Origin of the sequence: Flavobacterium sp. J27, assembly GCF_004303025.1 — a bacterium.
In the GTDB taxonomy this organism is placed as follows: Bacteria; Bacteroidota; Bacteroidia; order Flavobacteriales; family Flavobacteriaceae; genus Flavobacterium.
In genome coordinates this window covers 103,911-161,581 of sequence record NZ_PJQW01000006.1, presented here as the reverse complement: position 1 = coordinate 161,581, position 57,671 = coordinate 103,911, and the positions used below count along the sequence as shown (strand labels likewise).

Genomic DNA, 57,671 nt, shown 5'->3' with positions numbered 1-57,671 from the left:
GATTGAAGAATTTAATAAATCGGGAGATGTTTTCAGTTTAGATAAATTTATTCCTTTACAAACTTCAGTAAATTATTCTTTAAATTCAGAGTCAAATGGTTCGGGAACTAGTTATGCCATTAATGGAGCTCTTGGTGATTCTAGCACTCCAGATGCAGATAAAGTAATCGGAAATAATACTATTACAGAAAGTACCAATGCCATAACTATTGCTAATGATCGTGCTTTACGATTAACAATTGACTTTAGTCAGTCTAAAGTAAATTGGGAATACTACAATTTCAAGTTGTTTCATTGGCAAGTATGGGAAAATCGAGATGAATTTACTATGACGTATCAACATCCAAACACCTACACTATTACAACAGCTTTAAGTACTAACTATGATATGAAGTTCATCAGTCCATGGGATTTTGATATGGGTTCAACTACTCCAACTGCCCTAACAGGTTCTATTACAAATGGTGGTGGATCAAACATTAACAATATAACATCAGCTGGTAATTATGTAGTTACTATAACTTTAGATGATGATTACCAATCTGGAACTTACACTTTTGTACAACAATAATTCAAAAATATACTTATGCTTAATCGAATTGCCTTAAAAACATTCAAATTGATAATGATCCCTTTAATTGTTCTTTCAGAGAACAGTTGCGATGACAAAAATTTACCTTACTATCCACCACCATCTGTAGAAAGTGTAAATGCAAAATTTTACTTAACCACACCTAGTAAATCTAGTCTTATAGCCTTACAAAGTAGTGGTATCCAACCGTTAACACAAAATAATAATTTTACCATTACGGTTTCTGAAAACACTATTTATCAAACCATGGATGGTTTTGGTTATTCCTTAACTGGTGGAAGTGCCCAATTAATTAATAATATGTCTCCTTCTGCTAAAAATAACTTATTAGAAGAACTTTTTGGCACAGGAGAAAACAGTATAGGTGTTAGTTATTTGAGAATTAGTATAGGGGCTTCCGATTTGGATGCCTCTGTATTCTCTTACAACGATTTACCGAGCGGACAAACAGATGTAAATTTAGATCAGTTCTCTATTGCTCCAGATTTAAATAACCTAATTCCTGTTTTAACTCAAATTAAAGCAATTAATCCCAATATTAAAATCTTAGGCTCGCCATGGTCTGCTCCTGCTTGGATGAAAACCAATCAAGCTACTATAGGTGGTGAATTGCAAACCAATTATTATGCAACTTATGCCAATTATTTTGTTAAATATATTCAGGCAATGCAAGCTAATGGTATAACAATTGATGCCATAACAATTCAAAATGAACCAGAAAATCCATACAACAATCCTAGTATGGTAATGACAGCACCACAACAAGCTGATTTTATCAAAAATCACCTTGGTCCTGCTTTTGCTTCAAACAATATTACAACAAAAATTATCCTTTTTGATCATAATCTAGACCATCCAAATTATCCTATTTCAATTTTAGATGATGCTGTAGCTAAAAATTTTGTAGATGGTTCTGCTTTTCATTTATATGCTGGACAAATCGATAATATGAGTCTGGTTCATAATGCACATCCAGATAAAAATGTATATTTTACAGAACAATGGATTCAAGCACCTGGTAGCTTTGCTGGTGATATTAAATGGCATTTTAGAGAATTAATGATTGGTGCGCCACGCAATTGGAGCAAAACGGTACTACAATGGAATTTAGCCGCAGATCCAACTAATAATCCTCATACACCAGGTGGATGTACTGAATGTCTTGGAGCCATTACTATTGATGGAAATAACTACGAAAGAAATCCTGCTTATTACATTATTGCACACAGTTCAAAATTTGTACCAGCAGGTTCTGTAAGAATTCAATCCAATTACTCTATTGAATTACCAAATGTAGCTTACAAAACTCCTGATAATAAAATTGTAGTTGTCGTTTTAAATAATACAGACACACAAAAATCTTTTAATATAAATGCCTCAACTGAACCTGTAACCACTGTTCTTCCTGCTGGAGCAGTTGCTACTTATGTTTGGTAAAATGAAAATAGAAATGAAAAAAACACCTTTATTTATATTTGCCCTATTTAATTTAATTACAAATTCTTGCCAGCAATCTAATTCATCTAGTACTGAAAAAGCACCTGTAATTGAAAAACAAGAAGTAACGAAAACAACTATAGAAAAAGCTCAAGTATACACCACAGCTGAAAATACAACGTTGCGATTAAGTTTATCCGATACGAAAAGCTTTGTTACAACGCAACAACCTAAAGAAATTGAAACTTTTATTACTGTAAACGATGCGGTAGAATTCCAAACTTTTTTAGGAATTGGAGGTGCTATTACGGATGCTTCTGCTGAAGTATTTGCTAAACTTAGTGAAGACAAACAACAAGAATTTTTAAATGCGTATTACAGTAAAAATGGAAACAATTACAATATTATTCGTACCAATATGAATAGTTGTGATTTTAGTTCCACAAGTTATACTTATATACAAGACGACGACGAACAATTAAACACGTTTTCGATTGCTGTTGACAAGCAGTTTAAAATTCCTCTAATCAAAAAAGCACAAAAATTGATTGGAAAAAATCTTGTTTTCTATTTCAGTCCTTGGAGTCCTCCAGCATTTATGAAAAGTAACCAAAACATGCTTCAAGGCGGACAATTATTACCAAAATATTATGCTTCTTGGGCAACTTATTATACTAAATTTATCAAAGCATATGAGCAAGAAGATATTCCTGTTTGGGGGTTTACCATACAAAATGAGCCAATGGCTACACAAACATGGGAATCATGTATTTATACTGCTGAAGAAGAAAGAGATTTTTTGAAGAATCATTTAGGTCCTACTATGGAGAAAGAAGGTTATCAAGAGAAGAAAATCATTGTTTGGGATCATAATCGAGATTTAATGGTTCATCGTGCAAACACCATTTTTGAAGATAAAGAAGCGGCTAAATATGTTTGGGGATTGGGTTTTCATTGGTACGAAACTTGGACTGGAGCCGAGCCAAAATTTGACAATGTTAAAGCTGTGAATGAATCCTATCCAACAAAAAATCTATTATTTACAGAAGGTTGCAAAGAAGTCTTTAACGCAAAGGAATATCAAAAATGGAGTCATGGAGAAAAATACGGTAATGCTATGATTAACGATTTTAATAATGGAACTGTAGGTTGGACCGATTGGAATATACTATTAGATGAACACGGTGGTCCAAATCATGTAGGAAATTTTTGCTTTGCGCCTATTCATGCGGATTTAAGTAAAAACGAATTAATTTATACTCCATCCTACTATTATATTGGTCATTTTTCAAAATTTATCCAACCCAATGCCAAAAGAATAAGTACAGCAACTAGCAGAAGTTCCTTAGAAAGTACTTCTTTTAAAAATCCTAATGGACAAATTGTAACCATAGTAATGAATAAAACGGATAATTTGATTACGTATAAATTAATCCTACAAAATAAAGAAATCAGTATTGAAATACCTGCTCATGCGATTCAATCAATAATAAGCGAATAAGCTTAAAAAAAGTAAATAAAAATATCGTTTAATTAAATTAGAACAATGCATTACATCCAGAAATCTATTATTTAATACTATAAGACATATACTAGTCAATTGTCTCTTTTTTTAATAGATCAAAACAAAAATTAATTCAAAACAAACACATGAAAACATTAAAAAATAAAAAGACAATTTGGCTTAGTATCCTCTTATTGTGTACAGCCATAAATTATGCACAACGTTTAACAGTTTCTGCAACAGGAAGTAAAATTTTAAAAGAGGGAAACCCTATTACACTCAGAGGAGTTAATTTTGGGAATTGGCTTTTGTGGGAAGGTTACATGATGAATTTAGATCAAAACGGTATAAAATCACATTCTCAAATACGAGCTGGTTTGAAAGATTTGTTGGGCAATAATGAAACAAAAATTCAAAATTTTGAAACTAATTGGAGAAATAATTACATCACAAATGCCGATTTTGCCAGAGTAAAAGAATTAGGTTATAACGTAATACGAATTCCGTATCATTATAATATGTTTTGGAATAGCAGTTCTAATACGGTTAAAAATGATGGTTTTGTTTGGCTAGACAAGGCAGTTAATTGGGCAAGTGCTAATAATATTTATGTAATATTATGTATGCATGCAGCACCAGGTTATCAAAATCCTGACCATCATTCCGACAATCCTGGAACGAGTGTTACTTTCTGGGGAAATAATTGGGCCAATGTAGAAATAGCTAAAAAAGTTTGGAAACACATTGCGAATCACTACAAAAACTATGCAGGAAACGAATGGATTGCAGGCTATGATTTACTAAACGAACCTAAATTAGACATTCAATCTGAAAAATACAAACTGAAGCAAGCTTACAAAGAAATGACTGCTCAAATACGTTCTGAAGACAGCAATCATTTAATTTTTGCGGAAGGAAATTATTATTCTAGCGACTTTTATGATATGCAAGAACGTTGGGACAATAACTTAGTTTTTTCAAACCATTATTATGGTTCTCAAGGGGAAAGTAATCCCAACCCAAGTTTAACGACTATAAAAAATTTGGCAAACAATTTAAATATCCCATTATGGACGGGTGAATTTGGAGAAAATACAGCTACTTGGGTAAAATCGGCTCGAATAGACTATGACACACAAAATGTAGGTTGGGCTTTTTGGGCTTGGAAAAGACAAAACACAGACCGTTCTATTTATTCTTTTAATAGCACCTCTGGATGGGACACCATAACCAATTATCTTAAATATGGAGGTACTAAACCTTCCACTAGCAACACAGAATCTTGGTTAAATGGTTTGATAAATAATATAAAATTAGCTAATGCTTCTTATAAAAATGCATTACACGATTTACTAATTCCTTCAAAACCATTCAATCAAACTATTTGGTTACGTAATAGCAATCAATATGTATGTTCCAATAATGGTGTAGGTCCAATTACAGCAAATCGTACTAGTGTTAGTTTATGGGAGAAATTTACAGTTATAAATGCTGGAGATGGCAAAATAGCTCTTAGAGGCAATAATGGAAAATATGTTAATTCTCAAAATGGTACTGCCGCTATGACTTGTTCTAGTAATGCCATTGCAGGTTGGGAAGCTTTTGAATGGGTTGAAATGAATGGACAAATAGCATTAAAAGGGTTTAATGGTAAATTTGTAAGTTCAGAAGGTGGTTCTGGCTCAGGAATGAATTGCAATAGAGAAACTGTTTCAGGTTGGGAAGCTTTTGATTGGTCAACTACTTCAGCTTCAAGAATGGAATTAACTGATATAAACGTAAAAGAAGAAACATACAACTCTTCTGAAGTTGTACTTTTTCCAAATCCTGCTAATGAAAGCATTTCTTTTCAATACAGTAAAAAAATGAGTAACCCAGCTATAACTATTTTCAATGGATTTGGACAAGAAATTCTTTACTTACAACAGCCTACTCCAAAAACTATAAATATAAGTCATTTTCCTTCTGGAACATATCTTTTTAGAATAACCGATACAGTTACAATGTATGAACAAACTATTCCTTTTATAAAAAAATAGATGTTAATTTGAATGAAAAGAGCACTTTGATGCTCTTTTTTTTTACGGAAAAAACTTAAAAACGTGTAACATTCAAAATGTTACAAATCAATAATTAAAAATTAATTATTGATAGTATAATTGTATAACTTTACTCTATATAATTATATCCTATGAAAAATTGGATTTCCATAGTACTCTACTTAATTGTAATAAATGGCTATTCACAAAATAAAACCATTGCACTTTTAGAGCATAAAATTCAAAACGAATCATCTGAAGAAGTAAAAGGAAATTTGTACTATGAATTAGCCGAAATTTACAGAAAAAACAGTAAAGTAGATAGTGCATATCTTTTTGCCAAGCAAGGATATCTATTAGTGAAAGATAAAAAAAATGATTCCTTAAAAATAATTGCAGCACTACAATTATTCAGAATTTCTTCAAAAATTATTGAAAAAGATACTGTAAATTATTTAGAAATTGCATCTACTATTGCTCAAAAATATCCTAAAAAAACATTACAGATTGAACTATACTATGCACAAGGTTTAGCCGCTTTTTTTGATAATGAATTGGCTACTTCTTTACCGCTATTCTTAAAAATAGATTCTCTTTCTAAAAAGTATAACATCAATAATAAAACGACGATAGATGCTATCATTAGAAGATCTGAAATATCTAGATTAAAATTTACGGAGAAAAATACTGCTATTTCAGAAAAACTCCTGCTTGAAGCGTTACAAATTGCTCAAAAAATTAAATCAGAAGAAATGATTCATTTGATTTATAGTTATTTGGCTGATGTGTATCAATTGATGGGAAAACTTGAGGAAGCAAAAAAATATATCGATCTCGCTTTTCGTTATTACCAAACAAAAGAGGATAACATAAGGAATATTTCACAATTGTATTTATTATCAACCGCTTATTATTTAGAATTAAATGATCTAGAAAAAGCTAAAAACGAACAATTAAAAAGATTAAACTATTTAAGAAGTCAAGACGACCAATTAGAATTAGCTCGTGCTTTAATGTATTATGGTAGCTTTCAAAGACGAAAAACAAAAGAATATAAAGAAGCTATTAATAACTTATTAGAAGCAAAACAAATTTATGAATCTCTTAATTTAACTGGAATAGATCCTTATGAACGTCTTATTTACAGCTTAGCCATTTGTTATTCCAAAATGGAGAATTATAAAAAATCTAGCGGGTATTATGAATTAGCTTATGACTTAAGAGAAGATGGAATGCGAAAAGAAAATCGATTGCAAACTTCTGCTTTAGAAACAAAATATCAAACCGAAAAAAAAGAGCAAAAGATAGCCTTATTATCTGCTCAAAATCAAATAGAAAAAAAACAAAAGTATATTTACTTTGCCATTGCCTTACTCATTACAACCCTAGCAATTTTCCTCTTATTATATTATAAAAACAAAATTAAAACAGCTCAAAAAATTAAAGAACTAAACGAATTAAAATCTCGTTTTTTTGCCAATATTTCTCACGAATTCAGAACACCTCTTACTTTAATAAAAAGTCCAGTTCAAAGCTTACAAAAGGAAATTAATCAGGAAAAACAATTGGAAAAATTACACTTGATTGAAAAAAATTCAGATCGAATGCTCGAATTGGTAAACCAATTATTAGAACTCTCAAAAATTGATAGTGGTAACTTAAAGCTTATTTTAAAAGAAGAGCATATTACAGCAACACTTCAAGCTATAATTGAATCTTTTGATTTTCAAGCAAAGGAAAAGGATAAAAAATTTCTTTACACCTTTCCTAACGAAACAGAAACCTATTTTTTAGACAAAGATGTTCTTGAAAAAATCGTAACTAACTTATTATCAAACGCATTTAAATATACTAATAACCCTGAAGAAATCATTCAATTTGAAAGTAAAATTGAAACGAATTTCTTAAAAATGACAGTTACCAATGCTGTTTCAGGGATAAAAACGGAAGATATTCCAAAACTATTCGATCGTTTCTATCAAACAGCTACATCAAAACACGGAACTGGTATTGGTTTAGCATTAGTAAAAGAACTTGTTGCTCTTTATGATGGCAAAATTGAAACCAAACTAGAAAATAACAACTTGAGTTTTTTGGTTTGGATTCCTTTAGACAAAACAAATACTCATTCTCTAAAAATAACACCTTCGGATTTAAAAGAAACGAACTCCTCAGAAGAAATAGAAGCCAAAACAAACTCTGAGAAACCAATAGTACTTATTGTTGACGATAATAAAGGGATACGCAACGTGCTCAAATCTTTATTAGAAGAAAAGTATCGTATCATAGAAGCTGAAAACGGAATAGATGCTGTTCAATTAGCTCAAAAAGAAATACCAGATTGCATTATTTCTGATGTTATGATGCCAAAAATAGATGGTTTTGAGTTTACCAAAAACATAAAATCAAATGAATTAACCTCTCATATTCCTGTTATTTTGTTAACTGCAAAAGTAACAGAAATTAGTCATATAGAAGCTTTAAAAAATAATGCGGATGCTTTTTTAACGAAACCTTTTCACAATGAGGTTATAATTGAAACCGTCTTGCAATTAATCAACGAAAGGAAAAAATTACAAGAACGATACAGTCAAGAATTAGTCTTAAAACCTACAAAAATTGTAGTCGATTCTTTCGATGAAAAATTCATAACTCGATTGGAAACCATTTTAGATAAAAATGTATCAAATCCTGATTTTACTGCTGAAGATTTTGCAAATGAAGCCAACTTAAGTCGCATGCAATTACATCGCAAATTAAAATCTTTATTTGGCGTTTCTGCAACAGAATTTATTAGAAATGAACGTCTCAAAATGGCGCATGATTTATTAAAAAATTCAAGTGCCACGGTTTCTGAAATTGCTTATGCTGTAGGTTTCAATGAAGTGACTTATTTCTCAAAATGCTTTAAAGACTTATATACTATTTCTCCTTCCGAATGTCAAAAATCAAAGTAAGCTATTTATATTGATAGCTTTTTTTATTTCTATTTATCTTTAAAAAAACGCTTCGAATACCTATAATATAGAGAAGTAACATCATCATGTTACATCATTTCATGCTTTTGTTACATCTGTTAATTAATTACAAATGAGTTCAATATACCTTTGAATGAAACAAATGCCAAGAATGTCAAAAAAAGTAAAATATCATTTTGAAGGACATTTGGAAAAACCACCTTCCCAAAAAATCTATCTAAATATTAATCATCTTGAAAAAGGAAATTATGAGCTCAATATAATCTATAAAAACAAAATCTTAAAAAAAACAACTTTTAAAAAATGAAACTATGAAAAAAATGAAATTTCTACTAGCCAGTATTTGTTGCTTTTTAGTAGCCTGTAACTCAGATGATGATGCAACAGTTCCTTCATCTATCGATTTAAAAGCTGACGCTATTACTTACGAAATGGTCTCTCAATCTTCTGCCACAACAGGAGAAGTTAGAATAAGAGGACATGTTAAAAATGTAGGTAATACTACTTTTAGTTCAACCGAAGGACAACAAATTGCCTATTTAATTGAACGACCTCAAGGTACCACTACAGAAACGGTTTTGGCAACTGCCAACTTACCAACTGTTTTAAACTCTGGAAGTGAAATTACTTTTAGTTATACAAGAAATTGGGATGTCGCTACAGAATTCCAAAACGATATTATCTTAAGAATTAGTTATGACCCAGATATTTTTTTGGATGGCAACCCTAATAACGATGATAAAAATACTAACAATAATTCTTTAGTTTTAGCAGGAAATGCAATTAACTCTTTATTCTAATATTATGAAAAATATAATACGTTATTTTGTAGTACTACTTTTACTACTAGCTAGTTGCAGTAGTGACGATGAAAATCCGCAACCAGTAACCTTATCGCAAAGAGAAGTCTTAATGTCATTATATAATGCAAATCCTGGCAATACTTTGGGCTGGGATACAACAACAGACATTAGTACTTGGAGTAATGTAGGGGTAAATGCCAATGGTAAAGTAACTAGTTTGCACCTGGTTGATAAAGGTCTTACAACCATTCCAAACGCAATTGGGTTTTTAACTGAAATTACTTATTTAGAATTACGAAATAATGCATTAACCACTCTTCCAAGTCAAATTCAAAATCTAAATAAGTTAACCTATTTGGGGTTAAACAACAATCTCATTAATAACTTACCTAGTGCAATAGGTAATTTAGAGCAATTAGACCGTTTATATGTATATAACAATAATCTAACCTCTATTCCTTCACAAATTGGTCAACTTACCACAGTAACTGAATTAGATTTTGGAGCTAATTCAATTACTACTATTCCTATCGGTATTGGACAAATTACGAATTTGGAATACCTAAGTTTTTATTCTAATTCAATTACTACAGTTCCTAATCAACTAAGTACTTTAATTCACTTAACAACACTTGATATTTCAGATAATTTTATAGCTAGTATTCCACAAAGTGTTTGCGATTTAGAAATAACAGGTACAACCATTATAAAAGATGCCACAACCACTTGTAATTAATTTTAAAAAAAATGAAAACGATAATCTTAACTCTTATTTGCTCTCTTTTTATTACAAATACACAAGCACAATTCTTTAAAAAACTAAGTGAGAAGGCTGAGAAAGCAGCTGAACGCACTGTAGAACGTAAAGTTGAAAAAGAATCGTCTAAAAAAACGAACCAAGCTATTGATAGCGTTTTTGGTACTGCAAAAACGAAAAAAGAGAAAAAAACGAAAAACTCAGATAAAAATTCTGGAAATAGAACCAATAAAAAGACCAATCAAGAAATCGTTACTGGAAGTAGTTTTTTTCCAAATGGTACTATTATCTTTGAAGAAACTTTTAAAGAAGATGCAAAAGGAGATTTTCCAGCGAATTGGGAAACTACTGGTGGAGGTGAAATTATAACCGTTAAAGACGAAAAAGCATTTCGCTTTTATCCTAATAGTCTTTGTATTGCAAAAACCAATAAACTTCCAGAAAATTATGCTCTAGAATTTGATTTAATAACAGAAAACCTTGCCTATAAAGAACTTTCAGGTTCCGAATTTAGAGTGCAGTTTACCAACGAAAACAAATTAAATAAAGACCTAAAGCAAAGAGCCGAATTTCATTTTTCATTGTGGCAAGGTAGTGCAACCGCCGATAAAATTCATGTAGAAAACTTTGGTACAGAAAATAAAATAAACAACAATATTAACTATAAAATGAATGCAATTTTTAATAAAACGGCACATTTTACTGTCGTTGTGAATGGAAAAAGATTACGACTTTATATTGATAATGAAAAAGTTATCGATTTACCTTCTTTTTTACAAAACAATGTAGGCAGATATATTCAGTTCTATTTAAGAGGTACAAAACAAGAAGAAAGTCATATCTTAGCAATAGCAAATATGAAAATTACCGAAGAAGGGGAAGACATTCGTTCTTTAATTTTAAAAGGCGGTTTCCATACTACAAAAATAGTATTTGATTCTGGTTCCGATAAAATCAAAACAGAATCGTTTGCTTATTTGGATAAAATTGGAAAAGTACTAGCTGAAGATAAAAATATTCGGTTAAAAATTATTGGTCACACCGATAGTGATGGAGATAGTAAAACGAATTTAGTTTTATCGCAAAAAAGAGCGCAAGCAGTTCAAAACTATTTTATACAACATTTTTCAATTAATGAAAAGGCTTTACAAACCGATGGAAAAGGAGAAAATGAACCCGTTGCAGATAATAAAACAGCGGAAGGCAAAGCAGAAAACAGACGTGTTGAATTTAAAAAAATATAAGGTATGAAAAGATTTTTCTTATGTTGTTTTGGTTTCTGTATGAGTTTTATTCAAGGTCAGCGCAATCTTTTTTTTAATCCTGAAGAGGAAGAAGTAAAAGATACAGTACATACGCCTTCTGGAACTATTCCTGTTGCTTTTTCCGATTTTAATCCGAATGAACGTATTTCATTCGATAAAAAAATTACATTTTCTTTTAATTCTAATTTGGGTAACTCTTATACTACTTCATTTTTAGTGAATACAAATAAAGGCTACATGGGAATGAACAAAGAAATGATGGAAGAAATAATCGGGATAGAATTTCCTCACAATGAGAATGTAAAAATTTATTACAGACTAACTAATACCAATGGAAAAACCTATTATTACATTGAATTTAATGGTGTAAAACAAGTAGTAAATAGATTACCTATGAATGAAATTGCTGTAGACGAAACCAATATGTCTATAGCAAAATTCAATCGGAACTTCTCTCCTACTGGAAACAACTTAAATGTAAGTAGTCAGAATTATAATTCGCAAGAATATCACAATGTTTCAGCAACAACTGGTCACGATAATTTGGTGTATTTGGCAAACCAAAATGAAACACAATTGAACCCTAATTCTAATCCTAAGACAGCAGGTTTTCTAGGTCTAGGGTATATTTATTATGATAACAAAACCCAATTAGTAACACGCATTGATAATGAAAAGGGCTCGGCAGAAATAGAAAATATTGAAAATGTTTCCATTCGCTTTGACGGAAGTAATTATCGCAAAAGAGAAAATATCGTAGCAGAGGACCACGAACGAGTTACCAATGTAAAAGAAGACTATTTAGCAAAAAAACAAGAAAACATCAATCGAGCTACCAATTCAGAACGAACAATTGCTAACAAAGAGCAAGAAATCTTGAATCAAGAAACGGAAATGGAAGAAAAACGGAAAAGAGCCATGAACAAATACATTGAAGACAGTGCTCCCGCGGAACAAAATAGCAAATATGCATTGGAAGGTTTTGATCCAAAAGATGACATTGAAGTCAAAAAATTAGAATGCGAAAAAAGGATACTTATTATTGAAAAAAAATTGGACCGAATGACGAATAGAAATCCCGATTATACAAAACTTCAAGATGAAAAAGCCTGTTTGGAAACCAAAATAATAGACTATAAAAACGCTCAAGAAGAAATGGAAAACATTCAAGAACGGAATACGAATGATTCACACAAAGCCAATCTTGAAAAAATGAATTATTATATTTCTAATGTTATTCCCAATATTGTAGCTAGACGTTGCTAAGTAAATTAAACAGTCTATTTACATTTTTAAAAACTGATTGTCAATACATTGAAAATATGTAACTTTAACTTGTTACATTAATCTATACATCAATTTTATTTTTTTGTATACTTGTCATTCACAAACAATCAGCATGAAATACATTTCTCTTATCCTATTCGGTATATTCATTTCTTTCCCTTCGTTTTCCCAACATAAAAACGTTTCTGATTCCATATCTATTTATATAAAAAAAGCCGATTCAACATTCAATACTCTAAATTATAATGCTTCGTTAACCTATGCTCAAAAAGCATTGGAATTGGCTGAAAATAAAACAGATGTTTATTCAATTAATGAAGCAAAAATAAAAGTTGCAAACGCTTATCTAAAATTAAGACTCTTTGATTATGCTCTACAATCTATTGAATACATAACGTTGAAAAACAAACCTACTCAAAAAGAAGTAGTTCAGTATGCAACGGTTTTAAACGTGAGAGGGAATATTCATTATTCTAAATATGAAGACGATTTAGCCATTACAAATTACCTAAAAGCCGATTCTGTTAGTGAAGCACATCATTACAGCAATGATTCACAAATTAAAGCTTTGCAAAACATCGGTTTAATGTTTCTTAGAGGATATGAAAGTCCTACTAAAACCACTTACGGAAGAGCAAAAGACTATTTCAAAAAAGCCTATGATAAAGCTAAAGAAAGTAATTCCTTAACCGAAATGCATTTTTCAGGTTTGTATTATGGTTCCACTTTTGTGGAAACTGAAAATCCTGAACCTGAAATAGCGCTTACCTATTACAACAATGCTAAAAAATATTTTGAAACAAACCATCTAATTAAAGAATTAAATGATACCTATTGGGCTTTTGCTTCTTTATACCGAAGAATTGGTCAAAATGATAAAGCTGAAACGTATTATTTAGAAAATATTGAAAAAAATAAAATCCATGCCAATACTATAAATTTAGGAAAAGCGTATTGGGCTTACGCCAGTTTTTTAAATGCAATTGAAAGTCGGGATAAGGCAATAACCGCTTACCAAGACGCGATTACAACCTTAAAAAAAGAAAAAAATACCGATTTAGGAGTGCTCTCTGATTGTTTATACCAACTCTCAAATTTATACCATCAGAAAGGGCAGAATGAAGCTGCCTATGAAAAAATCAATGAATATATTGTCTATAAAGATAGTGTAGATATCAAAAAAAATAGTATTAATTTTAATCAACTAGAAGCTAAATATCAAACTGAAAAAAAAGAACAAGAAATTGCTTTGCTTACTTCTAAACATCAACTAGCAGAAAAGCAAAAATACATTTATATCATTATTTCTTTACTGCTATTAGCAACCGGTTTTTTTCTGTTTTTTGGTTATAAAAATAAAATTAGAACAGCTCAAAAACTAGAAGAATTAAACACCTTAAAATCACGTTTTTTTGCTAATATTTCTCACGAATTCAGAACACCACTTACATTAATTAAAAGTCCTGTACAACAACTTCAAAATGATGCTACACCTGATCAAGAAAAACAATTAACGCTTATCGATAGAAATACAAACCGAATGTTAGAATTAGTAGATCAGTTATTAGCTCTTTCAAAAATAGATAGTGGTCAATTACAATTAATTTTAAAAGAAGATAACTTAAATCATTTCTTACACAGTATTACGGAACCTTTTGGATATTTGGCTAATGAATCCAATAAAAAGTTAGAATTAACCATTACTACACCCAATGAAAACTATCCTTTTGATAAAGATGTTTTGGAAAAAATTATAACAAATTTAATGCATAATGCTATTAAATATAGTGATGAAGCTACTTCAATCAACGGTACTTTTCTAGTTGAAAATAACGTTCTGAAAGGTACAATTACGAATACTAATGCAACACTTAGTTCTAGCGATGTACAGAAGCTTTTTGAACGTTTTTATCAAAAAAACAACAATCATTCAGGTGTTGGTATTGGTTTAGCTTTAGTGAAAGAATTGATTACTTTATATGAAGCAAAAATAAATACTACTTTAGAAAAACAAGAAATTAGTATCTCTTTTGAAATCCCATTACACACCCAACTTAAAAACGCAGTTGTAAGCGTGCCTAAAAAAGAAAAAGAAGAAATCACTACGCCTACTCATAACAACTTTACTACAGAAGACGGTTTACCAATACTTCTCATTGCCGATGACAATGCTTCTATAAGAACTATTTTAAAAGATATTTTTAAAGAGGATTTTAAAATTTATGAAGCAGAAAATGGAGAACAAGCTCTGAAAATTGCTCAAAAAGAAATTCCTGATTGTATTCTTTCAGATATTATGATGCCCAAAGTGGACGGATTAGCATTTACAAAACAAATAAAATCGAACGAACTTACCTCTTTTATTCCTATCATTTTACTAACCGCCAAAACAGCTTCCGAAGTTCAATTAGAAGCCATAAAAAATGAAGCAGATGCTTTTCTTACCAAACCTTTTCAACATGAAATCGTAAAACAAACGGTTTTACAACAAATTAACGAAAGAAAAAAACTACAAAAAAGATACAGTCAGGAACTTATTCTAAAACCAACAGAAGTGGTGATTAATTCTGTAGATGAAAAATTTATTTCAAAATTAGAAGAAATCATTCATAACGAAATTACCAATCCAGATTTCAATACGGAAGCTTTCGCTGAAAAAATGCATGTTAGTAGAATGCAATTACATCGAAAATTAAAATCTCTTTTTGGTGTTTCTACAACAGAATTCATTAGAAATGAAAGATTAAAAATTGCAGTAGAATTATTAAAAAATGAAAAGCTTTCTATTTCAGAAATTGCATATTCGGTTGGTTTCAACGATGTGTATTATTTCTCCAAATGTTTTAAAGATTTGTATCAAAAAGCACCTTCTGAATACTATAAAAAATAACATAAAAAAGAATACAAAAACTAGTTAAAAGCCTCATTTTAGAGGCTTTTTTCATTTGTTACAATGTTACAAAAGCCTGTTACATACTCACAAAACAATTGGCGCTTTCTTAGCTAATTTTGGAATACAAACGGAATAAAAAATGGCTAATAAAAAGAAATACAATTATGAGGGAAACTTACCAAAAGTACCTTCACAAAAAATTCTAATCAACATTAACCATCTCGAAAAAGGAGAATATGAATTAAATATTATTCACAAAAATAAAATCGTAACAAAAACAAATTTTAAAAAAAAATGACCATGAAAACAATTCAAAAACTTTTACTCATTTGCAGCAGTGTGCTTCTTGTATCTTGTAGTAATGATGACGAACCTACACCACAAGAATACTTTCCAACTCAAATAAATTTAACCGATTTTACCAATGCAGTAAACAATAAAACTGTTAGCATAACGTATAACAACAACAATACTATTTCAACCATTGAAATTGAAGATAACAATGGTATAAAAACAAAACAATATTCTTATACCAATGGTAGAATAAGTAGTGTTGCAAATACTGGTTTTCTTTCTGGTCCTGAAACACGTAACTTTATATACAATGGTTCTGGTAAACTATCATCAATAGTAGACATTACTAGCGGAAGTACCGAAACATTCCCAATAACTTACAATGCTTCTTCTAATACCTATACATTACTAGATGGCACAGACAGTAACACTATTACTGTAGATGCAAGTAACAACCCAACTCAATATGCGAGTACTTTTATTGCTTCCGATTTAATCCTCACTCTAGACAGTTCTAAAAAGGGCGTTTTTAAAAACGTGACCCCACAAATAGCTCTTCAATTTGATTTGGCATTATTTAGTGGCCATCTATTCTATTTTTTCAACCAGAAACAAATCAATCATTTCCAATTTGGTGTGCAAAACTTCGATTTAATCAATACCAGAGATACAAATGGAAATATTACTTCGGTAGTACTCAATTTTACTGGTGGCGGAAATCAGTTAGATATTACTTATCAAAAAAGAAACCTTTATTAAAAAAAGATGAAAAACAATTTATTAAAATCAATCATTCTAGTCTTAACAATACTTACTTGGAGTTGTAGTAAAGACGACGATTACCAAACCATTCTTTTACCTACTCAGGTAGAAATAATTTATCCTAGTGCAGCAGCATCTTATCAAACATTAGATATCACTTACAATGATCAATTTTCAATCAAAACCGTAACTAGAAATAGATCAGGTAACCATAAAATCATTTATACTTGTAGCTATAATTCAGAAAGATTATTAACCAAATTAAAAATTGTTGAGCAACCTTCAAATATAGAACGGGAATACCAAATGCAATATACAAATAGTCTTCTGTCTAAAATAACCGAACTCCATTCGGGTACAACTACCGAATATAATATTGATTATAATAGTACAACAAATACCTATAAGTATAATTTTCCATACACATGGAAGTTTAATGATGCACATGATTTAGAATATTATTACTTCTCTAGTACAACTGCTTTTGACATTACATACTCAAATGGCAATGCTTTTAATCAGTTCATGAAACCGCAACCTGCTTTAGCCATTTTAGACTCTTATTTTGCTGAAAACTTTTTTCAAGACTTATTCTTTCTTAATAAAAAGCCTATCAGCATGACTCGTTATGAAGATTTGGTTTCTTCAGATGTTATCGAGCATCATTACACCAACACTTTTAATGCAAACAATAAATTGATTAAAAGTGAAATTAGAGTCAATACTGATGTAAATCCAACCATTATAAAATACATAACCTATCAAGAGAAAAGATATTAATTAAATCACTTTACAAATAACAACATCAAAATGAACAACTTATGCCTTTCAAAAAGAAAAAATAGTATCTTTAATACAAACAAAAGCCTAACAAACATATAAAATCTAAAATCATGAGTATTAAAAATTGTAATATCGCATTATTCTTAATTTTATGTTCTAATATTTGTAATGCACAATTAATAGACAAATTAAAAAAGAAAGCTGAAAGAGCCGCTGAAAGAACCGTTGAAAGACGCGTAGAAAAGGAAACAGAAAAAAAAACAGATCAAGCAATGGACAGTGTTTTTGGAACTGGAAAAAAGAATAGTAAAAAAGAAAAAAAATCCAATAAATCGTCTTCATCATCTTCTACAAAAAATGGTCAGGATATTGTTACAGGAAGCAGTTTCTTTCCAAATGGTGATATTCTTTTTTTAGATGATTTTAATCAAGATAACTTTGGTGATTTTCCAGCTAATTGGGATACAAATTCTGGTGGAGAAGTTATCAAAGTTGTTCAAAATAAGGCATTTAAGCTTAACCCAAACGGAAACTATACTGCAAAAACAAATAAACTGCCTGAAAATTATGCTTTAGAATTTGATTTGGTTACTGAAAACCTAGATTATAAAGGACTATCTGGTTCTCAATTTGGAATTAATTTTTCAAGCGAACAAACCATCAGCAAACCAAAAAATGGTGGAAAATTTAGCTTCTCATTATGGAAAGGTTCTAATGTTTGTAACCAAATAAATGTGCAAAACTGGGGAAAAACAAATACTAAAATAGACAATAATATTCCGTTTAAAATGCAGGAAAAATTCAATACAACAACCCATTTTACTGTTGTAGTGAACAACAATCGCTTGCGTGTGTATTTAGATAACGAAAAAGCAATTGATTTACCATCTTTCCTAAGCAATAATTTTGGGAACTATATTCAATTTTATTTAAAAGGTACCGATCCAAAAGAAAATCATATTGTAGCTATCGCAAATGTTAAAATTACAGAAGAAGGAGAAGATCTTCGCTCTTTAATTTTAAAAGGCGGCTTTTCAACCACTAAAATCTTATTTGATTCTGGTTCAGATAAAATAAAAAAAGAATCGTATGACTTTTTAGACAAAATGGCAAAAGTATTACAAGATGACAAGGCGATTCGCTTGAATATTATTGGTCACACAGACAGTGATGGTGATTCCGTAAAAAACATGACATTATCAAAATCTAGAGCGGCAGCTGTGATGAATTATTTTATTGATAACAAAGGTTTAGATAAATCGCGTTTTATGTTTCAAGGACGTGGAGAAAACGAACCTGTTGCCGAAAATAATTCTGCAGACGGAAAAGCAAAAAATAGACGTGTAGAATTTCAAAAAATATAATACTTGAAATGAAATTAGCTGTCAAAATTATACTCGGTTTAGGTGCAACAGCCGCATTAGGAATGGTTACAGGTGTTATTCCAAATCCTTTTGAAATTCCTACAGATGTTCCTCTTCATTTACAACACGAAATGAAAGTAGTATGGAATTATGATGGTAAACAACAATCGATACCAACTATCGAGCAGGGTGTTCCTTTTGATGATTCTAAATATTTTGATTTAAAAGCTAAAATTGCCATTAATCCTCTCGAACCAAAAGGGATTTTTAAATTTGATTATGAAATAGAACAATATATTTCCATCAACAATAAATCAGGAAATTTCACGTATAAAGTAAATAGTAATGATAACTCTATGTACATCCACGGAACAGATATTGAAAACAACGACTTGTTCCAACCTTTAAAAAACAATCCGTATGTACAACAATATAAAATTGACTTTCTTATTCGCAATGCACAAAACGATTGGTATGCTTTTGTAGAACATCAGGAACAAGGAAAAATTTGTATTAAAGTACCTTCTGGTTTTACTTTTTCAAATGTTTTTACCGATAATTATAGCAAAAGTCTAGAAGTCTTAAATAGTGCCAAAGCGAATGCAAATACGGTAACCAATAATAGTCCGCTAGAACCTTACAGAGGTACTTTTACTGATAATAATGGTTCGCAAAAACGAATCACATTTTGGTTTGCCAAAGAAGAAGCTCAAATTCCTACTGGTATTCCCTTAATGGGATTTGGTGTAGGAATTTTTAAAGATGTATTAGAAAAAAGACAAAAATTCTTAGCCATAACCGAATTTGAAGAGGGTCTTTCTAAATTAACCCATTTAGAACAAATTGAAGAGTGGGGAATTAATACAGACGGCTACAAAGTAATTTCTTTTGATTTTTATTTGCCTTCAGGTCAAGCCAAAACCGAAAACATTGTCAATTGGTTGAAAGGAAAACAAGATGAAATAACCCAATTAAGAACGGCTAGAAAAAATTGTCCACCGCATCAAACAGGAAGCGATTGTAGAAAAAATTATGAAAAAAGAATTAAAGAAGTTCAAGATGAAATTGCTTCTAGAGCACAAGAACTAGCTACGCAAATGATGCCTCCCGTGAAGTAAACTTACTGTTACAAATTATTTTAAAAGTACAAAAACAAACCATAAATAAGCGGTTTTGTTTTTTGTACTTTTTACTTTTATAAACCCTTTCAAAAGTTATGTAACACACTATGTTACAATACTCTTATAAAAAAAAGTTTTTTCTTATTATAATTGTCTAAATTTACATCATAAGCAATCAAACCATGAAAAAAAAACAACTAAAAAACGCTGTTTCAAGCAGTTATTTCTTTTTATCCAGCTTATTATTAGTTGTACCAACTACACTTTATGCGCAAACATTTTCAAAAAAAGATTCTATAACCATATTTAGCTATATACAAAAAGCAGAAAGTTTCCATAACCTTGCTGAATACGATTCTGCTGTTTTTTATGCTAATAAAGCCGAAAAATTAGCACAAGAAAAAAAATATGAAAAAGGATATGCACATGCTTTACTTAAAAAAGAAGAAATTTTTATCGATTATGATGAGTTAGATCAAGCCGAAGTTATTAATAAAAAAGTAACTGCAATTGGTAAAAAACTAAATAATCCTTTGCTTATCGCTCATGCAACCTTACATGCTGCACAAATAAAAATGTACCAAAATAAATTAGAGGAAGCGATAGACTTATTTCAAGTTTGTACCCAAAATTATTTTAACCAACATCCATCGTATTATGCAGCTCTAGCCTATAATGATTTTGGTTATACCTATGGCTTAAAAGACGATTTAATTAATCAAACTAATTGTTTAATACAATCGATTAAAATATATGAAAGCCTTCCAGAATTAAATTATGGAGAATTAGCAGTCGTTTACAACAATTTATCTCTAGTTTATTATCGTTTAAAAGACAATGATAAAACAATTGAATATGCTAAAAAATCTATTTATTACAGAGAAAAACATGGCGACATCAATGATTTGGCACTAGGATATTGCAATATAAGTCAGTTATACCGTTTAATCAATCCAAAAGAAGCTAAAAAGTACCAAGAATTATGCGTTACGTATGCTGAAGAATCAAAAAATGAAGATCGTATTGTACAAGCCTATATTACGTCTGCATTGATAGCCAGTGATGCAGAAAATAGAGAATTAGCTCTTGAATTTGAAAAAAAAGCGGTAAAAATTTTGGAAGAAAAAAATAATAATCCCGCATCTTTAGCACTTCGATATATCGCTATTGGCATGCATTTGGTTGCGTTGAAAAAAAATTCAGAGGAAGCCATTAGTTATTATAACAAAGCTTTAAAAATTAGTGAAGCCATTCATAGCAAAACCAATATTTCCGAGGTTTACAAAAACCTAACTAAAGTGTATACTTTACAAAACAATTATAAGGCCGCGTTTGAATCTCAAAAAAAATATCACCTTTATAGAGATAGTATTGTAGACGAAAAAACAAATATTAGTATCGCAGAATTAGAAACTAAATTTCAAACTGAAAAAAAAGAACAAGAAATTAAACTGCTCTCTACAGAAAACAAACTTGCTCAAAAACAAAAATACATCTACATTGCTTTAGCCAGTTTACTTTTTTTAACTGGTTTTTCTTTATTTTTTGTTTATAGAAACCAACTAAAAACGGCTCGAAAGATCAAAGAATTAAATGTACTAAAATCTAAGTTTTTTGCCAATATTTCTCATGAGTTCAGAACACCACTTACTTTAATTAAAAGTCCAGTACAAAATCTTCAAAAAGTAATTTCAAATGAAGACGAAAAAAAGCAACTACAACTTATTGATAGAAACGCTAACCGAATGCTTGAATTAGTCGACCAATTATTAGCCCTTTCAAAAATTGATAGCGGAAAATTAAAATTGATACTCAAAGAAGGAAATAGTAGCTCGTTCTTACATTCTATAACAGAACCATTTGACTTTCAAGCCAAGGAAAACAACATCAATTTTGAAATTAATATTGAAAAAAATACGACTAATCATTATTTTGATAAAGATGTAGTCGAAAAAATTGTAACTAATATTCTGTCTAACGCCTTTAAATACACACCAACTGGGCAAAAAATTGAATTTTATTCGTCTATTGAAAATAAAAAACTAAAATTAACAATATCAAACGCTGGTGTTTCCATTAAAAAAGAGGAAATCAACCAACTTTTTGAACGTTTTTATCAAAAGAATGAAAGTGAAAAAGGAGCAGGCATCGGATTGGCATTGGTAAAAGAATTAGTCGAATTATATGAAGGTGAAATTCTTACTCAAGTTAGTAATCAAAAGCTCCAATTTACCATTTTACTACCTCTTGAAAAATTTCCAGCAAATGCAATTGTAGTAACGAAAGAAAACACGCCTAGTATAGAAAATCAAACTACAGAGAATGATTTACCTATAGTATTAATTGCAGATGACAACTCAGAAATACGTTCTGTACTGAAAGATATCCTAAAAGAGAATTTTCAAATATTGGAAGCAGGAGATGGTGAAAAAGCCTTAAAAATGGCCAAAAAAGAAATCCCAGATTGTATCATTTCTGATATTATGATGCCCAAAATGAACGGTTATGAGTTTACCAAGGCGATAAAATCAAACGAACTCACTTCTTTTATTCCCGTAGTATTACTAACTGCAAAAACAGCAGAAGAAGCCCATTTGGAAGGATTACAAAGCACAGCAGATGCTTTCCTTACGAAACCTTTCCGTCATGAAATTATAAAACTTACGGTTACCCAACTTATTACTGAAAGAAAAAAATTACAAGAACGATACAGTCAGGAACTCGTTTTAAAACCTGTTGATATTGTTATTAATTCGATAGATGAAAAATTCTTAGAAAAATTACAAGAAATTTTACATAAAGAAGTGCCCAACTCAGATTTTACTTCTGATAATTTTGCCTCAGCTGTAGGTATGAGTCGCATGCAATTACATCGAAAATTAAAAACCTTATTAGGTGTAAGTGCTACCGAATTTTTAAGAACGGAAAGGCTAAAAACAGCTGTAGAATTACTTAAAAAAGGCAATGGCAATATTTCTGAAATTGCGTATTCTGTTGGTTTTAATGATATGTCGTATTTCTCAAAATGTTTTAAAGAAATGTACCATTGTACTCCTTCAGAATATATTGAAAAAAACTCATAATTCACCTTATAACCTCTTATTTTATTGACTTTAAATAACTTGTTACATATGTCATAACCCTTGTTACAATACTCCTATTGTCTTAGTTTGATTATGTTCAAATTTGTCTTATTCAATTAAAACAAAAAACATATGAAAACAAGTATTAAAACATGTATTATGCTACTTTTTATAGTAACTCTATTCTCTTGTAGTAGTGACGATGATGCAAGCACAACCATTCCAGAAGGATATTTTTTTAAAACAAAAATAGATGGTAACTCTTTTTCTGCAACCATACCCGAATTTGGTGCTTCTAAAACAGGAAATACAATTACAATAGCCTGTGTACAAGGCATTCATAAATTTCAATTAAAAATAAATAATAGCATTGGTGTTGGAACCTATACAATTCCTACCACAACCGCTAATACTATCGTACTAAGCTATGAAAATGATGTAGTTGTGTATCAATCTGGAATTTGTGGTACTTCGGGTACTTTAACCATTACTGCTATTTCTTCTAATGAAATTGCTGGAACATTTACTTTTTCTGCTGGTAATACAGACGATTGTGGCTTACCTCAAAAAAATATAACTCAAGGTTCATTTAAAGCTCTTCTAGCAGGTTCTTAAAACCATTAAAAACATCTTTTATGAAAACAATACTAACTTTAGGTTTACTGTTATTGGTAACCCAATCGAACGCACAATTCTTTAAAAAATTGAGTGAAAAAGCGGAAAAAGCGGCAGAACGCACCGTAGAAAGACGTGTGGAAAAGAAATCGGAAGAAACTACAGATCAATCTATTGATAAAGTTTTTGAAAAAAAGAAAAAGAAAGATAAAAAAACAAAAGGAAACGATTCTCAAAATGAAGAAACCAATTCAAAAACTGAAAGTAAAAAAACAACCATTACGAGTGCCAAAGATTTTGTGGCTGGTACAAAAATAATCGCAACAGAAAATTTTAATCAAGATGCTATTGGCGACTTTCCAGTAAATTGGTACACTAATAGTAGTGGTGAAATAGTAACTTTTTCCGACTCTAATGAAAAATGGCTCAAATTAAACGACAAAGGCAACTACACTCCTATTCATTTTTCAAAACTTCCTGAAAATTGCACTTTTGAAGTGGATATTTACACTACAGAAAATTTTTCATTCTACTCAAGTGGCTTAAATATTGCATTTGTTGCTTCTCAAAAGAAAACCGATTATACACAATGGGGCGATTTTAAAAGTGGCAAAGAAGGAGTTATTGTGAGTCTTCACCCACAAGGAGCAGGTAGCAGAAAAATGGGGGTTTCTGGTTTCAAAGTAATTACAAATCATGCGCTTTTAATGGAAAACAATGTTGACTTAAAATCTTTTAACCACAATCTGAACACAGCTAAGGTACAATTTTGGAGACAAAAAAACAGGCTTCGAGTGTATGTCAATGGAGAGAAAATTTGGGATTTACCTAATGCTTTCCAAGAAACCACTTATAACAATATTGTTTTTTACATGCATACTTATGGCAATCCTGAAGACAAGTATTATATCTCTAATTTAAAATTAGCTGAAGCAGGTGCAGATACACGTCATAAACTTATTGAGACAGGTACTTTTTCAACCAATGAAATTCTTTTTGACTCAAATAAAGCTACCATTAAAAATACTAGTAAAACTGTTTTATCTGATTTAGGTAATGCGCTAAAAGAAAATCCATCTGTAAAAATCAAAATTATAGGACATACCGATAGCGATGGCAAAGAAATTGATAACCAAAGATTATCCTCACAAAGAGCTGAAAGTGTGAAAATTTATTTGAATACTAATTTTGGTATTGAGAAATCTAGAATGCTTACAGAAGGAAAAGGAGAAAGTAATCCAATAGCAAGTAACAATACTGAAGAAGGTAAAAAACAAAACAGAAGAGTTGAATTTACGGTAATAAAATAAAGTTATAAGATGCCTAAAAAACCTACAAAATATGAGGCAAAAATTGAAAACATCGCTACCAATAAAATTTATTTAAATATTAATCACTTAGAAAATGGAGAATATGAATTAAATATTATTCATAAAAATAAGCTGATAACGAAAACAACTTTTAAGAAAAAATAAAAATTAACTATATGAAAAAAATGAGTAAAACAATTGTCTTTTTAATCTTGCTTGCCAGTTTTTACTCTTGTAGCAACGATGATGACAATACAACAAAAGAAACCTATTTAAGCAGTTATACCTTTTCTTTTTCATCTGATGAATTTCAACTGCAATACAATTCAGAAAATAAATTAATAGGCTTCGAAACATTGGATCCTACTAGTAGTATAATAACTAAAATCAATAATGAAATTACTAGAAATACAAATGGTATGGTAACCGCAATTGGCAATACCTCTTTAACATACAATACTTCAAAACAAATTTCTTCAATTGATGATGGTACTGGAAACGGACAAACACTACTAGAATATGATGCTTCAGGAAGACTAATTAATCAAACGACCAATTACTTTAGCGGGAGTATTACTGAAACAAAAAATATGACATATGATGCTAATAATAGAATAATCAAAATTATTATTCATGTCGTAAGTAGTACAATAAATGAATATTATAAATATAATCTTAGTTATAATACACAAAATAATATTTCAGAAATGAACCTCAGTTCAAGTTCAGATAATGCAACCTATAATCTTATTGAAACTCAAATTTTTACTTACGATACAAAAAAAAATCCTTTCTCAAAGATTGCTAAAAACCTTCACTTTGGTAGCTTTTATATCAATCCTTCTTATCCTTTCTCTCTATTTCAAACCATCAAATTTAATTATATCTCGGCCTATGCACTACAATGGACCAGTAATAATAATCTTACTCATACAACCATTGTAGCTCCTGGTGGCACAATTAGTAATGCTTCGTATGAATATACATACAATACTGAAGGATATCCAACTAAAGTAATCATTACCGATGAAGACGGTGAAAATTATACGCAAAATTTTTTCTATAAAATAAATTAATCTTTACATAAATACAAACACATGAAAACAACAATTTTAAAACTTTGGTCTCTAATTCTTGTAATAAGTCTTTTTTCTTGTTCTCCTGAAGATGGAAAAGATGGTATCAATGGTGTAGATGGTGCTGATGGCACAACTGGACCTCAAGGACCAGCAGGAACAGCAAATGTAATTTATTCCAATTGGATTCCTGCAAATTTTTCAGGCTCTTCTACTTCTATAAAATATATGGGTATCGATTTCCCTGCAAGTATGCCTTCTGCTTCTAGCATCAAAAACACACATACTTTATTAGTTTATTTTACTGGTTATGGGGATGGCAATGTGTACCAACTTCCCGTTTTGGATTTTAGAGGGGCTCAATTTACGGCTGGTTTTGGAAGCGCAAGTATTAGTGCTTCAGATATTAATATTACTGCAAAAGCAATTAGTGGTTCTCTTAATGACCAACAAATAAGTCCTAGTTTAGGTGCTAAATTTAGATATGTTCTTATACCAGGAGGCGTACTTGCTAATAAAAAAGGAACAAACGATTACACAAAAATGAACTATGAAGCAATATGCGATTTCTTTAATATTCCTAATTAAAATTTGAGTTGGTTTTACAAAAAAAGCCTAATGCAAAACATTAGGCTTTTTTAAAATTAGTATTGTATTAACCAATTTCTATAAAACGTTTTGGTTTTGGTAACGCTTCTTCTCTTTTAGGAAGTGATACATGCAAGACACCGTTTTCATAATTTGCTTTAATATCTTCTTCTTTAATAGTTTCTGGTAACGTAAAAGCACGTTTGAAAGAAGAAAAACTAAACTCTTTTCGAGTGTATTTTCCATTTTCATTTTTAGATTCAGAGTTTGATTTTTTCTCAGAAGAAATCGTTAACACATTTTCATTCAATTCAATATTGAAATCTTCTTTGTCTAATCCTGGTGAGGCTAATTCAATGGTAAAATCGGTTTCAGTTTCTTTAATATTTACAGCTGGAATTGTATTTGAAAAACTTTGCACTCCACCCATAAAATCTGGTTTGAAAAAATCATCCATTACTGATGGAAAAAATAACTTTGGATTTGTTTTTACTAAGTTCATATCTTTTAAATTTTTAATTAAACATGTTTCCCAGTAAAGCTCAAATTACATTCCAAAATAAAAAAAAGTCAAAATGTCTCTAAAAACTAAATTTTAAAAGACATTTTGACTTGATTTTAAGATTTTTTTATAATATAACTGACTAAATTTCAGTTGTTTAATTGTGTTGCTCCGCAAAAACTGAAAGCAACGTTTGACCATCAATCATTCGATTGGGTGATTTTTTCATCAAATGCAATACTCTTTTCATCGCATAAGGATTTAATCCCATATTAATTCCTATTTCATTAATCTTTATTTGCTCTCTTTCGTGTAAAACACCATCAGCATGCATTAATAAAGCCAAACGGTAAAACTGACATATTCTATTAAACTCGTCCTTAATCACTTTCACCTCTGCTCTATTTTCAAATAATTGATGAAACGTGGGCTTGTCTATTTCTAATTCCAAAGAGACCATTTCAATAAAATCATATTCTCTATCATGCAATTCGCCATCTACTAACGCAAATGCAATCATTTCTTGTAACAAACTTATTTTTTCTTGGTAGGTTTCCATCAAAGCAGTACTTTTATTAAGTTTTATAATCCAAATATAATTAAAAATGAAAAAAGTCGGCTTTCTTTTCATTATCTTTTTTTTAACATCTTGGTGTCTTTGGTCCCAAAAAAGATTTTCCCAATTTGAAATTAAAGCACCTCAACTCGATACCGTCAAACGTATTTGGATATATCTTCCACTTGATTATGACCTATCCGAAAAGAAATATCCTGTGTTATATATGCACGATGCTCAAAATCTTTTCGATGAAAAAACAGCCTTTTCAGGAGAATGGAAAATCGATGAAACCTTAGATAGTTTACAAGCAAAAATTATAGTGGTCGGTATTGAACATGGTAATGAAAAAAGAATAAACGAACTTACACCTTTTAAGAATGATAAATATGGTGGTGGAGAAGCTGACAATTACTTGGATTTTATTGTAACAACGTTAAAACCATATATAGATTCGGTGTATCGTACCAAAATAAACTCAAAAAACACAGGAATTATGGGAAGTTCACTTGGCGGATTGGTTTCTTTTTATGCAAGTTTAAAATATCCTGATATTTTTGGAAAAGTAGGTGTTTTTTCGCCATCATTTTGGTTTACCAATGACATTTACACCCTTACAGAACAAACTAAAAAAATAGATACTAAATATTATTTTATGTGTGGCGACAGCGAAGATGAAAGTATGGTAGACAATATGAATAAAATGATTCACCTTATTAGACAAAAACGTTGCGACTGTCTGCATCTGCATAAAACTAAAATTGTAGCAAATGGAAAACACAATGAAAAACTTTGGTCAAAAGAATTTGCAAAAGCGTATCTTTGGCTTTTCTAAATAAAAAAAACTAATTTAATTAGTTTAAGTAATACATTAATTCGTTAATTCGAGTGTTTTATAATAAATACAAGAGAAAATTCTATATGCATAACAACATACGTCAGTTCGAGTGTTTTTATAATAAATAAAAGAGAAAATTCTATATGCATAACAACATACGTCAGTTCGAGTGTTTTTATAATAAATAAAAGAGAAAATTCTATATGCATAACAACATACGTCAGTTCGAGTGTTTTTATAATAAATAAAAGAGAAAATTCTATATGCATAACAACATACGTCAGTTCGAGTGTTTTTTATGGAATGAAATAGAATAAAAAATGTATCGAGAACTTAAATTAAATAACAATAGAAATTAAAATGACAAATAACGATATCTTCAAAAAATTACGTGTTGCCCTACAATTAAGAGATGATCAAATTGTAGAAATATTACAATTGGTAGACTTTAGAGTGTCTAAAGGAGAATTAGGTAACATTTTTAGAAATGAAAACCATCCTAATTATATGGAATGTGGAGATCAACTACTTCGCAATTTCTTAAACGGATTAGTCATTCATTTGAGAGGAACCAAAGAGAACCCAAAAGTTCCTATGGAGGTTATTAAAAGTCATAAAAATGCTCCTTCAAAAGAAGAGAAAGAAACGCAACCTAAAACAGATAATCCAAAGAAAAACTCAACTTCTTTTAAAGGGAAACCCAAGAAAAAATCGCTTCCTAAAAAAGAACCAGTGGTAGAAAAAATACGTTTTAAAAACGGAAAAAACAAACCAAAAGAGTAACACCTTTTGTCATTCAGAACTTGTTTCGGAATCTTTCACATATTTGGATATAATGTTATTATATCTAAATCTTATTTAGAAGCTGAAACAAGTTCAGCTTGACAAATGCATCTTGTTATTATAGAGAACTTCAGAATATCACAATCCAATCTGAATTAATGTATGAAATCCGCTTAAAGATAGAGTAACTTAAAAAAAATAAACATCCATAACACACTTTTCTTTAAAAACCATTTCATTTTTGTATTTTTGAACACCGTAAATTTATGGTCTTGAAATAAACCTAAAATACATGCAGTTTAAACATCCTGAGATTTTATACTTTTTGTTCCTATTGGTACTACCAATTTTAGTTCATTTATTTCAATTACGTCGCTTTAAAAAAGAATATTTTACCAATGTAAAACTCCTGCGACAATTACAACAACAAACACGAAAAAGCAGTACCATAAAAAAATGGTTGCTGCTTGCAACTCGTCTGCTTCTTTTAGCTTTACTTATTTTGGCTTTTGCCCAACCTTTTTTTACAGCGAAAGAAAGCAAGAGTAAAGACAACGAACTCATTCTTTTATTAGATAATTCGTTCTCCATGCAAGCCAAAGGAAGTCGTGGCGAATTACTAAAAAGAAGTGTACAAGAAATTTTAGAAACTTTTCCTGAAAATCAAACATTTTCTATACTTACAAATAATGCTGCATTCTGGGACGTGGATCGAAAAACAATTCAAAATGAATTGCAAAAACTAGACTACGCAGCTTTACCATTCGAGTTAGATTATTTGCTCACACAAGTAGAAACTAAAAAACCAAATACTAAAAAAGACTACATCATTATTACGGATGCTGTTGGTTTACAGTCAAAAAAAATAGAAACCCTTAGCAAAGAAAATGAAGTGTATTTTAACAACCCTTCAGCAGAAAACAAAAATAATTGCAGTATTGAAAAGGTTTCCTTATCACAAGTTTTAGACGCTTTCTACGAAATTACAATTTCGATAAAATCATACGGAAAAAGAACGGAACCTGTCTCTTTAGCAGTATACAATCAGGATGCATTATTAGCTAAATCTCAAGTAACTTTCGATACTTCAGAAAAAGAAATAAAAATAAATATTCCAAAAGCCGCTTTTCATGGTAAAGTAACATTGCAAGACAATAGTTTGGAGTACGATAATACCTTTTATTTTAGTATTTCTCAACCTAAAAAACAAAATGTAATTTGCATAGGGACATCCGAAAAAAATAAATTTCTGAATAAAATTTTAACTGAAAAAGAATTTGTGGTTACCCAAAGCGAATTAGCGCAACTGAATTACAATGCTATCGAAAATCAGCAAGTTATCGTTTTAAACGAAATCAAAGAAATTCCACAAGCTTTAACTACCACTTTAGCATCATTTTATAACAAAGGAGGTACTATTATTGTAATTCCTTCAGAAGAAACGAATGTTCAAAATATAAATAGTTTCTTAAAAAAATTTGGTGCATACCAATTTTCTCAAAAAAACAACAACGAAAAACAAATTACTAAAATCAGTTTTAGTCATCCATTATATAAGAATGTTTTTGAAAAGAAAATTAGTAATTTTCAATATCCTAAAGTAAACCTATCGTTTGTTTCTTCTGGAAATGGATTGCCAATTTTACAATTTGAAGACAATACTAATTTTGCCTTTTCCATAACAAATAAAATGGGGAATCTATATGTTTTTACAGCTCCAATAAACAAACAGAATTCAAATTTTCAAAATTCTCCTTTAATTGTACCTACTCTTTATAATATGGCACAAGCAAGGAATAATTCGAAAACCAATACCTTTACAATTGGCGAAAACGAAACCTTAATTATAGATGCTATTTTATCTAAAGACGAAGTAGTTAGTATAAGTAATACAGAATATAGCTTTATTCCGCAACAACAAATCGTAAACACAAAAGTAAAACTTACTTTTGGAGATTATCCAGAAAAAGCAGGTAATTATAGCGTTAAACAAGCAGAAAACACCATACAGGAAGTTAGTTTTAATTACCCACGAACAGAAAGCGATTTAAACAACAAAAACAACACACTATTTGATAAAACCACCATCGTAAATGATATCGCTACTGTTCTAAATGATTTAGAATCAAAACGAACCGATACTGCTTTATGGAAATGGTTTATTCTAGGAACTCTCCTATTTTTATTGATTGAACTACTAATACAAAAATTTGTAAAATGACCACCGTTTTAATTAAACAAGCAACTATACAAGATCAAAACAGTTCGTTCCACAACCAAACCGTAGATATTAAAATTGAAAACGAAATCATCACTGAAATTGCAAAAAGCATCGCTACGCCTAAAGACGCAACGGTAGTAGAAAAAGAAAATTTACACGTTTCTACTGGTTGGTTTGATACTTCTGTTTCCTTAGGCGAACCAGGTTATGAAGATCGTGAAACCATTGCTCACGGTTTACAAGTAGCTGCTAAAAGTGGTTTTACTGCCATAGCCTTACAACCAAATTCTTCTCCGGTTATAGACAATCAAGCGCAAGTAAAATTTGTTTTAGAAAGAGCCAAAGAACAAGCTACTACCTTATTTCCTATTGGTGCGCTAACAAAAAATAGCGAAGGACAAGATTTAGCCGAACTGTTCGACATGAAAAATGCGGGCGCCATTGCTTTTGGAGATTACAACAAAGCGATTCAAGATGCTAATATTCAAAAAATTGCGCTACAATATTTACAAGATTTTGACGGATTAGTCATTAGTTTTTGCCAAGACAGTTCTCTAAAAGGTAAAGGAATTGTAAATGAAGGCATTACTTCAACTCGATTAGGCTTAAAAGGCATACCAACATTAGCAGAAGAATTACACATTGCACGTAACTTATTTTTATTAGAATACACAGGCGGAAAATTACACATTCCTACTATTTCCACTCAAAAATCGGTAGCCTTACTTAAAGAAGCAAAAGCCAAAGGGTTACAAGTAACTTGTAGTGTTGCTATACATCATTTGGTTTTAAATGAAGACGTTTTATCTGGTTTCGATTCTCGATACAAAGTAGCACCCCCATTACGTGATGAAGCAACCCGAAAAGCACTCATTGAAGCTGTTTTAGACAACACTATTGATTGCATTACTTCAGACCATAATCCATTAGATATTGAACATAAAAAACTAGAATTTGACATGGCTAAAGATGGAACTATTGGTTTAGAAAGTGCTTTTGGAGTTTTACTTACCGTATTACCTTTAGAAGTGGTTATAAAAAAATTAACTGCCGCAAGAAATATCTTTGGTTTACCAAAACAGATTATTGAAGTAAATGCTACAGCCGAATTAAGTTTCTTTACACCTACTGGAGAAGGTACGTTTACAAAAGAAAACATCTTGTCTAAATCAAAAAATTCAGCCTTTTTAGGGCAAAAAACAAAAGGAAAAGCTTACGGAATTTACAACAACGGAAAATTGGTAATCTAGAAATTAAGAAGAAAGAAATACAACATTCAATATATAACAAACAACATATTAACACTTTAAACCTTTAAACCCTTAAACTTTTAAATAAAAATGAATAACAGTATTGAAAAAGGAAAAAACGCAGCCATAGTAAGTTACATTACTATTATAGGAAGTGTAATTGCTATTTTTATGAACCAGGAAGACAATAAAAGTGAGTTTGCGAGTTTTCATATTCGTCAAGCTTTAGGCATTTTCTTAACCTTCTTTTTACTAGGTTACCCTATTGGATATTTCAATAGTTGGATGGTAACTTCTGCTTTTTGGTTATTTATTTTTATCTTATGGATTTATGGTTTTTTAGGGGCTCTAAATGGTGAAAAAAAATTGGTTCCTTTAGTAGGAGAATTTTATCAGAAATTGTTTAAAAATTTATAATTGAACACAAAAACGAAAATAAAAAGTACGCTAATTCTTGAAGCTATCTTGAAATTGAAAAGTATAGCAGCATATTGTATTCTTTTGCTTTTTCCAGTGTCCTTTTTATTAAATGCAATTTTTCAAATATATAACAATAATCAAAAAGCTAGTCTAATCACTTTTTGCTATAGCTTTTTAACTGTATTTATCCTAATCCTAATACTATTTCCTTTCATAAAAAAAGGAATTAGTATAGACAACCAAAAAAATATTTTTTTATCCTATTCCCTAGCTGATAAAATCCTTTTAAAAAAACAAATCCTAAGCAAAGATTACACTACATTACTAATTACTGAAGAACCATTTGAAAAACAGAATAAATATATTTCTGTTACCAATGCATCTGCTGCATTTGTATATCCCGTATATCATTTTACTGCCATAAAAAATCAATACAAAAAAGTAATTTATAGTACTGAAAATCCCGATTTAAAAAATCAATTAACACTTTTCTTAGAAAAAGAAAGCAATCTAAAAAAAGAAGATTAGATTTTATTTTTAACTTTAGACAAAACAAGTAACAAAAATAAAAATCATTTCTCATTTGAAAATAGTCGTAATCGTATTCTTTTTTCTTTATAATCTATTTTGTTTTAGTCAAAACGAAGTATGCCTTTCCTTTTCTGAAAAAGAATATGTCAATCTATTAAATTATACTCCTATACAATTTAAAACAATTTGATAATATTTAAAAGTTATTTAAATAATCTTTCTTGTCAGGAATGACATACTGGTAAACAAAATCCTTATCGTAATAATTCAAAAACGAATGGGAAGAATTCAAAAACCCATCGTAATAATTCAAAAACGTATGGGAATGATTCAAAAACTTATTGTTATAATTCAAAAACCTATTGTAATAATTCAAAAACGTAGGGGAAGAATTCAAAAACCTATCGTAATAATTCAAAAACGTATGGGAAGAATTCAAAAACGTAGGGTAACTTTTCAAAAAAGCTTCGCAAAAAAACAAAAACAAATAGAAAGCAATCTCACTAAAAACACCTTCTTTATTTCTTTTTTTCAACCCCAGCATAGCGATTACTTCACACAAAACGCATTTTTAAACCGATATCTAAAATTAAAAAACAGGAGAATTATCCACTAAAAAACAGGATTTTTCCCCACTACTATTTTTTTTAATATGCCTATTTTTAATATCTAAAAAATCGAGTCATGCAAAAAAAATCATATATTAAAGAATTAAGTATCAGTAATACACAACAAAGATTTGGTACCACTAATGTAAAAAAAGACGTAGAAAAAATTCAATCTTGGCTAACCCTTTTTGCCATGCAAAATCCAAATGCAGGAACAGCAACAGGTATCGATGGCGATTTTGGTCCAGCTACAGAAAGAGCCGTAATGAACTTTCAAACTGCCATAGGCACTACAGCTACAGGTATTGTAGATACTCATTTGTTCGAACAACTATCGGCTCCGCTTAAAAACGCTTTTGAAACGCCTAGTACAGGGAATAATCTAAGAGAATTAGTAGTCAATACTGCTAAAAATCATGCTAAAAATAATCCTTTCGAATTAATCATAAGAAACCAAAGCAACACAGGACCTTGGGTTCGCGCTTATATGGATGGTCATGAAGGTACTTCGTGGTACTGGTGTATGGGGTTTGCACAAACTATTATCGATCAAGCTGCTTCCCAACTAGGCAAAAATTTTAAAACACTAATGCCTTTATCATATAGTTGTGATACTGTTGGTTCAACTGGTTTACAAAAAAATATATTAACCAGATATCAAACAGCTAGAACAAACCCTAGTTTAATTCAACCAGGTGACATATTTCTTTTACAAAAATCAACTTACGATTGGTATCATACAGGCATTGTGATTAACGTACAAGGCGATGTAATCGAAACCATTGAAGGAAACACAAATGCTGATGGTTCTAGCAACGGAAATGCCGTTCTAAATAAAATTAGAAACTTTAAAAAATCAAAAATCGACTTTTTTTCTATAGAACCTTTGGTATAAAATTTATTTTTTAGACCGAATAGCAAACTCATACTTTATTAAAGTTGGTATTTATAACCATAAAAGACAAATTTATTTCTTAAAAAATTAATTAAAATATAAAATCGTAGTATCAATACAGCTAAAATCTAATAAAAATGCAATTCTTTTTTAGACACCATTTTTTCAATATACAAATCCAATTTTAATGCTAATTTTAATATAAAAATAGCAACTAAGCATTAAACCTTCAAGCTATTTTATCGTCTAAAAGCATAACAAACATTTTTAACACATGAAACAAATTGCATTTTTTGCTGTTCTATCTTTTTTAGTACTATCGTGTTCTAAAGATTCTGAAAATCAAACCGATACCAAAACCACTTCATCATCCTATTTAATTAATACACTACAAGGTCCTATTGCAAAGCCAACAACTGGCTACGGCTCAGACGGAAATTACACCGTAGCATCAGTAAGTTTTCCTAGTCCGACTTATACAGGAAAAAATGTTACTATATTTTATCCGCAAGGTATTACCACTCCTAAACCAACAATCTTTTATTCGCATCCTTATGGAGGAGAAGAAAGCGAATATAACATTGGCTTATATCGTTTTATTGCTAAAAAAGGATATGTTGTAGTTTTTGCCCCCTATCCTACTAGTGGAACTAACGTTACAGTAGAAAGCAGATATGATACATTATGGCAAAGTTTCATTACTGCGGCAGCAAATTATCCAGATATTATAGATACTACAAAAGTTGGTTTCATGGGACATTCTTTTGGTGGTGGTGCTTCATTTTATTTGTCACAGAGAGCATTTTCAGAAAAAAACTGGGGAGAAAATGGTCGTTTTCTATTTGTAATGGCACAATGGTACAGTTATTTTATAAATACGCAATCAATAGATTTTCCTTCAAACACAAAATTAATTACCCAAGTATATGATGACGATGTAACCAATGACCATAGAATGGCTATAGATATGTTCAAAAACAACAATATTCTAAATTCTGAAAAAGATTTCATCTTAATCAAAAAAAGTGTTTTACCTAACTATACTTACACAGCAGAGCACAATTTACCAAACACACAATCTGCCTATGATGCTTATGATTATTATGGAATTTATCGTCTTCTAGATGCATTGATAGATTATAGTTTTAATGGTAATTTAGTTGGAAAAAATGTAGCTCTTGGTAATGGTTCTGCCGCTCAAGTAACAATGCCAAGCTACAATGGACAAGCATTAGAACCCCTAATTGTAACCGATAATCCGACACCACTTTATCCGCAAAGTAAGTATAGCTTTAAATGTTATTCATTAGCAAATAATCCTCGTTACACCTTTTGTAATTAAAAATAAAATATATTAAAGCGAAATATAATTAAATTTTAGTGATATTTTTGACATCCTATAATCAGAATACACTATAATGAGTTTACAGTACCTTATAAGAGAACCCAAAAATAGACAAGCGCAAAATCCTGTTTTACTATTATTACACGGTTATGGCAGCAATGAAGAAGATTTATTTTCATTTGCCAGCGAATTACCCGATGACTATTATGTTATTTCTGTTCGCGCACCTCATAATTTACAACCCTATGGACATGCTTGGTATGCCATTCATTTTGATGCTGATGAAAACAAATTCTCAGATGACGTACAAGCACAACAATCAAGAGACCTAATTGCTTCTTTTATTGATGAATTGCTTGAAAAATATCCCATTGCAAAAGAGCAAGTTACCTTAATTGGTTTTAGTCAAGGCAGTATTTTAAGTTATGCAACAGCTTTAAGTTATCCAGAAAAAATTAGTCGTGTAGTAGCTTTAAGTGGTTATTTAAACGAAAATATTTTGGTTCCAGAGTATCAAAACAAAGAAAACCAACACCTACAATTTTACATTTCGCACGGTACAGTTGACCAAGTTATTCCAGTTGATTGGGCGAGAAAAGCACAACCCTTTTTAGAAAATTTAGGGTTACCAGTTACTTATAAAGAATATCCTATTGGTCATGGGGTTTCTCCACAAAATTTTTACGATTTTAAAAATTGGTTAGAGCGTACTAAATAATAAAAAAGAAGGCGCTATGTAAGATAGTGCCTTCTTCAAAAAAACAAACTAAAACTAAACAACTATGAACGCGGTAGCAAGACCGTGTCTACCACGTGTATAACGCCATTCTTTTGGTTAACATCGGCAATAGTAACTCTCGAACTATTCCCATTTTCATCCGTAATGTAAACGTCTTTCCCTTTCATCCATGCGGTTAAAGTACCTCCACTTACGGTTGTAAAACTATATTTTCCTTTTCCTTTTTTAATCGCTGCCATAATATCTGCAGCACTCCATTTTCCAGCTGCTACATGATATTTTAAAATGGTTTGTAATTGTGCTTTATTTTCTGGTTTCAGTAAGGTTTCTACTGTTCCTTTAGGTAATTTTGCAAAAGCTTCATTGGTAGGTGCAAAAACGGTAAAAGGTCCGTCTGATGCTAACACATCTACTAAATCTGCTGCTTTTACCGCTGCTACTAAAGTGGTATGATCTTTAGAATTTACAGCATTTTCAACAATGTTTTTACTAGGATACATTGGAGCTCCACCTACTTCTACTGTTTTTTCTTTTTGTGCATTCATTTCAATTCCTGTTAAAAAACAAATAACAACAAATGCAATAGCTAATTTTTTACTGGTTTTCATGTTTTATATTTTAAGTTATAAATGCATTTACGAGAAAAATGTTTTTTTGGTTTTAAAAAAATTAAAAAAATGTAAAAGAATATTCTATATAAATAGCAATTCAATATTATTTATTACTTTTGAGCTTCATTAAAAAACACATTATGGCAACAGTAACTTTAGGCGGAAACGCAATACATACATCAGGAGAATTACCAAAAGTAGGTACAAAATCACCTGATTTCAAACTAGTTAAAACAGATTTAAGCACCACTAGTTTAGCTGATTTTGCAGGAAGTAATTTAGTTTTAAATATTTTTCCAAGTGTAGACACAGGAACTTGTGCCGCTTCTGTAAGAGCATTTAATCAAAAAGCGAGCGCTTTAAACAATACTAAAGTTTTATGTATTTCTCGTGATTTACCTTTCGCGCAAAAACGTTTTTGTGGAGCTGAAGGTTTAGAAAATGTAATTAACCTCTCCGATTTTAGCACAGGAAGTTTTGGTAAAGATTTTGGTTTGGAAATTGTTGATGGTCCTTTAGCAGGTTTACATTCGCGAGTAGTCATCGTTTTAGATGAAAACGGAACTGTAAAATATACAGAACAAGTAGCTGAAATTGCAGACGAACCTAATTATGAATCTGCTTTAGCTTCTCTATAAGGCTATGGATTTTGAAAAAGATAATACTTTCGTAACTGGAAGACTAAAAAGTATTGTGTTTGCGGTTAAAGGGGCTTATAAATTAGCCACTACAGAACACAGTATTATGGTTCAATTAAGTATTGGGCTTCTAATGATTATTGCTGGTTTTTATTTTAATATAACCAAAGAAGAATGGTTAATTCAAACCTTAGCAACCGGATTAGTTTTAGGAGTAGAAGGAATTAATACAGCCGTAGAAAAAATTGCCGATTTCATTCATCCAGATTACCATAAAAAAATTGGTTTCATAAAAGACATTGCCGCTGGAGCCGTTTTTTTTGCAGCAATAACAGCATTAACCATAGGATGTATCATATATATTCCTTATTTATTTTAAATTCTCTATTTTTGTAAAATAGTGTTTGCTTCATGGCTAAAAAGAACAACAAAGAATCACAAAATAAAACCGCGCCTAAAGAAAAGAAAAAATTGCATCTTTCCAGACAGCAAAAGTTTGTTATTGGTGCTTTATTAGTACTGATTTCTATTGCTTTACTATTATCATTAATTTCCTATTTTATTACTGGAAATTATGATCAAAGTCAGGTAAACGATGTTTTTGATAGAGACATACAAACTAGAAACTGGTTGGGTAAAATTGGTGCCTATATTGCCCATTTCTTTTTATATGACGGATTTGGTGTTGCTTCTTTTATTTTTGTTAGAATTCTTTTTCTAACAGGGATTTATCTTGTTTTAGATCTTAGTGTAAGCAAACTAAAACGCACTTTCTTTTGGGATTTTTACCTTATTATAGTACTTTCTGTAATTTTTGGTTTCTTTTGGGATTATTTACCAGAATTAGCAGGAACCATTGGTTTTGAATTAAACACTTATGTTCAAGACTATATTGGTAAAATTGGAACTGGGTTAATTTTATTATTTGGAATTATAATTTATTTAATTTTTAAAATTAAAGTTTCTCCTGATGCAGTAAAAAATGTTTTTGAAAAATCAAATCAATCGTTTAAAGAAGATTTGGTTACTGAAGAAAAAACTAACAAACCTGTAATTACTCCTTTAACTAATGATAATTCTCATTTAAACAATGTAAATACAGATAATATAGATGATGATTTCGTCATACGAGAAGATGAAGAAGCTATTTCAAAAATTGAATTAAAAACTTCTTCTTTTGAAATTAATAAAGAAGCTTTGAAACCAACTATTACCAATGCCTCTGAAATTAATTTTGATCCAAAAGCTAAGAAAGAGGATTTTAGCAGTCCTGAAAAAACAAGCAGTCCTGAAACCACAATTATTTCTAACGACAAAGACTTTGTAATAGAAACAGTAGCCGAGGAAGAAATTTTGGACAGTAATTTAGCGGCTAAATTAGTTCAAGATTTTGGAGAATTTGATCCTACATTAGAGTTATCAAATTATCAACTGCCTCCAATTGATCTTTTAAAAGAATATTCAACAGGTGGAATTACCATCAATCAAGCAGAATTAGAAGAAAATAAAAACCGCATAGTTGAAACGCTTAAAAATTACAGCATCGGTATTTCTCAAATAAAAGCAACCGTTGGGCCTACAGTTACATTATATGAAATTGTTCCAGATGCGGGAATTCGGATTTCTAAAATTAAAAATTTAGAAGATGACATTGCTTTATCATTAGCAGCTTTAGGGATTCGTATTATTGCTCCAATTCCTGGAAAAGGAACAATTGGTATTGAAGTTCCTAATAATAATCCTACTTTGGTTCCTATGAAAGCGGCAATTAGTTCACCTAAGTTTCAACAAGCAGAAATGGAATTACCTGTTGCTCTTGGAAAAACGATTTCTAACGAAACTTTTGTAGTCGATTTAGCCAAAATGCCTCACTTATTGATGGCAGGAGCTACTGGACAAGGAAAATCGGTAGGGTTGAATGCTATTTTAGCATCACTTTTGTATAAAAAACATCCTGCAGAAGTAAAATTTGTATTGGTTGACCCTAAAAAAGTGGAGCTTACTCTATTTAATAAAATTGAAAGACATTATTTAGCAAAGCTTCCTGATACAGAAGATGCCATTATTACAGATAACACTAAAGTAATTAACACTTTAAACTCGCTTTGTATTGAAATGGATAACCGTTATTCTTTATTAAAAGATGCTATGGTTCGAAACATTAAAGAATACAATGAAAAGTTTAAATTACGAAAACTCAATCCAGAAAATGGACATCGTTTTCTTCCTTACATTGTGTTAGTTGTAGACGAGTTTGCCGATTTAATTATGACCGCAGGAAAAGAAGTTGAAACACCTATTGCCCGATTAGCACAATTAGCACGTGCCATTGGTATTCACCTTATTATAGCCACACAAAGACCCTCTGTAAACGTTATTACAGGTATGATTAAAGCAAACTTCCCTGCCAGAATTGCATTTAGAGTAATGTCAAAAATAGATTCTAGAACTATTTTAGATGCTGGTGGAGCAGATCAATTAATTGGTCGTGGCGATTTATTGTATACCAATGGGAATGACATGGTTAGAGTACAATGTGCCTTTATAGATACTCCTGAAGTAGAAAAAGTTTGTGATTTTATCGGAAGCCAAAAAGCATATCCAGAAGCCTACCAATTGCCAGAGTATGTAGGAGAAGAAAGTGGCACGACTCTTGATATAAGTATTTCAGATAGAGATACGCTATTTAGAGAAGCTGCGGAGGTAATTGTGACCGCTCAACAAGGTAGTGCCTCATTAATTCAAAGAAAATTAAAATTGGGATATAACAGAGCTGGAAGAATCATTGATCAATTAGAAGCTGCTGGTATTGTAGGTCCTTTTGAAGGTAGTAAAGCTAGAGCTGTTCTAATTTCAGATTTAGTAGCTCTTGAACATTTTTTAAACAACGAACAAAATAATAATTAAGTAAGATGAGTAAAATTTTAAAATTAGTATGTTTTCTTTTAGTAAGTTTTTCAACACAAGCCCAAGATGCCGCTAAAGCCAAAAGTCTTTTAGATGAAGTATCTGCCAAAGTTAAAACTTATGAGAATATTGTTATTGATTTTAAGTATGCTTTAAACAACCCACAAGAAAACATTAATCAAGAAAGCAAAGGAAATGTAACTTTAAAAGGGAATTTATACAATTTAAATTTCATGGGAGTTACGAAAATTTTTGATGGAAAAAAAGTATATACTATTGTTCCAGAAGATGAAGAAATATCTATTTCAAAATTTGATGATAAAGACGAAAATGCAGTTACACCATCTAAAATGTTGACTTTTTTTAACACTGGTTATAAATACTCTTGGGACATTTTACAAGATATAAAAGGAAGAAAAATTCAATATATTAAACTAATTCCTATAAGCTCTAAAGACCAAAGAAAAGAAATTCTTTTAGGCATAGACGTTCAAACAAAAAATATTTATAACCTGATAGAAGTTGGAAAAAATGGTACTAGAACTACTTTAACTGTTAATTCTTTTAAAACAAACCAACCTATTTCAGATAATCACTTTACCTTTACAGAGTCAAAATATCCAAATTATTATATTAATAGATTAGACTAAAGGTGAAAATCTTAGATAGATACATTATAAAATCTTTTACGATTACATTTACTTCGGTATTTGTAATCCTTTTTTTTATATTCGTTTTACAAGGAATATGGTTATTTATTTCGGAATTAGCTGGTAAAGATTTAGATTTTTTTACAATCATAAAATTCTTATCCTTCTACGCTCCTACTATTGTTCCTTTAGTTTTACCACTATCTGTTGTACTTGCATCCATCATGACTTTTGGAAGTTTTGCAGAAAATTATGAATTTGCTGCCATGAAATCTTCTGGTATTTCATTACAAAGAGCCATGAGAATGTTAACCTTATTTATCATAGGCTTGAGTATTATTTCATTTGTATTTGCAAATAATGTTATTCCAAAAGCACAATACAAGTTTTTAAATTTAAGAAAAACAATTGTGCAACAACGTCCAGCAATGGCAATCGCAGAAGGTCAATTTAATCCAATAGGACCAGCGATAAATATTAAAGTAGAAAAAAAATCGGGAGACAACGGTCGTTATCTTGAAAATGTTACCATGCACATCAAAAATGTAAATGCGGGTTTAGGAGCAAATACTGTTATAAAAGCTAAAAATGGTATTTTAAGAAGCGATGAAAACTCAAACTCACTTCAACTTGAACTTTTGGATGGAAATTATTATGAAAATATCATCCCAAAAAAATATGAAGAAAGGAACAAACAACCTTTTGCTAAAAGTAGTTTTAAAAAATACATTTTAAATATCGATCTAACTAAATTAGATGAAAACAATGGAGACAATAGTGATATTACCTCTGAAAAGATGCTTACTTTAAGTGAGTTAAACTATACTATTGACTCATTACAAACAAATTTAAATAAAGATATTGTCTCATTTGCTGAAAATGCATTACAAAGAAATGATTATGTTTTTCAATTAAATAGAGTTCAGAATATAGATAAAGAAAATAAAGTAGATGATTTGCTTTCCATATTTACAAATAAAGAAAAGCAAAAAATTCTGGAAATGGCTAATAGTAATACTTCAAGTACTGAATTTAGTATACAAAATAGTGAGACTGACTTAGAATACAAGAAGAAAAACCTAAACTCACATTGGGTAGTAGTTCACGAAAAATTTATAATTGCTTTTTCTTGTATACTCATGTTTTTCATTGGTGCTCCTTTAGGTGCCATCATTAGAAAAGGAGGTATTGGCTTACCTATAGTCTTTGCCATAATTATTTTTATCAGTTTTCATTTTATGAATACTTTTGGTAAAAAATTAGCTGAAGAAAACACTATTCCTATTGTTTTAGGCATGTGGATTTCTTCTATTATTTTAACTCCACTCGCTATATTTTTAACCTATAGAGCTACTAACGATATTGGGATAATGATTAATTTTGACTGGTTAATCGATCCAATTAAAAAATTGTTTTCAAGATTTTCAAAAAACTAACACTACAATGTCACAAAACATACAACTCAACACTATTGAAGAGGCTATTGAAGATATCCGTCAAGGAAAAATAATCATAGTCGTAGATGATGAAGATAGAGAAAATGAAGGAGACTTTTTAGCGGCCGCTGAAAAATGTACTCCTGAAATGATTAATTTTATGGCCACTCATGGAAGAGGTCTTATTTGTACGCCACTTACAGAAAGTAGATGTAAAGAACTTGATTTACATGCTATGGTAAGAAATAATACCGATCATATGGAAACTGCTTTTACCGTATCTATAGATTTAAAAGGAAATGGTGTTACAACTGGGATTTCTGCAGGAGATAGAGCCAAAACCGTACTCTCATTAATTGATCCTAATACAAAACCATTTGATTTAGCAAGACCAGGTCATATTTTCCCATTAATTGCAAAACAAGGTGGTGTACTTAGAAGAACAGGTCATACAGAAGCTGCTATCGATTTTGCCCGTTTAGCTGGTTTTAAACCAGCCGGTGTAATTGTAGAAATTATGAATGAAGATGGAACTATGGCTCGTTTACCTCAATTAGTTGAAGTAGCCAAAAAATTTGATTTAAAATTAGTTTCTATTGAAGACTTAGTAGCCTATAGAATGCAACACGATAGTCTTATTCAAAAGAAAGAAGATTTTGAAATTGAAACCCGATTTGGCACCTTTAGATTAAGAGCCTATTTACAAACCACTAACAAACAAGTCCATTTAGCACTTACAAAAGGTACTTGGAGTAATGGAGAACCTGTTCTTACTCGAATTAATTCTACACAAGTTAATAATGATATTTTAGGAACATTAACTAATGATGCTGATAAAAAATTAGATGTAATGTTCAAAAAAATCAACGAAGTAGGAAAAGGAGCTATCATTTTTATTAATCAAGAAATTAAATCGTTAGAATTATTATCCCGATTAACAGAATTAAAAAAATTACAAGAAGAAGGAATTATTAAAGCTCCACAAGTTAAAATGGATTCCAAAGATTTTGGAATTGGTGCTCAAATACTTCACGATATTGATATTTCTAGAATAAAATTATTATCAAACACTACAGAACCAACAAAACGTGTAGGAATGATTGGTTACGGATTAGAAATTACTGAATATGTAAACTACTAATTAAAAAACCATAATTTAATAGCTAAAGAGGACACAGTAATTATTAAAAATAAACGAATTACTTTGTCCTCTTTTTTCACTGACCATCTACTCCCAACCCAAGCTCCTGAAGCATTTCCTATAGCAAGAATAAAAGCGAGCATATAATTAATTTTATGTTCCAAAGCAAAAACAAGTACAGCTCCTATAGTATATAAACAAACTACGAATACTTTAGTTGCATTGGATTTTAATAACGATAAACCATTTACATAAGGTAAAATCAATAACATTAAAAAACCAATTCCAGCATTTATAAAACCTCCATAAATTCCTAGAAAAAAGAAAATTACCAATGATATATAAAGCGGCTTTCCAGTTGTTTTCTCTAGTATTTCTGTATAATTACTTTTGGGTTTAAAAATAATCGTAAGTAAAACCATAACCATAATACATGCTAGAATTTTATTAAATATCTCGCCATCAATACCTATGGCTAATTTTGCTCCAATAAAAGAACCTCCCAAAGCAGACAACCCTAAATACATACTGAAAGGATAAGTGGAAATCCCTTTGCTTTTAAAACCTCTAACAGCAGAAAATGTTTGTATCAAAATAGCAATTCTATTCGTTCCATTAGCTAAAGGAGCTGGTAATCCCATAAAAATTAAAGTGGGTAAAGTTAATAGCGTACCTCCTCCAGCTATTGTGTTTAAAAACCCTGCAATAAAACCTATTGGTATTAAAAACAAGTATTCATATTGAAAATCCATAGAATTATAAATAGACAACAAAGATATTGAAATAAAAAGGATGCGTCTTAAAACAAAGTCTTTTAAATAACTGTCTGATTTATAAAAAAATGTTAACAAATCATGTCATTTTATAATAAATAATTTATTTTTACTTCTTATTCAACTAAACTATTTGTAATAAATGAAGAAAAAACTAATTTCTGGAGGACTATTAACCTTACTATTAGTAAGTTGTAATTCTGTTCCAAAAGCGCAAAAAGAAGCAGATGTTTCCAAGTATATGAATACTATTACAGCTCCTGAATTAAGCACACACTTACATATTGTAGCTTCTGATGAAATGGAAGGAAGAGATACAGGTACTGAAGGTCAAAAAAAAGCGGGCAAATACCTTATAGAACAATATAAAAAAAATGGGATTAGTTTTCCTGAAGAAGCTAAAGATTGGTACCAAAAAGTTCCCTCTGAATTTATGGCAAAAGGGTTTGCACCAAAATTAAATGATTCGGAAAATATTTGGGCATTTATAAAAGGATCGGAAAAACCAGAAGAAGTTTTAGTAATCTCTGCACATTATGACCATGTAGGAATGAAAAATGGTGACGTTTACAATGGAGCAGACGATGACGGTTCTGGAACTGTTGCCCTATTAGAAATAGCTCAAGCATTTGCAAAAGCTAAAAAAGATGGTTTTGGTCCAAAACGCTCTATCCTTTTTCTTCATGTTACAGGAGAAGAACATGGTTTACACGGTTCAAGATATTATTCTGAAAATCCATTATTTCCTCTAAAAAATACCATTGCAGATATTAATATAGACATGATTGGCAGAAGAGACACCTTGCATCCTAATACTAATAATTATGTATATGTCATTGGTTCTGACAGATTAAGTTCTGAATTACATATCATTAATGAAGAGGCAAATCAAAAATACACAAATCTAACGTTAGATTATAAATATAACGACCGAGAAGATCCTGAGCGAATTTATTATCGTTCAGACCATTACAATTTTGCCAAAAAAGGTGTTCCTGCTATTTTCTTTTTTAATGGTGTACATGCAGATTATCATATGGCATCAGATACTCCAGATAAAATTGAATATGATGCTTTAGCCAAAAGAGCGCAATTAGCATTCACTTTAGCTTGGGAACTAGCTAACAGAGAAGAAAGAATTGTGGTAGATAAAGACGGGAAATAATTAGAAAACTCACTTAAATCCTCATTTTTATGAGGATTTATTTTTTAAAAACAAGAGTATGTTCAACAAAATACATCATATCGCTATCATTTGTTCTAATTACGAAGTTTCAAAACATTTTTATATCACTATTTTAGGAATGGAAGTTATTAACGAAACGTACCGAAAGGAAAGAAAATCCTATAAATTAGATTTAGCTATTAATGGCGTATATTCTGTAGAATTGTTTTCTTTTCCAAATCCTCCTAAAAGACCTACAAGACCAGAAGCCTTAGGGTTAAGACATTTAGCATTTGAAGTAGCTCAATTAGAACCAATCATCAATCATTTAAATCAATACAATATAGAAATAGAACCAATAAGAATTGATGAGATAACTGGAAAACGTTTTACTTTCACACAAGATCCAGATGGATTACCTATTGAGTTTTATGAAAATTAATTTAAGGTAAATTTACTTTCTCAAAAGAATTCAGTTTTTGTAAATCTAATATGGTAATACTATCATCATCGTTTTGGTTATACATAATATTAAATTTTGCACCATAAACAATCTCTTTAAAAATATAGGAAGTTCGTTTTACTAAATGTGTACTGTAAACATCATCAAACACTTTAATAAATACCAAAATTTCTCCATCTATAGCTGCGTAATCTTCCGCTCTAAAATGATATAATGGACTTTTCTCTGTAATTGGGTGAACCAATGTCCAACTCAATGTTAAAGCATTCACTTTGTCTAATTCTAAAGGTAATTGATAAAATTTATTTACCATTACCCCGTTTTCTTCAATACTAATTCCTAGAGTAACACGAGTTTCGGCATCTGTTAAATTAACATTTTTAAAAGGAGTCATTCGAAACATCAAAGCGGTACCATTTTCATAAGGAGCAATAATGGCATTTTCAGAGAATTTTATATACGCTTCTGGTTTGCTAAAACGTCCAAAAAACAGACCTGTTGCAATGGCAAAAGTAAGTAGTCCTGTTAATGCTTCTACTGAAGAAATAAAACTGGTCCAAAAACCAGTAGGATTAATATGACCATAACCAACCGTAGTAAAAGTTTGCACACTAAAAAAGAAAGCTTGTCCAAATTTATCCAAATTAGTGGTTGCTACTATTCCATTTAAATGTTCTACACCAATGTAATAATAGATAGTGGCAAAAAACAAATTTGCCAAAAAATAAAATAGAATAATGATACCAAAAAATTGCCAAGTGGGTATGTTTAGCATAAAATGATGCCAACTAATACTTTCGAGCCAACTGATTCCTTTTTTTCTAACATTCGCATCTCCATTTTTATTCACAAATCGACCTCCATAATTAGAAGCACTCGTTCCAAAGCCTGAAGAATCAATTGTTTTTGCTTTTGTATTTACAGATTTAAATAATGCCATTCTATCAATTATAACATTTATTGGTTACCAAAGTTAGTATTTATTATGGATACTCAATCATTTGTAGTACTTTTACTCTAATGAACAAAATTGAAACATGGAAATAAAAAAAGATTTAAAATTAGCAGTTCTTATTGATGCAGACAATGTACCTTATGCCAATGTAAAAGAGATGTTTGAAGAAATTGCAAAATATGGCACGCCTACATTTAAAAGAATTTATGCAGATTGGACTAAACCTACTGTTTCTGGCTGGAAAAATGTTTTATTAGAAAATGCCATTACCCCTATTCAACAATATAGTTATTCTACAGGAAAAAATGCAAGTGACAGTGCTTTAATAATTGATGCAATGGATATTTTATATACTGGTAAAGTAGATGGTTTTTGCATTGTTTCTAGTGATTCCGATTTTACACGCTTAGCCACTCGATTAAGAGAAGCAGGCATGACAGTGATAGGTATGGGTGAAAAGAAAACGCTAAAACCTTTTATCACGGCTTGTGATAAATTCATTTATATTGAAATTTTGAAAAAAGATGATACGGAGAACCATATTGAAACTTCTTCAAAGAAAGCAACTAAGAATACGACAACAAAAAAGAAAACACCACTTAGCAAGATAGACCCAAAAATTATTAAACTTTTTTCTACAAGTATTGATGATTTAGAAGATGAAAATGGCTGGGCGTTTTTAGGTGACTTAGGTAACCTCATTTTAAAGAAAAAAACCGATTTTGACCCTCGTAATTATGGTTTTAGCAAATTGTTACCTCTTATCAAAAGTATGCAAAAATTTGACATAGATGTGAGAGATACCCATAACCCAAATGTAAAACACATATATATTAGAAAAAAATAATATCAACAAAAAAGCCTTTAAGACATAATCCTAAAGGCTTTTTTTTATAATGAATAAATGTGTTATTCTTTAATCACTTTCATATTCTGTATTTTCCCATCAATAGTTATATTAATAAGGTAAGCACCAGATTGTAAATGAGACATGTCTACTTGAGTTATTTTTTGATTATCTACAGACTGATCTATCAAAATCTGACCTAACAAATTAACAACTTGTACTCTACTCGCTTCAGATTTTAATTCTAAATTTAAAATCGAATTTACAGGATTAGGATATACTTTTACCATATTATTATCAACAAATCCAACTTCAGATAAAGCAGTGGAAGCAAATTTGATACTTGCTGCAAAAATATTAACTACACCTGTACCTGAATCTTTCTGAAAATCTACAGTTGAGAATGTTTTACCTTGATTCGCAGGGTCAATATCAATAGAAAGTTCATAGATACGAGGATTACCTGTTGGGTTTTCTATCGCATCATTCGTCGTTTTTATCCTTCCAATACCAGAAATAGCAATTGGTAAACTAGTTTGGTTATACCAATCTGGCACTAATGTAGATGGAATTATCTGACTTGAACCATCGTCAAAATGAATTGTTCCAGAAACCGTACTTGAACCACCTCCAGAAGTTACTAAGAAATACAATTTTTCAGCTGGGTAAATCGTTTCAAATGATAAAGTTCCTCCATTTGCAGCTCCAGCTGTATCCATTCGTAAAGCATTGTTGCCGTCATATGGTGTATTTAAAGGACTCATTTTGAAAATTAAACCTGGTACACTTGAACTATTAATAACACCATTAGCTGGCAACCCAAACGTTAAATCTGGATCAGAAGCATTTAATTTGAAATCTCTAGATAAATACACATAATCACCTCCATCAATGTCATTTGTTGTAGAATTAGCAGATGGTCCTACTCCATTAGCAATAACATCTGCATTTAGACCAGTACTAATCTCTAAATCTAAATAACCGCCAAACACAAATGGTCCTGCCCAAGGGCTAAAACCAGTATTATTATCACAAACGGTACGCACATAAAATTCAGAAACATTTCCAGATACATAAGTCGCATTATAAGTCGTAGCATTAACTGCATCACCAGATACAGGTTCACCATCGCCATAGTTTTGAACTGCTATTTCCCATTCTGAACCTGTTCCACCATTCCAAGATAAAACTGCCGATATCTCAGTTATATCCGAAGCTGATAGGTTTGTAGGTGCATCACATATTGGTGTGCCAGAAGTCATTAAATCATCTATAAACAAATAATATTGGTCTGTTGAAATGGCTTGAATAGCAAAATAAATGGTTTGACCAACATAGGCAGAAAGATCATAAGTATATTCTGTATAAGTTGTTGAAGGGCCTACATTTGAAGCTAGTACATCTGTAAAATCTGCTAATTGATTACCAGTTGTAGAAACCAAAACATTAAATCGATCAATATAAGTTGCACTATAATTTCTTGACCAAAAGCTAATAATATCACTTACATTTGCTGTTACAGTAAAAGGTGGTGTAATTAAAAGATCATTATGAGCTGTTCCGCTATAGGTAATTCGAGCAAACTTAGTGCCTGAATGTGGGTATGCAGGAAAATTACTTTGGACAGCCCATGTATTTGCATCGCCTCCATTAATTAAAGACCAACAATTTGGAATAGTTCCTGTAGCGGTGGTTTCAAAATCTTCGCTCAAACTGGTTGCAGTAGAACAAGCGGTTACAAAAGTATATATTGTCCAAGTACTATACCCATTAGCACCACAATTTGTTCTTACATAAAAATCATAAGCTGTATTAGAATCTAAACTAGATAAGTTAACACTGGCAGTAGACGAACCAAATCCTGAAGAGGGTGCTACACTTCCTGATGGTAATACCGCATATTCCCAATCTGTTGCTGTTCCTGCATCCCATGAGATTATAGCTTCACTTATTGTAATTCCAGAAGCCATAATATTTGTTGGTGCCTCACAAGCTACAGCAGTTGTAAACGTAAATGGTCCTGTCCAAAAACTAAATCCGCTAGGAGTACAAACTGTTCTCACATAGACATCATATGTTGTTTCTGGCGTTAAACTTGGAAAATGAAAAGAATTTGTTGCACTTGCATCACCAGAAGATGGTATAGCATCGCCTACTGGAACTATCGCTACTTCAAAAGTATCTGATGCATTTGCCCCTGTCCAAGCTATATCGGCATCAAAAGCATTCACAGTCGTTGCATTAATATTTGATGGTCCAGGACATTCTGGAACTAATTTTCCACTAACTGCAAAAAGGTTAAACACACCACCACTACTCTTTTCAACTGTTATACCAGTAACAATTTTACTTTGGTTAGCCACATCAATTGCTAAATTCAAATTATAAATTCTGGGGTTATTCGTTGGGTTTTCTAAACCATTATCAAGTCTACTTCCTCTTCCTATTCCAGAAATAATCGTTGGTAACGCGTTTGAGTTAAACCAATCTGGTATATTTACACTGGTAAAAACCTGAGAAGTAGCATCTGAAAAAGTAACTGTAATAGTAACAGTTGAAGCACCACTTCCAGAGGTTACTGCTAAATATAAGTTTTCAAAAGACTCTAATTCTGTAAAAGTAATGGAAGACAAACCAGCTGCTCCATTATTTTCAATACGTAATGAATTATTCCCATCATAAGGCGCTAAATTAAAAAACAAATCGCTGTTTGCAACTGGTAACAAACCATTGGTAGGTAATCCATAAGTTGTAGGAGTTGACGCTCCTGTTATTTGAGTTCCTTGAGACAAATAACAAAAGTTTACTCCATCAACATCATTTGTGGTTGTGGTATTTAAACTTCCAACACCATTGGCAATTACATCGTCTGTAAAGCCATTTACGGTTAAAGCCATATAACTGGCAGGATCAAAAGTTGTGTTTAAAGAAATGGGCTTGTTTTTACGCTCAGGGTTTCCATTTTTTAAATCTGAAAATGCTGTTGTAGAATAAAACAATCCAAATAAGAAAAGGGTTTTACAGGAAACCCTAATAAAACTAGAATAATTTTTTTTCATCATTTTTGTAGTTAAACATTTGTATCGTAAATATATAAAAAAAAGAAAACCTAAATGTTTTTAGATTTTTTTTAATCAAAATTCTTTTAAAAACACAAAAAAATAACAATTTTTTAAAAAAAAAGAAAGGTTCATTATTAATTTAAAACAACAAAAAACAAGTTATTTTATTAGTCTTCTTTACATACATTCAAGAGAACTCAAAAAAATTTCATTAAATAATAAGATTATTTAATGAATTTGTCTCTATATTACACTCTTAATATTAAAAAAAATGTCAGTTGGAAAATTAACAACTATAAAGTAGTTTTGAATTGAAAATTGATTCTGAAAAAAGAATCTTAAAAAGCAGTATATTTTACTTAAAATCATGAATAAACCAGTTCTTGAAATAACATACCCTATACACAAATACTATAAAGCTATTATCTCAAGTTTTCTTTAGTTATTGTCACTTTCTATTCAGTTTAGATTAGTATTTTGCAATTTAATACTACTACCAATAACCTAAAAATAATTATCATCTTGATTTTTTTAGTTCCACTTACCTTTTCTTCTATTAATTTATTTTTTTGATTTTTTAATGGAAAAGAAAAATTAATTATCACAGCAAAAATGATATTTATTCATAAAAGCAATGGAATTATAACCATCAAAAAAAGCATCAAAAAAACCGATATTCTTAAAATAAAAAAAAATTATCGCTACTTAGAACAAAATGTACCTAAAAATTGGGCTGAAGCAAGAGTAAAAAACATAAATAAAGAGCTACGTTCTTTTCCATTTTGGCATCAAATGGGAAAAATTGATATTATCATGAAGTTAACAGAATTTTCTATCTTTAATGGTTTAAACATCGAAGAGATAGATCAAGTAATTAAAACTATTACTCTTACTATTCCAGAAAAACAATGAAAAATTTAGAAACCCAGCTTCAATTGTATTTTGGCATTGCGCAACAAGAAGAATTACAAAACATTAGTTCATTTTTTAATCATACAACTTTGAAAAAAGGAGATTACTTAGTAGAATATGGAAAAAAATGCACAACCATGTGTTTTATTCAATCAGGTTTGCTTCGTGTTTTCGCAAATTCTGAAAATAAAGAAGTCACACAATGGATCGCTACTCCAGATTATTTCATCACAGATTTGGCTGCTTTTCTTTTTGAAACCCCTTCTCGTTGGTCTATACAAGCCTTAGTTGATACTGATATTTACATCATAGATAAAAAAAAATACAATCAAATTAATAAAATACTTCCTGAATGGAATGAATTTGAAAGGTATTTTTTAACCCAATGCTTTACCATGATGGAAAATCGCATATTTAGTCACCTATCGATGTCGGCTGAAGAAAGGTATACAGCATTTTATGAAAACAATAAAGCTCTTTTTAATGAAGTTCCGCTACAATACATTGCTTCTATGCTAGGTATGACACCTGAAACCTTCAGTAGAATACGAAGAAAATACCATCAGTAATTTCTTGACAAAAATCAAGAATTTTTTCTTTTATTGTGACCAACTTTGTACTCTAATTTTTAATTTATTCTTATGAAAACAATGCTCAAATTAGAAGAAATCGGTCTCTTTTTTTATTGTATGTCTCTTTTTGCGCAACTTCCATATGCTTGGTGGTGGTTTCCTATTTTATTATTAGTTCCCGACATTGGTATGTTAGGCTATCTTTTCAATACAAAACTTGGGGCTTTTACCTACAATATTTTTCATCATAGAATTATAGCTATTTTCACACTACTTACTGGAATATATTTAACTAATCCTATAATACAATTTACAGGCATTATTCTACTGGCTCATATTTCTTTTGATCGCATTTTGGGTTACGGATTAAAATATCAGGATTCATTTCATCATACGCATTTAGGAAACATTGGTAAAACCTAATTTGGCAAATCTAATGGAAATTATATAAGAGTTGTTTGTAAAAATAGAAGCAAATTGTAACTTTATGTTATACATTTGAAGAAACAAACACATCATGAAAAAGTATATTATTTTTTTACTAGGATTATTATTATTTTCTTGCCAACCCGAAAAGAAAAAAACGGAAGACACACTTAACGAAGAAATTGCAACTCCTTCTGAAACAGAAGAGTCTCCCATTTTAGGAGAACGCATCAAAGGACCTGCAGAAGTGAGAGATACAATTAATGGAAAACTTCTCTTCACTTTATATGATAACGCACTCATTGAAACAGCTCCAAAAGAAAACGATTGGTATGAAATAGGCCTTTTCCCAAATAACCCTGAATCAGATTATGAAAATGATTACCTTAAAAAAGGAATTAAAATTATGGTTGATGGCAAAATTATTGGGGAAACCCAAAATCCTGTTGAAATAACTTTAGGAATAATTGGTTACACTAATCAGAAGAATATTCAGCCTAAAAGCATTATTGAAAATGCTTTTGTTAGCTATTTTAACGAGTCAAAATCAAGAGATTATAGCGATTATAAATCGTTTATTACCAACTTCAATTTGGAGCATGACAATCAGTTTGAAGATTTAGTTGTATACTATAAAAATGAAAATTGGATGGAGGATCCTTCTCCAATGATTCGATTCGGATTGGTTTTCCAAAAAAATAAATTGGTAGCCATATTACATTCTAGACCCATAACTGTTGCAACAACCACTGACCACAAACTAGACCGTGCCTTCGATTGTCTTGTTTTTGATGACGTTACCAATGCTGATGCTATTGTAAAAACATTCAATCATTTTGTCAATTCGGTGGATTGATGGAATTAATAAATTTAAGTTTTCTATTATAATTTGCAACTCAAGATCATAACCTACTGACTAAAAGCATATTTCTTAATATTTTTCATCGAAAAAGTGAAAAGAAATTTTGAAATTGTTCTCTTTTGTAATAAATTTACTAAATAGCCTCAAATAGTTTTGAAATAAAATTTCAAACTGAAAAGGAAAAAGAGATACCTTATGTGTTTCTGAAATCTATCATAAAGTTAACATAATTGCCCATGGAGAAAATAGCAGACTACAAGTATGCTCTCGATGAATCGTCAATTATTGCTATTACCGACCAAAAAGGAATTATTAATTATGTAAACGATAATTTCTGTAATATTTCTAAATATGCTGCAGAAGAGCTTATTGGTCAAGACCATCGCATCATTAATTCTGGGTATCATTCCAAAACTTTTATTAAAGAACTTTGGAGAACAATTGCACATGGTAACGTTTGGAAAGGGGAACTCAAAAACAAAGCCAAAGACGGTTCTACCTATTGGGTAGACACCACCATTGTTCCTTTTTTAGATGAGCAAAACAAACCCTATCAATATGTAGCCATTCGTTCTGATATTACTGATAGAAAAAAAGGAGAAGAAGAATTAAAAAAAATCCTCAAAGAAATATCCGATTATAAATATGCTTTAGACGAATCGGCTATTGTAGCGATTACCGATCAAAAAGGAATTATTACGCATGTAAACGATAATTTCTGTAAAATTTCAAAATATACCACCGAAGAACTCATTGGTCAAGACCATCGCATTATTAATTCGGGGTATCATTCCAAAGATTTTATTAGAGAACTTTGGAGAACAATTGCTCATGGCAACGTTTGGAAAGGGGAACTTAAAAATAAAGCCAAAGACGGGGCAACCTATTGGGTAGACACTACGATTGTTCCCTTTTTAAATCAGGAAGGAAAACCGTATCAATATGTAGCCATCCGCTCCGATATTACCGAACGAAAAGAAGGAGAAGAAGAATTAAAAAAAATTCTTAAAGAAATATCAGATTATAAATATGCTCTAGACGAATCGGCTATTGTAGCAATTACAGACCAAAAAGGAATTATTACACATGTAAACGATAATTTTTGTACCATTTCAAAATACGTTACCGAAGAGCTTATTGGTCAAGACCATCGCATTATTAATTCGGGGTATCATTCCAAAGATTTTATCAAATCGTTATGGAGAACGATTGCAAATGGAAATGTTTGGAAAGGGGAACTCAAAAACAAAGCCAAAGATGGTTCGACCTATTGGGTAGACACTACGATTGTTCCTTTTTTAAATCAGGAAGGGAAACCCTATCAATATGTGGCTATTCGTTCTGATATTACTGAGAGAAAAGAAGCGGAAGAGCAGATCAAAGAAAATAATGCCAAAGCCATTGAACACGCCCAAATTTTGGAATTAAAAAACACACAATTAGTGGATTTTTGTAACATTGTTTCGCACAACCTCAGAGCTCCTTTAATAAATATTTCTATGTTAGTCGATTATGTTGAACAAAGTGATGATGATGATGAACGCGAAGAAGTATTGGCAAAAATAAAGCCCGTTGTAAACCATTTAATGGATGTTTTTAACGAATTAGTAGAATCAATTCAGGTAAAACAAGACACCGAAATTGATGTTGATCGTATTAATTTAGAAGATTGTTTAGGAAAAGTATTACGCGGGTTTGAAACCCAAATTGAAGAATATGATGCCTCCATACAAATGGAACTTGACGCTAATTCGATTTATTTTCCTCAAAAATATATTGAAAGCATTTTAACTAATTTAGTGAGCAATGCCCTCAAATACAAATCGCCACTAAGAGACCCTATTATTGTGATTAAAACCAAAAAGACTACGCAAAATACTGTCATTTTATCAGTTGCAGATAATGGTTTAGGGATTGATTTAGTAATGCACAAAGATCAGATTTTTAAAATCAGAAAAACCTTTCACAAACACCCAGATGCCAAAGGTTTTGGATTATTTATGACCAAAACTCAAGTGGAAGCTATGAATGGTAAAATTTGGGCTGAAAGTGAACCTGAAAAAGGAACCACATTTTTTATAGAATTTAAAAACCCAGAGATATGAATCATATAAAGAACCTAACACTGGTAGATGACGATGATGTATTCGTTTTCTTGACCAAAAAAACCATTGAACAAACGAATTTAGTGGATTTGATTCGTGTTTTTAGTAACGGAATCGACGCACTTAACTTTTTAAAAGAAAATAAAGATAATCTTGATGTTTTACCTGAAATTTTGCTTTTAGACTTAAGTATGCCCATAATGAATGGGTGGCAATTTCTAGAAGAATATACGAAGCTTCATCCTTATATTGGTAAAAAAATCTCAATTTATATCTGCTCTTCTTCTATTTCCCAAGACGATATTACTCGTGCCAAAGCGATTAACGAAGTGAGTGATTATATTATTAAACCAATTGCTAAAGCAAAATTAATCGATGTGATTAAACATTTATAACCCAAACACTTCCTAACCATTTTTTAACAAGCATAAGGTTTCCTGAAATTCAGCGAAGCCTTATGCGTTTTTTAAGTAATTATACGTATAAATACGTAGTAAAAAACTTAAAAAATACGTATTTATACGTATTGTAGAAATTAGATAGAAAAATTAGATTTGGATATAAAAAATTATTTCTAAAGTAAAAAATAAATATTTATTATAAGTATCAATCAATCTAATAAAACCATGAATAAAATAATTTTCAGCTTAGAAAAAATTATTAATAAAATTAATTCAATATGTGAAAAATATCAACCATTACTTCAGTCAGCAGGCTTCATTTTAGGTTTATATTTAATTTATTCAACATATTTGAGTATTAATATTTCAAACGAACAATTAAAAATAGCATATGAAGAACTTAACATAACTAAAAAACAAGAAATTCAAAGACAACTACCAATATGGGAATTTGAAGTCAATGACTCTTTAGCTTTGGCTACCTTAAAGCCATTTTCTCCTGATGT

Annotated in this window: 52 protein-coding genes (1 of these 52 only partly in view); 46 read left to right on the top strand and 6 right to left on the bottom strand. The window is 30.6% G+C overall.

Features of this window, described 5'->3' with window-relative positions; all coding sequences use genetic code 11:
• The 20 genes from CX675_RS10130 to CX675_RS10040 all read left to right on the top strand — a co-directional run.
• Positions 1 to 571, top strand: partial view of a SusE domain-containing protein gene (locus tag CX675_RS10130; protein ID WP_130735120.1) — the 3' end only. Its footprint begins 1,154 nt before the window's first position; the window shows 571 of its 1,725 coding nt (coding positions 1,155–1,725); its start codon lies off the left edge, out of view; it ends in the stop codon at positions 569 to 571.
• A 15-nt stretch (positions 572 to 586) separates the two neighbouring features.
• On the top strand, positions 587 to 2,029 hold the full coding sequence (locus CX675_RS10125; RefSeq protein WP_205728625.1) for a glycoside hydrolase family 30 beta sandwich domain-containing protein: 1,443 nt from the start codon (positions 587 to 589) through the stop codon (positions 2,027 to 2,029).
• 13 nt (positions 2,030 to 2,042) lie between these two features.
• Entirely contained in the window at positions 2,043 to 3,530 is a 1,488-nt protein-coding gene (locus tag CX675_RS10120; RefSeq protein WP_130735118.1) for a glycoside hydrolase family 30 beta sandwich domain-containing protein, read from the top strand.
• Positions 3,531 to 3,679: 149 nt separating this feature from the next.
• Positions 3,680 to 5,572: a cellulase family glycosylhydrolase gene (locus CX675_RS10115; protein ID WP_130735117.1), complete on the top strand. Its 1,893-nt coding sequence runs from the start codon at positions 3,680 to 3,682 to the stop codon at positions 5,570 to 5,572.
• 152 nt (positions 5,573 to 5,724) lie between these two features.
• Positions 5,725 to 8,529 (top strand): response regulator, encoded by a 2,805-nt coding sequence (locus CX675_RS10110; RefSeq protein ID WP_130735116.1) that lies wholly within the window; start codon positions 5,725 to 5,727, stop codon positions 8,527 to 8,529.
• Positions 8,530 to 8,870: 341 nt separating this feature from the next.
• A complete protein-coding gene (locus tag CX675_RS10105) occupies positions 8,871 to 9,350 on the top strand; it encodes a hypothetical protein (protein ID WP_165396020.1) in 480 nt (159 codons plus the stop codon).
• 4 nt (positions 9,351 to 9,354) lie between these two features.
• On the top strand, positions 9,355 to 10,089 hold the full coding sequence (locus CX675_RS10100) for a leucine-rich repeat domain-containing protein (protein WP_165396019.1): 735 nt from the start codon (positions 9,355 to 9,357) through the stop codon (positions 10,087 to 10,089).
• Between the two features lie 11 nt (positions 10,090 to 10,100).
• Entirely contained in the window at positions 10,101 to 11,354 is a 1,254-nt protein-coding gene (locus CX675_RS10095) for an OmpA family protein (protein ID WP_130735113.1), read from the top strand.
• Positions 11,355 to 11,357: 3 nt separating this feature from the next.
• The gene (locus CX675_RS10090; RefSeq protein ID WP_130735112.1) at positions 11,358 to 12,641 is read left to right on the top strand and encodes a hypothetical protein; all 1,284 of its coding nucleotides are present in this window, start codon (positions 11,358 to 11,360) and stop codon (positions 12,639 to 12,641) included.
• A 133-nt stretch (positions 12,642 to 12,774) separates the two neighbouring features.
• Positions 12,775 to 15,552 (top strand): response regulator, encoded by a 2,778-nt coding sequence (locus CX675_RS10085; protein WP_130735111.1) that lies wholly within the window; start codon positions 12,775 to 12,777, stop codon positions 15,550 to 15,552.
• Positions 15,553 to 15,855: 303 nt separating this feature from the next.
• Complete coding sequence (locus tag CX675_RS10080; protein WP_130735110.1) at positions 15,856 to 16,608, top strand: hypothetical protein; 753 nt, start codon at positions 15,856 to 15,858, stop codon at positions 16,606 to 16,608.
• A gap of 6 nt (positions 16,609 to 16,614) precedes the next feature.
• On the top strand, positions 16,615 to 17,391 hold the full coding sequence (locus CX675_RS10075) for a hypothetical protein (RefSeq protein ID WP_130735109.1): 777 nt from the start codon (positions 16,615 to 16,617) through the stop codon (positions 17,389 to 17,391).
• A gap of 113 nt (positions 17,392 to 17,504) precedes the next feature.
• A complete protein-coding gene (locus tag CX675_RS10070; RefSeq protein WP_130735108.1) occupies positions 17,505 to 18,758 on the top strand; it encodes an OmpA family protein in 1,254 nt (417 codons plus the stop codon).
• A gap of 8 nt (positions 18,759 to 18,766) precedes the next feature.
• Positions 18,767 to 19,876, top strand: a complete 1,110-nt coding sequence (locus CX675_RS10065) for a hypothetical protein (protein WP_130735107.1) — start codon at positions 18,767 to 18,769, stop codon at positions 19,874 to 19,876.
• 185 nt (positions 19,877 to 20,061) lie between these two features.
• Positions 20,062 to 22,962 carry a response regulator gene (locus tag CX675_RS10060; RefSeq protein ID WP_130735106.1) on the top strand — a complete coding sequence of 967 codons (2,901 nt, stop codon included), beginning with the start codon at positions 20,062 to 20,064 and terminating at the stop codon, positions 22,960 to 22,962.
• A gap of 132 nt (positions 22,963 to 23,094) precedes the next feature.
• Positions 23,095 to 23,577, top strand: coding sequence for a DUF6252 family protein (locus CX675_RS10055; protein ID WP_130735105.1), 483 nt, complete (start codon positions 23,095 to 23,097; stop codon positions 23,575 to 23,577).
• 20 nt (positions 23,578 to 23,597) lie between these two features.
• Positions 23,598 to 24,887: an OmpA family protein gene (locus CX675_RS10050; protein ID WP_130735104.1), complete on the top strand. Its 1,290-nt coding sequence runs from the start codon at positions 23,598 to 23,600 to the stop codon at positions 24,885 to 24,887.
• A 9-nt stretch (positions 24,888 to 24,896) separates the two neighbouring features.
• On the top strand, positions 24,897 to 25,052 hold the full coding sequence (locus CX675_RS19785; protein WP_165396018.1) for a hypothetical protein: 156 nt from the start codon (positions 24,897 to 24,899) through the stop codon (positions 25,050 to 25,052).
• A gap of 20 nt (positions 25,053 to 25,072) precedes the next feature.
• Positions 25,073 to 25,963 (top strand): hypothetical protein, encoded by an 891-nt coding sequence (locus CX675_RS10045; protein ID WP_130735103.1) that lies wholly within the window; start codon positions 25,073 to 25,075, stop codon positions 25,961 to 25,963.
• A gap of 21 nt (positions 25,964 to 25,984) precedes the next feature.
• Positions 25,985 to 26,551 carry a hypothetical protein gene (locus CX675_RS10040; protein WP_130735102.1) on the top strand — a complete coding sequence of 189 codons (567 nt, stop codon included), beginning with the start codon at positions 25,985 to 25,987 and terminating at the stop codon, positions 26,549 to 26,551.
• 67 nt (positions 26,552 to 26,618) lie between these two features.
• On the opposite strand, the gene CX675_RS10035 is transcribed toward CX675_RS10040, so the two are convergent.
• Positions 26,619 to 27,053 carry an Hsp20/alpha crystallin family protein gene (locus tag CX675_RS10035; protein ID WP_130735101.1) on the bottom strand — a complete coding sequence of 145 codons (435 nt, stop codon included), beginning with the start codon at positions 27,051 to 27,053 and terminating at the stop codon, positions 26,619 to 26,621.
• A gap of 157 nt (positions 27,054 to 27,210) precedes the next feature.
• On the bottom strand, positions 27,211 to 27,684 hold the full coding sequence (locus tag CX675_RS10030; protein ID WP_130735100.1) for a TerB family tellurite resistance protein: 474 nt from the start codon (positions 27,682 to 27,684) through the stop codon (positions 27,211 to 27,213).
• Between CX675_RS10030 and CX675_RS10025 the strand changes: the two genes are divergently transcribed.
• The 10 genes from CX675_RS10025 to CX675_RS09985 all read left to right on the top strand — a co-directional run bounded on the left by CX675_RS10025 (position 27,659) and on the right by CX675_RS09985 (position 37,218).
• Positions 27,659 to 28,444 (top strand): alpha/beta hydrolase, encoded by a 786-nt coding sequence (locus tag CX675_RS10025; protein WP_130735099.1) that lies wholly within the window; start codon positions 27,659 to 27,661, stop codon positions 28,442 to 28,444. The genes CX675_RS10030 and CX675_RS10025 overlap by 26 nt on opposite strands.
• A 363-nt stretch (positions 28,445 to 28,807) precedes the next feature.
• A complete protein-coding gene (locus CX675_RS10020; RefSeq protein WP_130735098.1) occupies positions 28,808 to 29,230 on the top strand; it encodes a DUF1456 family protein in 423 nt (140 codons plus the stop codon).
• A gap of 292 nt (positions 29,231 to 29,522) precedes the next feature.
• Positions 29,523 to 31,451: a VWA domain-containing protein gene (locus tag CX675_RS10015; protein WP_130735097.1), complete on the top strand. Its 1,929-nt coding sequence runs from the start codon at positions 29,523 to 29,525 to the stop codon at positions 31,449 to 31,451.
• Positions 31,448 to 32,701: a dihydroorotase family protein gene (locus tag CX675_RS10010; RefSeq protein ID WP_130735096.1), complete on the top strand. Its 1,254-nt coding sequence runs from the start codon at positions 31,448 to 31,450 to the stop codon at positions 32,699 to 32,701. The genes CX675_RS10015 and CX675_RS10010 overlap by 4 nt, the downstream gene beginning before the upstream one ends.
• A 90-nt stretch (positions 32,702 to 32,791) precedes the next feature.
• Positions 32,792 to 33,118: a DUF4870 domain-containing protein gene (locus CX675_RS10005; protein ID WP_130735095.1), complete on the top strand. Its 327-nt coding sequence runs from the start codon at positions 32,792 to 32,794 to the stop codon at positions 33,116 to 33,118.
• Positions 33,119 to 33,649 carry a hypothetical protein gene (locus CX675_RS10000; RefSeq protein WP_130735094.1) on the top strand — a complete coding sequence of 177 codons (531 nt, stop codon included), beginning with the start codon at positions 33,119 to 33,121 and terminating at the stop codon, positions 33,647 to 33,649.
• Between the two features lie 280 nt (positions 33,650 to 33,929).
• Positions 33,930 to 34,268, top strand: coding sequence for a hypothetical protein (locus tag CX675_RS19780; protein ID WP_165396017.1), 339 nt, complete (start codon positions 33,930 to 33,932; stop codon positions 34,266 to 34,268).
• Between the two features lie 68 nt (positions 34,269 to 34,336).
• Complete coding sequence (locus tag CX675_RS09995) at positions 34,337 to 35,155, top strand: peptidoglycan-binding protein (protein ID WP_130735093.1); 819 nt, start codon at positions 34,337 to 34,339, stop codon at positions 35,153 to 35,155.
• A 274-nt stretch (positions 35,156 to 35,429) separates the two neighbouring features.
• The gene (locus CX675_RS09990; protein WP_130735092.1) at positions 35,430 to 36,497 is read left to right on the top strand and encodes a S9 family peptidase; all 1,068 of its coding nucleotides are present in this window, start codon (positions 35,430 to 35,432) and stop codon (positions 36,495 to 36,497) included.
• 76 nt (positions 36,498 to 36,573) lie between these two features.
• Positions 36,574 to 37,218, top strand: coding sequence for an alpha/beta hydrolase (locus CX675_RS09985; protein WP_130735091.1), 645 nt, complete (start codon positions 36,574 to 36,576; stop codon positions 37,216 to 37,218).
• A 62-nt stretch (positions 37,219 to 37,280) separates the two neighbouring features.
• Here CX675_RS09985 and CX675_RS09980 read toward each other — a convergent pair whose 3' ends face one another.
• On the bottom strand, positions 37,281 to 37,847 hold the full coding sequence (locus CX675_RS09980; protein ID WP_130735090.1) for a fasciclin domain-containing protein: 567 nt from the start codon (positions 37,845 to 37,847) through the stop codon (positions 37,281 to 37,283).
• A 143-nt stretch (positions 37,848 to 37,990) separates the two neighbouring features.
• On the opposite strand from CX675_RS09980, the gene tpx reads away from it, so the two are divergent.
• Genes tpx through ribB form a run of 6 tightly spaced genes read left to right on the top strand, consistent with a single transcriptional unit; the run spans position 37,991 to position 44,622 of the window.
• Complete coding sequence (gene tpx / locus CX675_RS09975) at positions 37,991 to 38,488, top strand: thiol peroxidase (RefSeq protein WP_130735089.1); 498 nt, start codon at positions 37,991 to 37,993, stop codon at positions 38,486 to 38,488.
• Between the two features lie 4 nt (positions 38,489 to 38,492).
• A complete protein-coding gene (locus CX675_RS09970; RefSeq protein WP_130735088.1) occupies positions 38,493 to 38,867 on the top strand; it encodes a diacylglycerol kinase in 375 nt (124 codons plus the stop codon).
• Positions 38,868 to 38,899: 32 nt separating this feature from the next.
• Positions 38,900 to 41,395, top strand: a complete 2,496-nt coding sequence (locus CX675_RS09965; protein WP_130735087.1) for a DNA translocase FtsK — start codon at positions 38,900 to 38,902, stop codon at positions 41,393 to 41,395.
• 5 nt (positions 41,396 to 41,400) lie between these two features.
• Entirely contained in the window at positions 41,401 to 42,045 is a 645-nt protein-coding gene (locus tag CX675_RS09960; RefSeq protein ID WP_130735086.1) for an outer membrane lipoprotein carrier protein LolA, read from the top strand.
• A gap of 2 nt (positions 42,046 to 42,047) precedes the next feature.
• Positions 42,048 to 43,481 (top strand): LptF/LptG family permease, encoded by a 1,434-nt coding sequence (locus tag CX675_RS09955; protein WP_130735085.1) that lies wholly within the window; start codon positions 42,048 to 42,050, stop codon positions 43,479 to 43,481.
• Between the two features lie 7 nt (positions 43,482 to 43,488).
• A complete protein-coding gene (ribB, locus tag CX675_RS09950; protein ID WP_130735084.1) occupies positions 43,489 to 44,622 on the top strand; it encodes a 3,4-dihydroxy-2-butanone-4-phosphate synthase in 1,134 nt (377 codons plus the stop codon).
• On the opposite strand, the gene CX675_RS09945 is transcribed toward ribB, so the two are convergent.
• Positions 44,619 to 45,473, bottom strand: a complete 855-nt coding sequence (locus CX675_RS09945) for a sulfite exporter TauE/SafE family protein (protein ID WP_370277679.1) — start codon at positions 45,471 to 45,473, stop codon at positions 44,619 to 44,621. The two genes, ribB and CX675_RS09945, sit on opposite strands and share 4 nt — an antisense overlap.
• A 64-nt stretch (positions 45,474 to 45,537) precedes the next feature.
• Here CX675_RS09945 and CX675_RS09940 point away from each other — a divergent pair, with 64 nt between their 5' ends.
• Together CX675_RS09940 and CX675_RS09935 are read left to right on the top strand one after the other, a co-directional pair.
• Positions 45,538 to 46,560 carry a M28 family metallopeptidase gene (locus tag CX675_RS09940; RefSeq protein WP_130735083.1) on the top strand — a complete coding sequence of 341 codons (1,023 nt, stop codon included), beginning with the start codon at positions 45,538 to 45,540 and terminating at the stop codon, positions 46,558 to 46,560.
• Positions 46,561 to 46,618: 58 nt separating this feature from the next.
• The gene (locus tag CX675_RS09935; RefSeq protein WP_130735082.1) at positions 46,619 to 47,002 is read left to right on the top strand and encodes a VOC family protein; all 384 of its coding nucleotides are present in this window, start codon (positions 46,619 to 46,621) and stop codon (positions 47,000 to 47,002) included.
• Position 47,003: 1 nt separating this feature from the next.
• On the opposite strand, the gene CX675_RS09930 is transcribed toward CX675_RS09935, so the two are convergent.
• Complete coding sequence (locus CX675_RS09930) at positions 47,004 to 47,963, bottom strand: ion channel (protein ID WP_130735081.1); 960 nt, start codon at positions 47,961 to 47,963, stop codon at positions 47,004 to 47,006.
• A 97-nt stretch (positions 47,964 to 48,060) separates the two neighbouring features.
• Here CX675_RS09930 and CX675_RS09925 point away from each other — a divergent pair, with 97 nt between their 5' ends.
• The gene (locus CX675_RS09925; protein WP_130735080.1) at positions 48,061 to 48,825 is read left to right on the top strand and encodes an NYN domain-containing protein; all 765 of its coding nucleotides are present in this window, start codon (positions 48,061 to 48,063) and stop codon (positions 48,823 to 48,825) included.
• 62 nt (positions 48,826 to 48,887) lie between these two features.
• Here the strand turns inward: CX675_RS09925 and CX675_RS09920 are convergent, their stop codons facing one another.
• Entirely contained in the window at positions 48,888 to 51,887 is a 3,000-nt protein-coding gene (locus CX675_RS09920; protein WP_130735079.1) for a T9SS-dependent choice-of-anchor J family protein, read from the bottom strand.
• Positions 51,888 to 52,499: 612 nt separating this feature from the next.
• On the opposite strand from CX675_RS09920, the gene CX675_RS09915 reads away from it, so the two are divergent.
• The 7 genes from CX675_RS09915 to CX675_RS20000 form a co-directional block, all read left to right on the top strand.
• Positions 52,500 to 52,799 (top strand): hypothetical protein, encoded by a 300-nt coding sequence (locus tag CX675_RS09915; protein ID WP_130735078.1) that lies wholly within the window; start codon positions 52,500 to 52,502, stop codon positions 52,797 to 52,799.
• Entirely contained in the window at positions 52,796 to 53,368 is a 573-nt protein-coding gene (locus CX675_RS09910) for a Crp/Fnr family transcriptional regulator (protein ID WP_130735077.1), read from the top strand. Before CX675_RS09915 ends, CX675_RS09910 begins: the two co-directional genes overlap by 4 nt.
• 72 nt (positions 53,369 to 53,440) lie before the next feature.
• Positions 53,441 to 53,794 carry a DUF4260 domain-containing protein gene (locus CX675_RS09905; protein ID WP_130735076.1) on the top strand — a complete coding sequence of 118 codons (354 nt, stop codon included), beginning with the start codon at positions 53,441 to 53,443 and terminating at the stop codon, positions 53,792 to 53,794.
• Positions 53,795 to 53,888: 94 nt separating this feature from the next.
• Positions 53,889 to 54,653, top strand: a complete 765-nt coding sequence (locus CX675_RS09900) for a hypothetical protein (protein WP_130735075.1) — start codon at positions 53,889 to 53,891, stop codon at positions 54,651 to 54,653.
• Positions 54,654 to 54,895: 242 nt separating this feature from the next.
• Positions 54,896 to 56,764: a PAS domain-containing sensor histidine kinase gene (locus tag CX675_RS09895; protein ID WP_130735074.1), complete on the top strand. Its 1,869-nt coding sequence runs from the start codon at positions 54,896 to 54,898 to the stop codon at positions 56,762 to 56,764.
• Positions 56,761 to 57,159 carry a response regulator gene (locus tag CX675_RS09890; protein ID WP_130735073.1) on the top strand — a complete coding sequence of 133 codons (399 nt, stop codon included), beginning with the start codon at positions 56,761 to 56,763 and terminating at the stop codon, positions 57,157 to 57,159. Before CX675_RS09895 ends, CX675_RS09890 begins: the two co-directional genes overlap by 4 nt.
• A 231-nt stretch (positions 57,160 to 57,390) precedes the next feature.
• Positions 57,391 to 57,671: hypothetical protein (locus CX675_RS20000; protein ID WP_205728624.1), on the top strand; the 281-nt coding region annotated here is incomplete at its 3' end.

Excerpts from the sequence above, each read along its gene's own strand:
- CX675_RS10125 (WP_205728625.1), top strand. The coding sequence starts at position 587 with ATGCTTAATCGAATTGCCTTAAAAACATTCAAATTGATAATGATCCCT.
- CX675_RS10120 (WP_130735118.1), top strand. The coding sequence starts at position 2,043 with ATGAAAAAAACACCTTTATTTATATTTGCCCTATTTAATTTAATTACA.
- CX675_RS10115 (WP_130735117.1), top strand. The coding sequence starts at position 3,680 with ATGAAAACATTAAAAAATAAAAAGACAATTTGGCTTAGTATCCTCTTA.
- CX675_RS10110 (WP_130735116.1), top strand. The coding sequence starts at position 5,725 with ATGAAAAATTGGATTTCCATAGTACTCTACTTAATTGTAATAAATGGC.
- CX675_RS10105 (WP_165396020.1), top strand. The coding sequence starts at position 8,871 with ATGAAATTTCTACTAGCCAGTATTTGTTGCTTTTTAGTAGCCTGTAAC.
- CX675_RS10100 (WP_165396019.1), top strand. The coding sequence starts at position 9,355 with ATGAAAAATATAATACGTTATTTTGTAGTACTACTTTTACTACTAGCT.
- CX675_RS10095 (WP_130735113.1), top strand. The coding sequence starts at position 10,101 with ATGAAAACGATAATCTTAACTCTTATTTGCTCTCTTTTTATTACAAAT.
- CX675_RS10090 (WP_130735112.1), top strand. The coding sequence starts at position 11,358 with ATGAAAAGATTTTTCTTATGTTGTTTTGGTTTCTGTATGAGTTTTATT.
- CX675_RS10085 (WP_130735111.1), top strand. The coding sequence starts at position 12,775 with ATGAAATACATTTCTCTTATCCTATTCGGTATATTCATTTCTTTCCCT.
- CX675_RS10080 (WP_130735110.1), top strand. The coding sequence starts at position 15,856 with ATGAAAACAATTCAAAAACTTTTACTCATTTGCAGCAGTGTGCTTCTT.
- CX675_RS10075 (WP_130735109.1), top strand. The coding sequence starts at position 16,615 with ATGAAAAACAATTTATTAAAATCAATCATTCTAGTCTTAACAATACTT.
- CX675_RS10070 (WP_130735108.1), top strand. The coding sequence starts at position 17,505 with ATGAGTATTAAAAATTGTAATATCGCATTATTCTTAATTTTATGTTCT.
- CX675_RS10065 (WP_130735107.1), top strand. The coding sequence starts at position 18,767 with ATGAAATTAGCTGTCAAAATTATACTCGGTTTAGGTGCAACAGCCGCA.
- CX675_RS10060 (WP_130735106.1), top strand. The coding sequence starts at position 20,062 with ATGAAAAAAAAACAACTAAAAAACGCTGTTTCAAGCAGTTATTTCTTT.
- CX675_RS10055 (WP_130735105.1), top strand. The coding sequence starts at position 23,095 with ATGAAAACAAGTATTAAAACATGTATTATGCTACTTTTTATAGTAACT.
- CX675_RS10050 (WP_130735104.1), top strand. The coding sequence starts at position 23,598 with ATGAAAACAATACTAACTTTAGGTTTACTGTTATTGGTAACCCAATCG.
- CX675_RS19785 (WP_165396018.1), top strand. The coding sequence starts at position 24,897 with ATGCCTAAAAAACCTACAAAATATGAGGCAAAAATTGAAAACATCGCT.
- CX675_RS10045 (WP_130735103.1), top strand. The coding sequence starts at position 25,073 with ATGAGTAAAACAATTGTCTTTTTAATCTTGCTTGCCAGTTTTTACTCT.
- CX675_RS10040 (WP_130735102.1), top strand. The coding sequence starts at position 25,985 with ATGAAAACAACAATTTTAAAACTTTGGTCTCTAATTCTTGTAATAAGT.
- CX675_RS10035 (WP_130735101.1), bottom strand. The coding sequence starts at position 27,053 with ATGAACTTAGTAAAAACAAATCCAAAGTTATTTTTTCCATCAGTAATG.
- CX675_RS10025 (WP_130735099.1), top strand. The coding sequence starts at position 27,659 with ATGAAAAAAGTCGGCTTTCTTTTCATTATCTTTTTTTTAACATCTTGG.
- CX675_RS10030 (WP_130735100.1), bottom strand. The coding sequence starts at position 27,684 with ATGAAAAGAAAGCCGACTTTTTTCATTTTTAATTATATTTGGATTATA.
- CX675_RS10020 (WP_130735098.1), top strand. The coding sequence starts at position 28,808 with ATGACAAATAACGATATCTTCAAAAAATTACGTGTTGCCCTACAATTA.
- CX675_RS10015 (WP_130735097.1), top strand. The coding sequence starts at position 29,523 with ATGCAGTTTAAACATCCTGAGATTTTATACTTTTTGTTCCTATTGGTA.
- CX675_RS10010 (WP_130735096.1), top strand. The coding sequence starts at position 31,448 with ATGACCACCGTTTTAATTAAACAAGCAACTATACAAGATCAAAACAGT.
- CX675_RS10005 (WP_130735095.1), top strand. The coding sequence starts at position 32,792 with ATGAATAACAGTATTGAAAAAGGAAAAAACGCAGCCATAGTAAGTTAC.
- CX675_RS19780 (WP_165396017.1), top strand. The coding sequence starts at position 33,930 with ATGGGAAGAATTCAAAAACCCATCGTAATAATTCAAAAACGTATGGGA.
- CX675_RS09995 (WP_130735093.1), top strand. The coding sequence starts at position 34,337 with ATGCAAAAAAAATCATATATTAAAGAATTAAGTATCAGTAATACACAA.
- CX675_RS09990 (WP_130735092.1), top strand. The coding sequence starts at position 35,430 with ATGAAACAAATTGCATTTTTTGCTGTTCTATCTTTTTTAGTACTATCG.
- CX675_RS09985 (WP_130735091.1), top strand. The coding sequence starts at position 36,574 with ATGAGTTTACAGTACCTTATAAGAGAACCCAAAAATAGACAAGCGCAA.
- CX675_RS09980 (WP_130735090.1), bottom strand. The coding sequence starts at position 37,847 with ATGAAAACCAGTAAAAAATTAGCTATTGCATTTGTTGTTATTTGTTTT.
- tpx (WP_130735089.1), top strand. The coding sequence starts at position 37,991 with ATGGCAACAGTAACTTTAGGCGGAAACGCAATACATACATCAGGAGAA.
- CX675_RS09970 (WP_130735088.1), top strand. The coding sequence starts at position 38,493 with ATGGATTTTGAAAAAGATAATACTTTCGTAACTGGAAGACTAAAAAGT.
- CX675_RS09965 (WP_130735087.1), top strand. The coding sequence starts at position 38,900 with ATGGCTAAAAAGAACAACAAAGAATCACAAAATAAAACCGCGCCTAAA.
- CX675_RS09960 (WP_130735086.1), top strand. The coding sequence starts at position 41,401 with ATGAGTAAAATTTTAAAATTAGTATGTTTTCTTTTAGTAAGTTTTTCA.
- ribB (WP_130735084.1), top strand. The coding sequence starts at position 43,489 with ATGTCACAAAACATACAACTCAACACTATTGAAGAGGCTATTGAAGAT.
- CX675_RS09940 (WP_130735083.1), top strand. The coding sequence starts at position 45,538 with ATGAAGAAAAAACTAATTTCTGGAGGACTATTAACCTTACTATTAGTA.
- CX675_RS09935 (WP_130735082.1), top strand. The coding sequence starts at position 46,619 with ATGTTCAACAAAATACATCATATCGCTATCATTTGTTCTAATTACGAA.
- CX675_RS09930 (WP_130735081.1), bottom strand. The coding sequence starts at position 47,963 with ATGGCATTATTTAAATCTGTAAATACAAAAGCAAAAACAATTGATTCT.
- CX675_RS09925 (WP_130735080.1), top strand. The coding sequence starts at position 48,061 with ATGGAAATAAAAAAAGATTTAAAATTAGCAGTTCTTATTGATGCAGAC.
- CX675_RS09920 (WP_130735079.1), bottom strand. The coding sequence starts at position 51,887 with ATGATGAAAAAAAATTATTCTAGTTTTATTAGGGTTTCCTGTAAAACC.
- CX675_RS09915 (WP_130735078.1), top strand. The coding sequence starts at position 52,500 with ATGATATTTATTCATAAAAGCAATGGAATTATAACCATCAAAAAAAGC.
- CX675_RS09910 (WP_130735077.1), top strand. The coding sequence starts at position 52,796 with ATGAAAAATTTAGAAACCCAGCTTCAATTGTATTTTGGCATTGCGCAA.
- CX675_RS09905 (WP_130735076.1), top strand. The coding sequence starts at position 53,441 with ATGAAAACAATGCTCAAATTAGAAGAAATCGGTCTCTTTTTTTATTGT.
- CX675_RS09900 (WP_130735075.1), top strand. The coding sequence starts at position 53,889 with ATGAAAAAGTATATTATTTTTTTACTAGGATTATTATTATTTTCTTGC.
- CX675_RS09895 (WP_130735074.1), top strand. The coding sequence starts at position 54,896 with ATGGAGAAAATAGCAGACTACAAGTATGCTCTCGATGAATCGTCAATT.
- CX675_RS09890 (WP_130735073.1), top strand. The coding sequence starts at position 56,761 with ATGAATCATATAAAGAACCTAACACTGGTAGATGACGATGATGTATTC.